Origin of the sequence: Bradyrhizobium sp. AUGA SZCCT0169, assembly GCF_018130085.1 — a bacterium.
GTDB lineage: Bacteria > Pseudomonadota > Alphaproteobacteria > Rhizobiales > Xanthobacteraceae > Bradyrhizobium.
In genome coordinates this window covers 1-56,151 of sequence record NZ_JAFCMC010000011.1, presented here as the reverse complement: position 1 = coordinate 56,151, position 56,151 = coordinate 1, and the positions used below count along the sequence as shown (strand labels likewise).

The following is a 56,151-nucleotide window of genomic DNA, read 5'->3' as shown; positions in this document are numbered from 1 at the left end:
ATTCTGCAGAGCGGTCACAAATACCTCAGATGCCGGACATGATGTTTGATCCTTGCGCAGATACGGTTGGCTTGCCAATACATTGCAGAGTTTCTGGCAAGGTTTCTGGCAAGGATTCCTGACGAGGTTTTTGATGGCCGCATTCACGCTGGCGCATTTGTCCGATCCGCACCTGCCGCCGCTGCCGGCGGCACGCTTTCGCGATCTCGCGGGCAAGCGCGCGCTCGGCTATCTCAACTGGACCCGCAACCGCCACAAATACCACCGCCGCGAGGTGCTCGACGCATTGGTCGCGGACATGCAGGTCCAGCAGCCCGACCATATCGCCGTCACCGGCGATCTGGTCAATCTGGCGCTGGAAGCCGAGTTCTCGCCGGCGCAGGCCTGGCTTCAAAGCGTCGGCGCGCCGCAGGAAGTCACGGTCATTCCCGGCAATCACGACGCCTATGTGCGCGCCACCCGGCATCGCTTCGCCGGAACGTTCGGCGACTATCTGCGCGGCGATGCCGGGCCCAACGGCGCGACGTTTCCGTTCGTGCGCCGGCGCGGCCCGCTGGCGCTGATCGGCGTATCCTCGGCAGTGCCGACGCTGCCGCTGATGGCGACCGGCAGGCTCGGGCGGGCCCAGCTTGATGGACTGGATCAAATCCTGACGCAATTGTCGTCGGAACAGGCATTCCGGGTGTTGCTGGTCCATCACCCGCTGCATTCGGATTCCCGCATCAAGCGGCTGACGGATTCGCGGCAGCTGCGCGCGCTCTTGAAGCGCCATGGCGTGGAATTGGTGCTGCACGGGCACGACCACATCCATTCGACCATGTGGATCGAAGGCACTGACCGTCAGATTCCCGCGATCGGCGTGCCTTCGGCGTCGGCACTGGCGCACCGGCACTATCCCGCCGCCGCCTATAATCTGTTTTCGATCGAGCGCGACGGCGACCACTGGCGCTGCGTGCAGACCGTGCGCGGAATCAGCGACGACATGCGCGTGCGGCAAATCCGGCAGACCAAGCTGATCTAGAGATTTTGCAGGCTCGCAAACAGCGCGAGGCCGAACAGGGCGGCGGCGCCGAGCAGGAAGCCGAGCACGAACATCCCGAAGCCGCCGCGGCGTTTCGGCGGCTCTTCCGCTGCCGGCTCGACCATCGGGGTCGCCACCATCGCATGCTCGCGCTCGATCATGCGGCGCGCGACATAGTCGGTGACGGCATCGACGATGACGGGCACGTCATGGGATTCGGCGAGCACGATACGGCCGAAGCGGGTGTCCTGCACGAAGCGGTAGATGCGCTTGTCGCGGCCCATCAGGATATGCGCGACCACGTCGATCCACAGCCGCGGGGTCTCTCCCTGGCTGACGCCGCGGTCGAACAGGTCGACCTTTTCGGGGACCTGCGCAAACAGGGGATCGAGCGCCTCGTTCATGATCTCGAGCCGCGCCACTTCGGCGTCGCGCAGTTCGACGACGACGCCGGTGCGGTCGGCGGCCTCGATCCGCGCCTTGCGCAGCGCGTCGCGCAGCCGCGTCGGTTGCGGCTCAATAGGGGCGGTACTCTGTACATCTGACATCTTGCGACCCGCCTTTGTCCTGAAGGGTTGGCGGCGGTTAACCTAGCAGTAACCATGTTTTCCGCAAAGGTCGTTTGTTCCCAATGACTTAGGTTTCGGTTGAAAAGCCGGACGGCCCCACCCGGGATTCCGGATGGGGCCGTCTGCTCGCAGGTCCTTGGACGTTTCTTCTAGTTTATCGGCAGCAGCCGCTCAGGCCGAGGCTCAAGCAGAGACTCGGGACGGCTCTTCCACGATGGAAAAGCGCACGCCGGCCTTGTGGCGGTTCTCTTCCGAGACGACGCGCCAGGCGTCCTCGGCTTCCTTGCGGGTCTTGAACGGGCCCTGAACCTGGGCCGAGCCTTCCACGAGCTTGTGGAAGTTCATCGACCCGAACTCACCGCCGATCACCCAGAAATTGCTGCCTTTGGTCATTGTCAGTCTCCTGTTTCCAGCGTTAGCCGAACTGGTTCATCGTGTTGTGGGCGCCGCCCGCCTTCAGAGCGGCTTCCCCGGCGAAATATTCCTTGTGCTCGTCACCGATATCGGAGCCGGCCATGTTCTGATGCTTGGCGCAGGCGATACCCTGACGGATCTCCTGGCGCTGAACATTCTTCACATAGCCCAGCATGCCCTGCTCGCCGAAATACTCCCTCGCGAGATTATCAGTCGACAGCGCTGCCGTGTGATAGGTCGGCAACGTGATCAGATGGTGGAAGATGCCGGCACGCTTGGCTGAATCGGCCTGGAAGGTGCGGATGCGCTCGTCGGCTTCAATGCCCAGCGGCGTATCGTCGTATTCCGGCTTCATCAACTCGGCGCGGTTGTACTTGCTGACATCCTTGCCGGCTTCCTTCATCGCGTCGTAGACCTGCCAACGGAAGTTGAGCGTCCAGTTGAACGACGGCGAGTTGTTGTAGGCCAGCTTCGCGTTCGGAACGACCTCGCGGATGCGGTCGACCATCTTGGCGATCTGCTCGATATGCGGCTTCTCGGTCTCGATCCACAACAGATCGGCGCCGTTCTGCAGCGAGGTGATGCTGTCGAGCACGCAGCGATCTTCGCCCGTGCCGGCACGGAACTGATAGAGGTTGCTGGCAAGCCGCTTCGGACGCAGCATCTTGCCATTGCGGTTGATGATGACATCGCCGTTCCTGGCGTTCTCCGCCGTCACTTCCTCGCAATCCAGGAAGCTGTTGTACTGATCGCCGATGTCGCCGGGCTTGTGGCTGACAGCGATCTGCTGCGTGAGACCGGCACCCAGCGAGTCGGTGCGGGTCACGACGATGCCGTCTTCGACGCCGAGTTCAAGGAACGCATGGCGGCACGCCCGGATCTTCGCCAGGAACACCTCGTGCGGCACCGTCACCTTGCCGTCCTGGTGGCCGCACTGCTTTTCGTCGGAAACCTGATTTTCGATCTGCAGCGCGCACGCACCTGCTTCAATCATCTTCTTGGCGAGCAGGTAGGTCGCCTCCGCATTGCCAAAACCGGCGTCGATGTCGGCGATGACGGGCACGACATGGGTCTGGAAGTTGTCGACCTTTTCGATCAGTTCCTTTTCCTTTGCCTTGTCGCCGGCCTTGCGGGCGGCGTCGATGGCGCGGAAGATATCGTTAAGCTCGCGGGAGTCCGCCTGACGGAGGAAGGTGTAGAGCTCTTCGATCAGCGCCGGCACCGAGGTCTTCTCATGCATCGACTGGTCGGGCAGCGGTCCGAACTCGGAGCGCAGCGCGGCGATCATCCAGCCGGAGAGATAGAGATAGCGGCGATCGGTCTTGCCGCCGAAATGCTTCTTGACCGAAATCAGCTTCTGCTGCGCGATGAAGCCATGCCAGCAACCGAGCGACTGGGTGTACTTGGTCGGATCGGCGTCATAGGCAGCCATATCGCTGCGCATCAGCGCCGCGGTGTAGCGGGCGATGTCGAGGCCGGTCTTGAAGCGGTTCTGCAGGCGCATGCGGGCCACGGCCTCGGCAGAGACGCCGTTCCAGGTCGGCTGGGTCTCGAGCAGCGCCTTGGCAGCGGCAAGCTCGTTCGCGTAGGAAGCGGGTCCCTTGATGGCCTGGTCGATGCCACGTGGCTGATAGTTCATTTGCTTAATCCTTTCGGTGACGACTAATTGCAGCATCCGCCAAACGACATTCATGACAGTGCATTGCAAAACGTACCGAGAGCTAAACGCTAGAATCCCGATTTCGTATAGATAGCTTGATCTTGAATGGTGATGTCATGTAACATCTAAACTTGTCACAGATGTCATTTTGTCAATTTTGTCACAAAACCGGTCAGAAAGGCTGACATGGCGAGCGACTCCGGAAAGAAGCTGTTTGTCGGTCCGCGCTTTCGCCGGATCCGCCAACAACTCGGCCTGTCGCAGACCCAGATGGCCGAGGGCCTGGAGATTTCTCCGAGCTATATCAACCTGATAGAGCGCAACCAGCGCCCGGTGACCGCGCAGCTTTTGCTCCGGCTGGCGGAGACCTATGACCTCGATTTGCGTGATCTCGCCACCGCCGACGAGGATCGTTTTTTTGCCGAACTGAACGAGATCTTCTCCGATCCGTTGTTCCGGCAAATCGACCTGCCGAAGCAGGAACTGCGCGATCTCGCCGAATTGTGCCCCGGTGTGACTCATTCATTACAACGGCTGTACGCCGCCTATACCGAAGCCCGCCGCGGCGAAACGCTGGTCGCAGCCCAAATGGCCGACCGCGACGAGGGGACCCGTTTCGAGGCCAACCCGATCGAGCGCGTGCGCGACCTGATCGAGGCCAACCGCAATTACTTCCCCGAACTCGAGCAGGCCGCGGAAAGCCTGCGCGACGAACTCGGCGTGCCGTCCGAGGAATTGTTTGCGGCGCTGGCCGCGCGATTGCGCGAAAAGCATTCGATCGTCACCCGCATCATGCCTGTCGACGTGATGCGCGAAACGCTGCGGCGCTTCGACCGCCATCGCCGGCAGCTGTTGATCTCCGAACTGGTCGACGGGCCCGGACGCGCCTTCCAGCTCGCGCTGCAGATCGGGCTTGCCGAATGCAGCGCCAGCATCGATGCCATCGTCAACCGCGCCGGCCCGCTCGACGACACGCCGCGCCGGCTCTACCGGATCACGCTGGCGAATTATTTCGCCGCCGCCACCATGATGCCCTATCAGGCGTTTCATTCCGCGGCCGAAGCGCTGAACTACGACGTCCACGTGCTGGCGCAGCGCTTCAATGCCGGCTTCGAGCAGGTCTGCCATCGGCTGACCACACTGCAGCGGCCGAACGCGCGCGGCGTGCCGTTCTTCCTGCTGCGCGTCGACAATGCCGGCAATGTTTCCAAGCGGTTTTCCTCCGGCACGTTTCCGTTCTCGAAATTCGGCGGCACCTGCCCGCTGTGGAACGTGCATTCGACCTTCGATACGCCGGACCGGCTGCTCAAGCAGGTCATCGAATTGCCTGATGGCACACGTTACTTCTCGATCGCGCAGATGGTGCGCCGGCCGGTGGCGCCGCATCCGCAGCCGCAGCCGCGCTTTGCGATCGGTCTGGGGTGCGAAATCCGCCATGCCGCCAAGCTGGTCTATGCCGCCGGCATGGACCTGGAGAAAACCGAGGGCACGCCGATCGGGGTCAACTGCCGGCTCTGCGAGCGCGAAAACTGCAGCCAGCGCGCCGAGCCGCCGATCACGCGCACGCTGATCCTGGATGAGAATACGCGGCGCGTGTCGTCGTTCGCGTTCAGCAATGCGAGAGAGTTGTGAGCGTTGAAGATTTTTGTATGTCGTCGCTTTGAGGCCGTCATTCTCCGATGCGCAATTGCGCATCGTAGATGGTGCGTTAACACCAGGCCCGGAATCTCGAGATTCCGGGTTCGATGCTGCGCGTCGCCCCGGAATGACGACAGCCCCGCAAATCCTCTGACCTGAGAGATAACCGAATGTTCGTTTCATTCTTCCCCCGCCCAAAGATCTTCTTCATCTCCGCGACCCTGTGGGCTGCGTTGGCGATGACGCTCTGGTATAGTTACGCCAGCGAACTGTACGGATCTTCGGAACCCGTTGTCGGCGTCGCGACCTTCTGGTCGGTGCGTTCGCTGTGGTTCGATCTCTACTTCGCGATTTTCGTCGGCCTCTTCGCAGCCTTCTGGATGTGGTTCGCGCCGCATCCCTGGGCGATCTGGTCCATTCTGGGCTCCGCGCTGATCCTGTTCGCCACCTATTTTCAGGTCCAGGTAAGCGTCGCCGTCAACGTCTGGTACGGACCGTTCTATGACCTGATCCAGGCCGCTGTTTCGAAATCGAGGCCAGTCACGGTCGAAGAGATCTACGGCGTAATGGCGACCTTTGCCGGCATCGCCCTGGTCGCGGTCGTCGTCGCCGTCATGACACGGTTTTTCGTCAGCCACTACATCTTCCGCTGGCGGACGGCCATGAATGACTTCTACGTCGCCAACTGGCCGCAGCTTCGCACGATCGAAGGCGCCTCGCAGCGCGTTCAAGAAGACACTATGCGCTTTGCTTCCATCACCGAACAGCTCGGCGTCAACTTCATCAGCGCGATACTGACGCTGATCGCCTTCCTGCCGGTACTGCTCAGACTTTCCAGTTACGTCAGCGAACTGCCGCTGGTCGGCGCGATCCCTTATCCGCTGGTGATCGCTGCAATCGTCTGGTCGATCTTCGGAACCGGAGCGCTGGCGCTGATCGGAATCAAACTGCCGGGCATCGAATTCTTCAATCAGCGCGTCGAAGCCGCCTACCGCAAGGAGCTCGTGCTCGGCGAAGACAATGTAGAACGCGCCGATCCGGCAACGCTGGCTGAGCTGTTCCGGCATATTCGAAAGAACTATTTCCGGCTCTATCTGAACTTCCTGTACTTCAACGTCGGTCGCTACGTTTATTTGCAGACCGACGTCGTCTTTCCCTACATCCTGCTGGCGCCGACGATCGTCGCCGGCAAGCTCACGCTGGGTTTGCTGCAGCAGATCCTCAATGCGTTCACGCAAGTGAGAAACGCGTTCCAGATACTCATCAACTCCTGGACCACCATCGTCGACCTGATCTCGATCTATCAACGTCTGCGCGGCTTCGAAGCCATGATCGCCGGCGCGCCGTTGCCGGAAATCGAGCATGTGAAGGAACCGGCGGGGATTTGAGGTAGGTACCGCCCAAGTCTCAATTCTCGTCCCGGCCTTGAGCCGGGACCCATACGCCGCGGCAGTCATTGTTTGCAGAAGGTCTCTAACGCCAGAGCGCTGACCGATGGGCCGCGGCGTATGGGTCCCGGATCGGCGCTCGCTTTGCTCGCTTGTCCGGGACGACGAGAGAACTGTTCCACCCAATGCTGTCATCCCCCGCGAAAGCGGGGGATCCAGCACGCCGCGGCTTCTCGGTTCTATCATCGGTGTCTCTGGAATACTGGATCGCCCGCCTTCGCGGACGATGACAGCGGTAAGCGTGGCTTCGCATTCTCGCGGCGCATTGCGCCCGAGCTTTGCTGGTAATTTCCTTACCCTCTCCAATCAGAGGGCGCAGGGAATGCCGGATGCGCGCTGCACCCGCGGTCTCATGTGCGATTGTGCATAAGAATGCTGCACATGAGCATACAGGGCAGCGGAGGCGATCCGACATTCCCTGCGCAATGGCTTTACGGCTTATAACGCGCTCTCCCCGGTGAGACGGCCTCTATTGCCACCGTCACCCCCCGGAAGCGTTAGCTCCCGAAAGGCTTGACGCCGTTACGGGCGCCAGGACCACACGCTTTCACCGTACGCCTTTGCCGCGACCGTCAATCGCAACATCAGCGTCCACCGCATCCCCGCCCCTCGTCATGACGACGGCCGACGCCCCTCTGAATGGGACGGGATGGTTATTTATGTGCAGGTGATTTGGGGTGGAAGGGAAGCCGAATATTTTCGATTTTCGGAAATTTAGGACTTGACACGATTTTTGAATATCAGAAGTGATTTGCCCGTCGCGCCAGATTGCCGCAGTCAGCTGATGCTTCCAAGGAAATAGCGCCTTTTACCGAACACCGTCACGCCCGGCCTTGCCGCCTTCGCTAAAGCTTCGGCGGGCCGACCACTCGTGGCCCCGTCGAAGCCCTAGCGGAGACGGGTGCCGGGCATCCACGTCTTGCTTCCATCGGGCAAGAAAGACGTGGATGGCCGGGACATAGGCGAGCGGAGGCGACGCCGTCCTACAGACGGCTATGCCCGGCCATGACGAAAAAGGTGACCACGCTCAGATCGCGCGGCGGCGACCTGCAACCATGCTGTAGATAAGCAGGACCACGATAGCGCCCACGACCGCGCCGATCAGGCCGGCGCCCTCGCCGGGCCGATACCAGCCGAGTGCCTGGCCGAGATACGACGCAACAAACGCGCCGACGATGCCGAGTATCGTCGTGAGGATGAACCCCGAGGGCTCGTTGTCTCCGGGCATGATGAACTTCGCTATCACGCCGGCCAGGAAGCCAATAATGATCGTCCAGATAATGCCCATATCAAAATCCTCAGTTTGTGAGCGTCAGCTCGGAAGGCGTCCGTCGGGCGTATATTTATCGACGGCAGTGGGGAGTTCGCGTGAAAGCCTTGCCAGGAGTTCCTCCTGCGACAGGCCGGTCTGCTGTTCCAGCTCGGCCAGCACATCCGCGCCGATGGCCTGTTTCAGTTGCGGGGCAGGAAGCTCCTTGTTCGGTCCCTTGCTGACCCACGACTCGGCGGCATCGCCCTGGCCGTTCTGCTTGAAGCGTTCGAGCAACTCGCCCAGCCCACCGCCCAGCAATCCGCCGACGCCGCCGCCGGCCAAAGCCCCGCTGAGATTGCCGAGCAGGCCGCCCAACGGACCTTGCTGGCCGCCGGCCCCCGGCTGCGCATTGCCGGTCGCGCCTTTCAGCATCTCGGCGATCTTGTCCCTGTTCTGATAGCCCGCCAACGCGAGCAAGCCCAATAGCGCCGTCATCGATGGCATCCCGCGGGACATGTTTGTCTCCTTCGTTGAATCACTGAATCACCGCGCCTGTAACGTTCCAGTTCCTGCCGGGTTCCACGCCAGCCGTCAGATGGCATCGCCCGTCGTTTTAAAAAGATTTGTCCATTCGCGCAGCGGCGGCGCTCACAGGCCCGAAGGCCCGCCAACGATCATACTGACCGGTCTCGTGGCGCCGGACGAAAGACGCATAACGTCGCGACGCGAGGAACCAAAGACATAACGAGAGATTAGGCCCGCTCCTGAAACTCTGGAGAAAATTATGAAACGCTCAGTTCTTTTCGTTTGTATCGGATTGCTGGCGGCCACCACGGCCTCGGCGCAAAATCCGCCGGCGCAGCCCGGACCAAACAACAACGCGGTCAACAGCGCCGGACAAAACAACTCCAACGCTCCTGTCGCGGGTCGCAACAGTTTTACCGAAGGACAAGCCAAGTCGAAAATCGAGGATGCCGGCTACACCAACGTCACCGAACTGAAGAAGGACGACAATGGCGTGTGGCGCGGCAAGGCCAGCAAGAGCGGGTCCGCTACTGCGGTGAGCGTCGATTTTCAAGGCAACGTCAATACTGCCAAGTAAGGAACAATAAAAATGACCGTCACAATCTCTCGCCTATACGACAATCACGCTGACGCTCGGCAAGCCGTCCAACGGCTCGAAACCGCCGGCGTGCCGCACTCGGACATCAGCCTGGTCGCCAATAATTCCGACGGCTGGTTCAACACCGACAAGAAGGTAGATCGCGACCGCGATGGCACCGACGACCGCGCAGAAGGTGCCGGCACGGGTGCCGGCATCGGCGCCGGCGTCGGTGGCGCAGCCGGCCTGCTGGCCGGACTAGGCTTGCTGGCGATCCCCGGACTGGGGCCCGTTGTTGCGGCCGGTTGGCTGGCCGCAACGGCGGTTGGGGCGGCCGCAGGTGCGGCGACCGGCGGCATCGTCGGCGCGCTCACGCAAGCCGGTGTTTCGGAAGCCGATGCTCACTCCTACGCCGAGGGCATTCGTCGAGGCGGCACGCTGGTGTCGGCACGCATTGCCGATGCGGATCGTTCCCGCTTTGAGACGGCATTGAACGAATCCGCCGTCAACCTGCGCGACCGCAGCGCCGCCTGGCAGAAGACCGGGTGGAAGTCGTTCGATCCCGCCAGCAAGCCCTACGGCGCGGATGAGGTCCGAAAGGAACGCGCGCTGTACGGCGGCGGAGTTCGATAGGCGAAACCACGAGACGGCCCGCTCCGGCGGGCCGTTTTTTTGCCGAACCTAGAGGTTCTGACCTTGATTGGCGCGCCAGACCATCCACATAACATCCATACAGATGGCGTATGGAGTTAACTGATGGCGGCGAGCAATGTGCAGGAGTTTCGACCTAAGCCCCCTGACACCGAAAAAATCACGATCAATCTTGGTTATGTCGACCTTGGTCATGTCGATCTAATGGTTCAGGAAGGATTCTACTCGAACCGAACTGATTTCATCCGGACGGCGATCCGGAACCAACTCGAACGTCACGCAGACGTTGTAAGGCAGTCAACGGCACGGAAAAGTCTGGACCTCGGTCTGCGGAACTACAGCCGCGAGGACCTTGAAGCAGCGCGACGAGCCGGTGAGACACTTCACATCAATGTCCTTGGCCTTGCCAGTATCGCCCAAGACGTCACGCCCGAGCTGGCGCGCGCGACCATAGCCTCCGTCTCCGTGCTGGGAGCTTTGCATGCCAGTCCGGCGGTCAAAGCCGCTCTCGCCGACCGGATGCGGTGACGGCATGATTAGGCAGGACATTGTTCGCGAAGCCACCCGCCTCACGCGCGCGGGCCAACTCGTTGAGGCCACCGCACTCCTTCAGCGCATGCTTCGTGGGGAGAGCGCGCCAGACGCGACATGGCACAGCGGTGCGATGATCATCGACGCCAAGGCCAATGCCATTGAGGAGACGGATAGTCCACAATTGGCTGGGTCCGCATCTTCCCAACCGCGCATGCCCCGAGCGCTGCTGAATCGCGCAAAGGAGCCCTCGGGGATCGGGCTGCGAGGTGTATTGAATCGCACGCCGCTGTCCATGCCGGACATCATGCCGGCGGGCGCGAGGTTCATCGAGGGTGCCTACAGCAATCCGGCGGGGAGTCGCGCCTACAGGCTTTTCATCCCCAGCCGCTATCAGGGACAACCGCTTCCTTTGGTCGTCATGCTTCACGGCTGCACCCAGTCACCGGACGATTTCGCCGCCGGTACCAGAATGAACTTTGCTGCAGAAGAACAAAATTGCTTCGTGGTCTATCCTGCACAGCACAGCAAGGCCAACCAGGCGAAATGCTGGAATTGGTTTCGCACGGCAGACCAGCAGCGGGACAGAGGTGAACCCTCGCTTATCGCAGGTATCACGCGTCAAATCATGCACGACTATTCGGTCGATCAAAGGCGCGTCTATGTCGGCGGCCTGTCGGCCGGGGCCGCCGCTGCGGCTATCATGGGAGCAACCTACAAAGATCTGTATGCGGCGGTTGGAATCCATTCCGGCCTCGCCTGCGGGGCCGCCACTGACATACCCTCTGCATTTGCCGCCATGCGGCAAGGTGGCAGCCCCGGTAGCGTCATTTCAGGTGACGGACCACCTGTCCCGACCATTGTTTTTCACGGCGATCGCGACACTACGGTGCATCCAAACAACGGCGACCAAATTCTCCAGTCTATGAGAACGAGGAGGACACAAGAGAAGGTGCACCGCGGGCAGGTTGCGGGAGGCCATGCCTATACCCGCACGATTCATAGCGACGCGAACGGGCGCGCAATGTTGGAGCATTGGAATGTGCACGGTGCCGGACACGCATGGTCGGGAGGCAGCCCCGCGGGCTCCTATACTGATCCGCGAGGACCCGATGCCACAAGGGAAATGCTGCGTTTTTTCCTCGAGCATTCGCTCCCGTCGGCGCCCGTCGCATAGCTGAATCAAAGCAGCTGCAACGCGTCATGTTGTAAGGAAAAGAGCCCGCATGCTGCGGGCTGCGGCTGCAGCGTGCCTAGAGCCTTTTCCGTTCCGATTGAATCGGGACGGGGCTCTAGATTCTTGATTTGACGCGTTTTCTTGACGCGAACCGGTATCCACTTCGCTGGAAAACGCTCTAAGAAAAAGCAGCAAACAGTTGAGGCTGCTGGCGGAGCAAATCGACGAGCCGAAAACCGCAGCTGGCGCCCAAGCCGAGAGGACCGACACGAGCGCATAACCGGGAGCTATGTGTACCGCCTCTGGGGAAACGAATTCTAATCGTCGTCCGCGGCCCAGGGGACGGTGCCGCTCTTCCACTTGCCTTCGACCTTGTCGGTATCCTCGATCAGTTGATCGATGACGCTGATCGGCTTCTTGCCCGGGTTCTTCTGGCAGAATTCGTAGATCAGCGGGAGGATCTTCTTTTCGTTCATCAAATAGAGATCGACATACTGGCTGTCGCCCTCCAGCAGCGCGATGTTGGCGGCGCTCATGTAACCCTGGACCCAATAGAAGATCAGGGAGTTGGTCACATTGTTGAAGCCCTCTGCCGGATTCATGTCCCTGGCGAGCTTTTCACAAGACGCGACGCCGATCCCGTTGGTCGCCAATTGTTGTGCGCCGGCCGGCGCGGCGAAGGTGAAGAAGCAAGCCGCAACGGCCGATAGTCCGTAAGGAATGCGATTGATAGCGCTCATGGAAGCTCCCGTTTGTGCGCGCAATGGCTGCAAGTATGTTTTCCAGATTGCCCCAACAGCAGGTGCGAGTCCAACCCTCGCTCGCTCAAGGTAAGCGCTTCTGCGAGCGGCGCTTTTCCGTGCGCGAATTGGGAGTCTACCTCCGCTACCGCCGAACGACGACAAAGCCTTGAACGAATGATTCAGCACTTCGGGTGATGGGAACCAGCCGGGCCGCGCAAATGTTGATAGTGCTGACAACAACTGGGATCGATCATGACCGAGCTCGATGTTCGGAAAGGGATGCCGCCCGTCAAGCTCGGCCGCGATGAATTCGAGAAACGCTACCGCCGGCGGTTTGCCGACCCGGTTTTCGCACCGCTGCAACGCGAACTCGACGCCATCATCGGTGCGGCATGGGACGCCTACGCGCACTCGCGCAAGGCGCCCGTGACGCGCAAGGCGGGTCCGGAATTTGCCGATCCCACTTACGAACTTTCCGTCGACTGGCTCGCTGCGCGTGAAGCGATTCTAGCTGCGCAGCGACGTCATGACGATGCAAATGAACAAAGGCGCATCCTGATCATCAGCGGGTCCTCGCGCAGCGAGCATACCTGCCCGGGCGAGATGTCCAAGACCTGGCGTCTCGTCAAGCTCGCCGAGCCGGTGTTTTCGGGGATGGGATTTGCCGTCGACATTCTCGACCTGTCACGGCTGACGTCGGAATTCGGCCGGCAAATCCACCCTTGCAAATCCTGCGTCTCGACCTCGATGGCGCTGTGTCACTGGCCGTGCAGCTGCTATCCCAATTATGCGCTCGGGCAGACCGACGACTGGATGAACGAGATCTATCCGCAATGGGTCGCCGCGCACGGCATCATGATCATCACGCCGGTGAACTGGTATCATGTCCCGACGGCGCTGAAGGCGATGATGGATCGGCTGGTGTGCGCCGACGGCGGCAATCCCGATCCCACCTCCACGCACGGCAAGAAAGCCATCGAAGCGAAGACGCTCGAACTGAAGGGCTGGCCTTATCCGCGGCATCTCGCCGGCCGGCATTTCGGCATCGTGGCGCATGGCGACAGTGTCGGCGCTGAAACGTTGCGCCGTTCGCTTGCGGACTGGCTGACCGACATGTCGCTGATCTCGGCGGGCGGCATGGCGGAGCGGGACGGCTACATCGGCTACATGGAGCCCTACGCGACCGCGCACCAGGCCCTGGACGAAGACAAGGCGTTTCAGCAGGAAGTCGTGAACGTCGCCCATGCGTTGGGCGCGGCCGTGAAGCTTTCGGCCGCCGGAAAGTTGCAGGATCCAGGTGCGGGTTTGGTTGAGCCGGAGCCCAAGTAGGCGAAGTTGCGTGAACGCAATCATCGCGTCCCGCTTTGCCTCGGATATTCCAGCTGCATCGCGACGAAGTCGGCTGTCGGCTCACCGTAGCGCGCCTCGATTGCAGCCAGCGTCTGGTCCAGCGCCTTGGCCGGCGGCGAGGCGCCGATATCAGGCAGTCGCCGCTCCGCGGGCCAGTTGGCGGCGACCTCATCGGGCACAATGCGAAGGCCGTTGCGGGTTTCCTGCGCGCCGGCGGTAGCGGCAAATGTCATTGCGCGTGAGCGGTAGGTACGTGACCAGGCGTCCGCGACGAGGGCCAGCGACACTTCGTCCATACCAGGCGAAAGTTCGATGCCAAGCTGCTCGCGATTCCAGAAGGCCAGGACATTGCGCATCGCCGTCAGCGCGAATGGGCGCGTGAACTGAAAGGCGCTGCTGTCATGACGCGCGTCCCAGTCGGCAAGGCCGATGTCTCGCCCGACGGCTTTGGCCTTGTCGCGGCCGGCGATGGCCTCGATCAGGGTCAGCGACATCGGCATCGACGCTGATATTCCCGTCGTCGTCGCAACGGCGCCGTCGACCACCAGCCGCCGATTGGCGACATAGCGGATCGACGGATGCCTGCCCTGCAATTCCTTCAGCGAATACCAATGCGTCGTCGCCCGCTTGCCGTGGAGCAATCCGGCGTCGCCGACGACTTTTGCCCCGGCACAGACGCCGATGACGATCGCGCCCTTGGCGGCCTGGCTCTGGATCCATTGCAGCGCGGACGGATCGTCGTCCCGGCTCATGGCGGGGACGATGACATAGTCGGCTCCATCAGGATGCTGCGCGTCGAAATCAGCGGTGGTCGCCTGCGGCTGCACCTTGAGCACCGGGAACAGCGACATCGGACCCGGATTGGTTGCCAGCGTCACCACATCGGCCACATCGGCGCGCCGCAGGATGCCATAGGGCATCAGATAGTCGGTGGTCTCGGTGGCGTCATTGATGCCGATGATCGCGATCAGCGGACGTTGGCGCTTCGGCGGCTTCAGCGCGGCAATGGTGGCCTCGGCCTCCTCTTTCGCGATCGGCGGCGCGGCCGCAAACGAGACCGCCGGAGGCAGCGTGAAAATCCAGCCCGCAAAGACGAGTGCGAACAGTGCCGGGACGCCGAGGCCGATCCATCTTGCAAGTCGCCAGTTCATGGTTGCTTGGCTCTGACATTCATTGCGATTTGGCGCGCAAGCTACTGCGCGCATGGCCGACCCGAAATGGCGTAAATCGCGCAAAAACAGACATGCGGCGGGAACGCCATCACCGTTCACGAATTGATGAACCAGCGCCGTACTACGGTTCCGGGGCGGCGAATAGCGCAGTGGTCAATCTCGATGCCTGTTATGCGTCCGGCAGGTCATCATCTTGCCAACGTTATGGACTGAACAGGATTCCGGTTGGTTGAACGGCGCAGGCGCCGGCGCGCCGCGCACCTTACCCAATACGGTCGATCAAGCCAGAGGTTAGCGTTGTCGGAATTGCCACTCATTCTAGTCGTCGAAGACGAGTACCCGCTGCAGGACGTCGTTGAGGCGACGCTGATGGAAGGCGGTTTTGCAACCGACATTCTGTCATCGGGCGAAGAGGCGCTGACCCTGGTCAGGGGCCGGGTCAAGAACTACCGGGCGCTCGTCACCGATGTCAGCCTGAAGGGCACGATGAACGGCTGGGACGTGGCGCGGCAGGTCAGGGAGATCGACCCGCATTGTCCGGTCATCTACATGACGGGCCTGGCTGCGGATGAATGGTCATCGCGGGGCGTGCCCAACAGCGTGCTGTTGCAGAAGCCGTTCGCGCCGGCGCAACTCGTCACAGCGGTTTCCCAGCTGCTGAATGCCGGCCCGGCAACCGCGTAGGCAACGGACCTTCACTTCACCGCAAACCGCGCGAGCGCCTCGCGGTCCACCTCGACGCCGAGTCCGGGGCCGTCGGGCACGCGGACGATGCCGCGCTCGTGTTCGATTGGCCGCTTCAGGATCGCCTGACGGATCGGATGTTCGGTGCGGTCGAACTCCAGCATTGGCTGCAACGGGGCAAGCGAGCTTGGGGTATGCGTCGGCAGCACCGCGAGCAGTTGCAGCGAGGCGGCAATCGCAATGCCGGTGCCCCAGACATGCGGATTGTACCTGATACCACACGCCTCGGCCATGTCGGCGATTTTCTTGCATTCGGACAGGCCGCCGGCCGCGCAGGTGTCCGGTTGAATGATGTCCATCGCACGCGAGACGAGAATGTCGCGAAAACCGAACCGGGTGAATTCGCACTCGCCGCCGGCGATCGGAATCGATAGCGCCGACCTCACTTCGCGGTAAGCAGCCAGATCCTCCGGCGGCACCGGCTCCTCGAACCATCCGATGTCGTGCGGCTCGATCATGCGGCCGAGACGGATCGCGGCCGTGGCGTCATAGGCGTGGTTGGCATCGACCATCAGGGCGATGCCGGGCCCGATCGCCTCGCGCACCGCGCGCGTCACCGCGGCGTCCTCTTCGACGCCAAAGCCGACCTTCAGCTTCACCGCCTTGAATCCTTCGGCAACGTAGCCCGCAGCCTCCTCGGCGAGGTAACGCTGCGGATCACCGGATTTGCGCCGATAGAGCCCGGTGGCGTAAGCCTGCACTTCGCTGCGAACGCGGCCGCCGAGCAACTGGTGCGCGGGGACGCCGAAATGCTTGCCCTTGATGTCCCACAGCGCGATGTCGATGCCGCTCAGCCCCTCGATGACGACGCCCTTTTGGCCGTGGTCGCGCAGCCTTGCGTAGACGGTCTGCCAGAGAAAATCGGTGCGCAGCGGGTCCTCGCCGATCAGCCAGGGAGCGACGCTCTTCACCACGGCCGAATTGATCGCCGCGGGGCCGTAGCATTCGCCCCAGCCGATCAGGCCGCCGTCGGTCTCGATCTCGACCAGCATGGCGGTGCGCGTGTCGTACCACGCCCGCGAATAGGCAAAGGGCTGCGACAGCGTGGCCTGCAAAATATGGGTGCGGATATCCTTGATTTTCATTGATCGTTCTCGTTTCGGCCGCGCGCAACCTTAGCAATAGGCCGGAAAACAGGAAGCGGAAAGGCTCAGAGGTCAATGCTGCCGCCGCTTGCGAACATCGCGGCGCTGCGGCATGAAGGCGGCGCCATTCACTTCCCTATTCCGGCCGGCGCTGTTACGTTCGACCTCGCAAAAAACAGCACAAAACGTCGCCGATCGCTCGGCGCAACTTTTGGGAGAAAGACGACATGTTTTCGCACGTCATGATCGGGACCAATGATCTGGAAAAGGCCAAGGTGTTTTACGACGCCTTGCTGGGCACGCTCGACATTCCGCCCGGGCGGGTCGACCGCCACCGCATCTTCTACCGCAGCAAAACCGGCACCTTCTCGGTGTCGAAGCCGATCGACGGCAAGGAAGCATGCCACGCCAATGGCGGCACCATCGGCTTTACCGCCAATTCCCCCGAACAGGCCGATGCGTTTCATGCGGCCGGCCTCGCTCATGGCGGCAAGACCTGCGAGGATCCGCCGGGCATCCGCGAAGGCAGCGGGGTGAAACTCTACATCGCCTATTTGCGCGATCCCGATGGCAACAAGCTCTGCGCGCTGCACCGCGTGGCGTGAGGCCTGACCGAAAGTCTAGCCAGGATTTTCGGCCTCGCTAACCTGAAAAAGATTTCGTCGTGGCCGGGCATAGCCGTCTGGAGGACAGCGTCGCTCCGCTCGCCTATGCCCGGCCATCCACGTCTTTCTTGCTTAGTGGAGGCCAAGGCGTGGATGCCCGGGACAAGCCCGGGCATGACGAGCCAGTCTGGCGCGTCGAATCTTCGCAGGAACAATTCGTGATTCCGCCGGTTGCTCGTTCTCAATCAATGGAGGAGCAACCATGGTTACGGAAGCAAGAGAAACCGGTTCCCTGATCGGCAGCGACAAGGTGGAAGGAACCGCCGTGTACGGCGCCGATGACACCAAGATCGGATCGATCGAGCGCGTCATGATCGACAAGATGAGCGGCAAGGTCTCGTATGCCGTGTTGAGCTTCGGCGGCTTTCTCGGAATCGGTGACGACCATTATCCGCTGCCCTGGCAGTCGCTGAAATACGACACCAATCTCGGCGGCTATCGCACCGGGATAACCGAGACGCAGCTCAAGGGCGCGCCGAGATACGGCAATGACAACGCCTGGAATTGGTCCGACCCTGCGCGCGTACGCACGGTCAACGACTATTACGGCATCGCGATGTAGCCACCGCCACCGCGCAAAGGCTGTAAAGGCCCGCTGTCAGGCGGGCCTTTTCGTTTGGCGGGACAGAAGTTCGGGACGGTTAATGACAAGCTTAAAGGATTGGCCCGAAATCGCATTGCCGAAAGCTAAATGGCCACCGGATGCGAGGACGATCTCTTAAGGAAGCTCCGGTACAGCTGCCCGATAACGACCTTCCAAACAAGACGGGTAACGGCCCGCGGCCCAGGGACCAGACGATGGACGAATCGGTTCAGATCCGCTGCCACCGCTGCAAATCGTGCTTTCGCGAAAAGGCGCGACGGCTGCAGAGCGGCTATTCCCGGCAGTGCATCAGCTGCGAAACGATGCTGTTCTTTGACGACGGCTCCGCCGACAAGAACATCCAGCGGACGCTGCGGGACGCGAGAAGAATTCGCAAGGAGCTTCGCGAAGCCGAAGCCGCGAAGTTTGCCACCTCGGCGCTGGTGTCCTCGAGCCGCGAATCCTCAAACGCAAGGTCCATGACCTCGGGTCGCGAAGATTAGGCCGGCGCTGTAAGTTGAGCTAGCATTGGCGTCCCCGGGGGGCACGCCCATGACAATTCACCGTCAAATTCAACGCCGACAATTCCTGCAGCTCACCGCCGCCGGCCTCGCCGTGCAGGCGTTTCCGCATGCCGCCGCGGCGGAGGATTACCCGTCCCGGCCGGTGCGCATCGTTGCCGGTTTTGCCGCCGGCGGCGGCGTCGACATTACGGCGCGGCTGATCGGCCAGTGGCTCAACGAGCGGCTCGGGCAATCCTTCGTGGTCGAAAACCGCACCGGCGCCGGCGGCAATATCGGCACCGAGGCCGTGGTCGGCGCCGCGCCCGACGGCTACACGCTGCTGCTCGCCACCGTGCCGAACGCGGTCAACGCCGCGCTCTACAATAATCTGAAGTTCAATTTCATCCGCGACATCGCCCCGGTCGCCGGCATCATCCGCGTGCCGATGATCATCCTGTTGCATCCCTCGATGCCGGTGAAAACCGTTCCTGAATTGATCGCCTATGCCAAGGCCAATCCGGGCAAGGTCAACATGGCCTCCGCCGGCAATGGCAGCGCGCCGCATATGGCGGGCGAACTGTTCAAGATGATGACCGGCGTCAACATGGTGCACGTGCCCTATCGCGGCCAGGGGCCGGCGCTGACCGACCTGCTCGGCGGCGAGGTGCAGGTGCTGTTCGCGACCGCGCCGGGCACGACGGCTTATATCGCGAGCGGCAGACTACGTGCGCTGGCGGTGACCACGGCGGCACGGGCGGAAGTAGCGCCGGAGCTGCCGCCGGTCGGCGATTTCGTGCCGGGCTATGAAACCAGCCAGTGGTACGGCATGTGCGCGCCCGCCAAAACACCGGCGGAAATCATCGCCAAGCTCAACAAGGAAATCAACGCGGCCATCGCCGATGTCCGCATGAAAGCCCGCCTCGCCGCGATCGGCGGCGAACCGCTGCCGGGCACGCCGGCCGATTTCGGCAAGCTGATCGCGGAAGAGACGGAGAAATGGGCCAAGGTGGTTCGGGCGGGCGGGTTGAAGCCGGATTGAGAACAGTCCGTAGGGTGGGTTCGGCGAAGCCGTAACCCACCGCAGATGTGGCCACGAAGATGGTGGGTTACGCTTCGCTAACCCACCCTACGAAGCAACAGAAAACACTACCGTCCCTTGTAAACCGCCCGACGCTTTTCCTTGACTGCGGCGGCGGCCTCGACGGCGTCTTCGCTTTCCTTGACCTCATGAAGCTGGCGCTGGGCGCGGCCGGATTGCTCGGAGGGTCCGTGCGGCAGGACGCCTTCGGTGACGAAGCGCTTCAGGGTTTTCAGCACCAGCGGCGAGAACTCGGTCATCTCGCGCGCCATCTTCAGCGCAGCCTCGACCTGCTGCCCTACCGGCACCACCTCGTTGACGAGGCCGATATTCCAGGCGCGTTGCACCTCGACGATGCGGCACAGCAGCATCATCTCCATCGCGATCTTGTGCGGGATCCGCGCAGCCAGCCCCGCGATCATGCCGCCGGTAAATCCCATCCGCGCTTCCGGATAGGAAAATTTTGCGTTCTCGGCCGCGACCGTGAGATCGCACATCATCGACAGCACCAGCGCGCCGCCGACGCACCAGCCGCCCACCGCCGAGATGATCGGCTTTGATGTCTCGAACCCGACGGTCGGGATGCAGCGCCACAGTTCGGGAAAATTGCCGGTGTCGGCGCCGCCGGAAAACGCCTCATTGCCGGCGCCGGTCAATACCGCGGCCTTCTGCATCGGCGAGCGCTCGAACTCCACAAAGGCTTTCTGCAACAACAGCGCCGTCTCGGCGCAGATGGCGTTGCGGCGCTCGGGCCGGTTGATCGTGACCAGCGTGGTGCCGTCGGAATTGTTTTCAACCAGGACTTTTGGCATGGGCTTCCCTCTCATGCCCGCGCGACGGCGGGCCGTTTCGCGGATCATAGGTGGCGACACCGGTCCGGCCAATATCGAAGAACCCGTGAGGGGCAGGCATGCTGATCTGCGCTTCAGCCGGGATACTTCGCCTCAACGAGCTGCGGAATGGTTCGTATCAGCCCGCCAAGCTCGCCTGACGTCAGCAACAGGACAACATCATCCGGCAGCAACATGTCGCCCAATCTCGCCAATGCCTCGTCCGGGTCGCTTATCGCCTCGGCATCGTAGTTCGCCGCCCTGACGCGGGCGACGATTTCGTCCTGGGTCAATTGGGCATGGGTGCCGGCGCCCTGCGATGCCGGCTGATAGATGAAAATCCGGGACGCACCCGCAAATACGTCGTCATAGGCTGATATCGCCGCCCGGTTTCGCCAGGTGAACGTATGCGGCTCGAACACGATCATCAGCCTGCGATCGGGGAAATGGAGTTTTGTGGCGAGAATAGCGCTTCTGGCTTTTTCGTACGACGATCCAAAGCCTTCATAGACCGGCACCTTCGATGCGGGCGAGAGCAATTCCATGCGGCGCTTGACGCCCAGGAATGTGCTCATGCCGGCGTTCAGCTCCTCGGGCGACAGCAGCTTCTTCTCCAGCAGCATCGCGCTGACGCCGACGATATTTTCGATGTTGTGATCGCCGAGCATGCGGGTCGAGAGGCGAATGATCTTTTCGCTGCCGCGCATCAGGTCGAAACCGGTTTCCGCGCCACGCGCGATGTTGGCGGCATGCCAGTGCGCCTTGTCGTCCAATGCATAAAAAACAATGGGACAGGCGAGGCTTCCAGCCAGGGCGCGCGCGTGAGGCTCGCTGCTGCACACCACCAGCAGCCCGCCCGAAGGCAGTGAGCCAAGCAAACTTTGAAAGGGGCTGAGATAATCCGCGTGCGTCGGAAAGACGTTGATGTGGTCGTGGGTCGCCGAGGTGAGCAGGACGTTTTTTGCGTTGTAGCGAAGGAATTTCGATCTGTTGTCCCAATTCGAGGCCGGGTATTCGTCGCCTTCGAGAACGAAGGTCGGGCCCTGCCCGCGGTGCGCGTGCCGCTCGAACCCATTGGTGATCTCGCCGATAAAATAGCTCGGGTCCCTGCTCGAGACCTTCAGGCACCACGCCAGCAGCGCAGAGCAGGTCGATTTGCCGTAGCTTCCCGCGGCCACGATCGTCTCGGAACCGGCGGTCATGTCGTGCAGCAAATCCGCAAACGATCGCACCAGCTTTCCGCTGTCCATTGCCGCGCGAACTTCTTCATTGCTGTCAGGCTGAAGCTTTGCGTTCTTGCCGATCACGATGACATCGGCATCGTCAGGAATGTTCTCTTTGCGGTATCCCGCAGCAAACGGGATCTTCTCGTTCCTGAGATAGTCGCTGACCGGCGGGTAAAAGCCTTCGTCGGAGCCGCTGATCTGCACGCCCATCTGCCGGAGCAGCAGCGCGGTTGCGCTCATGCCCTTCCCGGCAATGCCAATGAAATGCGCTTTCGAAAAATTCATCTGTCCCCCTGATTCGGGGATATTAGAGCGTTTTCCAGCGAAGTGGATACCGGTTCGCTTCAAGAAAACGCGTCAAATCAAGAATCTGGGGGCGCGTCCGCCTATTCCTCTGTTGTCTGCAATTCCTCTGTCTCGACCTTATCCGACGAAGACCTGATCCGCTCCAGCAGCTGCAGGAATTCAGCGGTTTCGTCCGCGATCGATTTCGGCTGTGGCTTGGGTGGGAACGGTATCACTTCAGACATGGGCAAAATCTCCCTGGGTGCCATTCCGTGCGACATGTCCTTCTCCTGCGAAATTGGCGCGTTTCTGCGGCGCGCCGTTTCGCGCGCGCCCGGAGGCCGCCTTAAATAATTCCAATTCCACTCGGGCGCGATCAGCCCCTGGATAATCCACGCACAACGGGATGGCGGACCGGGCGCCTGGCATCGGAGCCATCGGGCAATTTTCCTGCGCGGCTACGATCGGGTTCGGGCGACTGTTCTTCGCGGGGGATCAGCGTGGCCTCGAACGGCAGGCCCGGCGCCTGTTTGGCCGTTCCCGAGCACGACGCCAGCCTGCCCTTGAATCTCCCCGCAAGTTCTACGTCGACCACGTCGAGGCCGAACAGCGTGGGCGGACCTGCGGCATGGCGCGTGGTCGTCAACGCCGCGGTGAAATGGTCGTTATCGACCTGGTAGGAGCCGCTATAGGTGAAGAAGCTGTCGCCGCCCGATATGATGCCATTTGCAAGGTGCACGATGCCGGTGCCTTCGCCACGCGAGGTCTTGAACCAAACCGCATACTGGCCGTCTCTGCGCATGAAAACAACTCTCGCATGAGGAGAACTAACAATCGGTACCAACTAAGGGTTGGCGCATCGAACCGCTACAGAGGCGTCGCCTCGTAGTTAATGATCCAAAAAACGCGAGGCGAAAATTGTAATCGCGAGCATGAACTGATTTGCAGGCTGAATGAACATGCCGATCCGCGCGCGAGAAGGCGATCGCCGGTCCGACGCACGGCCTTTCGGCCGCTTCAGATGTTCACGTAAGTTAAGAGAAGCCTTCGCAAATGCCGCGGCTTCCCTTCCTGGACAACACAACCGTCACGCGTGACGATATCACCGCAGGATCAACCGCCGGCCATAGCGCTGTAGCGTGCAATACATAACGGGCCCGGCGAAAGGACGTTAGCAAGTTTAGGTTGTGAAATTAAGGAGTGCGTAAACTTTCCTCAGTATTTTCCCCTATCGAACTGCCAGGGTCCCGGAAAGAACCCATGGCTGCGGCGGTTCAGTAACAACGACCGTCGCGGCTGCGCCGCACAAGGGGGCTCTGTTGGCGCTGCCGTTTCCATACAATCCAGCATTGGATGGATTGCGGGCGGTCGCAGTGCTCCTGGTCATCGCAGATCACTGCGACGTTACGGTATTCGACCAGGGTTATTTTGGCGTCGATCTGTTTTTCGTTCTGAGCGGCTTTCTGATTACGCGGCTTCTCGTGGACGAAGTCGGCGCGACGGGACGGATCGACCTGTGGAGATTCTATCTGCGCCGGTTGCTCCGTCTCACCCCGCCCCTGCTGCTGTTTCTGGCGGCGTATCTGCTGATTGCCCCCCTGCTCTGGCCGCAGCTCGACCTCATGTCGCATGTGCGCGACGCCGCGCTGGCGGCATTTTATCTGACCGACTATTCGCAGGCCTTCTGGCACAATCCGAAAGTGCTGATTCACACGTGGTCGCTCTCGGTCGAAGAGCACTTTTATCTGATCTGGCCGCTCGCAGTTCTGCTGCTGGCGCGCATCGGGCCTCGCGGGCGTCTGGTCGTTCTCTTCGGCCTCTATTTGCTCGCCAGCGCATGGCGCATATACATCTATGAAACCCAGGGATGGGACGCGACGTATTATCGCTTTGATACGCGGATCGATGGCCTGATTTGCGGCGCGCTGCTGGCGACAGCCCTCCGGCACAAGGACCTGATCTCGGAAAGAGCAGCCAATGTCGCGGGCGTCGTCGCGTGGGCTGCACTCACCGTCTGCCTCGCGATCGGTTTTTGGCGCGCGCCCTGGTCGTTGGTGATCATGACCAATGTTGCCCATATCGCCGCCTCAGGCTTGCTGATCTCGGCTTCGACAAAAGAATCGAGGGTCAGTCTGGTGTTGTCTGCACCACCGCTGGTTGGCATCGGCCTCATCTCTTACGGCATGTATCTGTGGCATTATCCGGCAGCCATCTACCTCAGGGAGTTGTTTCCCTGGTACCTGACTGGTCCGATCGTCCTCGGTTTTTCGATCGCCATGGCTACGGTCAGCTACCTGGCTGTCGAACGGCCACTGCAACGCTATCGCCGCAGTCTCGGAGGACATCAGCGCAACGACGCGACCAAGCCCGCATCCGTGGGCGGCGAGCAGGTGCCACAGACCGCAGTTGTCGCCACGACGACGTAGCGAGCAGGTGGTCGCGCGCGACGACATTACCTTTGCCAGGATCGACCGCAGGCGTTCGCCGCCCTAACGCACCTGCACGTCGACGATGCCGATGCCCTCGAGACTGAAACGATAGCTGGCATCGCTATCCGGAAACACGGTCTTCATGACGCTGCCGGTCATCACCACCTGACCGGCTTTCAGCCCCGCCCCCCGCGAATTGAGCTGCGTGGCAAGCCAGGCGACGGAGTTGAAGGGATGGCCGAGGATGTCGCGGCCTTGGCCCTCGCCGATATCAACGCCATCCTTTGTGGCACGTCCCATCACCGGCCCCAGGTCGGGCAATTTCGCCGCGAAGTCCGACAGCACGATGCCGCCATTCCAGGAATTATCCGATACCAGCGAAAGCACATCGAGATTGCCGTAATCGGCGTTGCGGTCATCCACGATTTCGATGGCTGCGCAGACACCGCCGACATGCGGCGCGATCATCTCAGCGGTCACCGGCGCAGCCGTGACCGGCACATCGGATTTGATGCGAACGGCAATTTCGAATTCGAGGCCGAGCCGCCCGAAATCCGCACGACGGATCGTCGCGCCGGATCGATACACGCGGCTTGCGAGCACCACGCCGGCGATCGGATGGTCGATCCCGCAGAACTTCTGCATCGTTGCCGACGTCAGCCCGACCTTGTAGCCGACGGCCTCGCCGTGCTCACCGCGGAGCAGCGCGACATAGCTGTCCTGAATGTCGTAGGCGTCCGAGATCGTGGCGGGTTTGTCCGGCGGAGCGAGCGAGGTGAATTGCACGTTGGCCTTATGTGCCGCAAGCAGCGATTGCGCCGCGCGCCGGGCTGCAACGTCTTCCATGGCTGGTCTCCCCTTTGTTGTTTTTCGCGTAGTTCGCAGGGTGGGTTAGCGAAGCGTAACCCACCATCTTCTTTCGTCGAAACAACTGGTGGGTATCGCTTCCGCCTTCGCTCTTTGAGCTACGGCGGACAAGTCGCTCCACCCACCCTACGCAGATATCTTGTAGCCCGCATGAGGGCAGCGACATGCGGGATTGGAAAGAAGACCCGGATGTCGCTTTCGCTCATCCGGGCTACGCCTGCTGTCTCAGCATGGATGGTGCAAATGGCGGGTCAAGAAGTATGGTGGGTAAGCGAAGCGTAACCCACCATCTTTCTTTTGTCGGAACAAGTGGTGGGTATCGCTTCCGCCTTCGCTCTTTGAGCTACGGCGAACAAGTCGCTCCACCCACCCTACGGGCTTCGCAACGACGCTGGCTTACTCCGCGGCCTGCCGTGTCTCCGGCGCGTCGATCACTTCCAGCACCTTCGGCGGCGACATCGGCAAGGCGTAGAAGCGTTTGCCGAGCGCGTTGTAGATCGCATTCGCCACCGCGGCCATCACGGGGACCAGCGGCACTTCGCCGACGCCCTTGACGCCTTGCGGGTGTTTCGGGTTCGGCACCTCGACCATGATGCAGTCAATCATCGGCAGGTCCGAACACACAGGCATGCGATAGTCGAGGAAGCCGGGATTATCGACCTTGCCCTCCCTGGTGTAGATGTATTCCTCGTTCAGCGCCCAGCCGATGCCTTGCGCGACGCCGCCCTGCAGCTGGCCCTCGACATAGCCGGGGTGGATGGCGCGGCCGACATCCTGCACGGCGGTGTAGCGGGTCACGCGCGCGATACCGAGATCGACGTCGACCTCGACGTCGCAGATATGCGTGCCGAAGCCGCCATCCGCGCCCGTGGTGTTGAGCTGCACGCCGGCGCCGATCGGGCCGCCCATCGCGGGCGCTTTCTCGGCGAGATCTTTTAGCGTCAGCGGCGGGAACTGGCCGGCATTCGGGCTCACCGGATGCGCCGCGCCGTCCTCCCACTTCACCGCCTCGGGATCGATCTCCCAGATTTTTGCGGCGCGTTCGCGCAAGGTCTTGATGATCTGTTCGGTCGACTGCGTCACCACGATCGAGGAAGCGAACAGCACGCGGCTGCCGCCGGTGAGGTTCGAGAAGCCGATGGTTTGGGTATCGCCGATGATGACGGAGACGCGGCGATAGTCGATGCCGAGCAGTTCGGCGCAGATGTTGGCGATGCCGGCGCGCGAGCCGCCGATATCGGGATGACCCGTGGTGACGACGACGTTGCCGTCCTCGGTGATGTTGACCTGCGCGGAGGATTCGCCGCCGGCGTTGAACCAGAAGCCGGAAGCGACGCCGCGTCCTTGAAGTTTTCCGAGCGGCGCCTTGTAATGATCCGACGCCTTTGCCGCTTCCACCGTCTCGATGTACCCGATGCGCGGGAAGGTCGGGCCGTGCGCGGCTTTCGTTCCTTCCTTGGCGGCGTTCTTCAGGCGGAAGTCGAGCGGGTCCATCTTCAGCGCCTCGGCGACCTCGTCGAGCACGCATTCCACCGCATAGGCGCCGATCGGCGCGCCCGGCGCGCGATAGGCCGCAACCTTCGAGCGGTTGGAGCAGACGTCATAGCCTTCCGACAGCAGGTTCGGGATGTCGTACGGCGTAAAGCTGCAGCCGGCCGCGCCGCGGATCGGCGAACCCGGCAGCGCTCCGGCCTGCAGATAGAAGGTGCCGTGCGCGGCGACGATCTTGCCGTCCTTGGTGGCGCCGATCTTCACCGTGCTCTTCGAGCCTGACGTCGGCCCGGTCGCGCGCATCACTTCCTCGCGCGTCATCACCATCTTCACCGGGCGGCCGGACTTTTTCGCCAGCAGCGTCGCCAGCGGCTCGAGATAGACGATGGTCTTGCCACCAAAACCGCCGCCGATCTCGGCGGGGATGGCGCGGATGTCGCTCTGCGGGATGCCGGTGAGATAGGCCGTCATCGCGCGGACCATGAACTGGCCCTGGCTGGAGCTCCAGATCGTGGTCTTGCCATCGGGCGCGACGCTGATCAGGCAGGCATGCGGCTCGATATAGCCCTGATGCACCGGGCGCGTCGTGAAGGTGCGCTCGATGACGATGTCGGCCTTCTTGAAGCCGTCGGCGATATCACCCTTCTTGTGCTCGAGCCGGCCGGCGATGTTGGAGGGCTTGCCCTCGAACTTGTTGAACTCGTGCAGGATCGGCGCGTCGGATTTGATCGCGTCCTCGATCTCGATCACGAAAGGCAGCACTTCGTAGTCGACCTCGATCAGATTGCAGGCTTCCGCCGCGATCGCTTCGGTGGTCGCGGCAACGGCCGCAATGGGGTGCCCGGGAAACAGCGCCTTTTCGCGCGCCATCACGTTGCGGCACATCCAGCGCATGTCCTGGATGCCGAGCATGACGGCGCCCTTCTCGATCGGGAAATCGACGATGTCGCGCGCGGTGACGACGGCCTTGACGCCGGGCAGCGCTTCCGCCTTCGCCGTGTTGATCGATTTGATGCGCGCATGCGCGTGCGGGCTGCGCAACACCTTGCCCCAGATCATGCCGGGCATATTGGTGTCGGCGGCGAACTGCGCGCGGCCGGTCACCTTGTCCATGCCGTCTGGACGAATAGTGCGCTGGCCGATCCACTTGTTGTTGGTAACGACGGTCATGGTGCTGGCTCCGGCTGTTATTGGGCGCGCATTTCGGCCGCGGTGTCCATGACAGCGCGAACGATCTTGTCATAACCGGTGCACCGGCAGAGATTGCCGGCGAGCCAGAAGCGAACCTCTTCCTCGCTCGGCTTCGGATTCCGCTTCAGCAGCGCGTCCGATGCCACCAGCATGCCCGAGGTGCAGATGCCGCACTGAAGCGCGGCCATTTCCAGAAACTTCTGCTGCAGCGGATGCAGCTTTTCGCCCTGGGCCATGCCCTCGATGGTGCGGAGTTCGTGGCCCTCGGATTCGACCGCGAGCATCAGGCAGGAACAGATGAGGTTGTCATCGACCGTGATGCTGCAGGCGCCGCAGTCGCCGGAGGCACAGCCCTCCTTGGAGCCGGTGAGCCCGAGCGGCCCGCGCAGCGCATCGAGCATGGTGTCGTTGGGCTCACAGAGAAACTCTGACGGTTCGCCGTTGATGGTGGTTGACACGTGGACCTTGGCCATGAAGCTTAATTCCCTTTGGCGCGTTGGGCGGCAATCGCGGTGGTGCGCTTGAGCAGCACACCGGCCACTTTGGTGCGATAAGCGATCGTGCCGCGCTTGTCGTCGATCGGACGGCAGGCGGCGGAACAGGCGGCGGCGGCCGCATTGAGCGCGGCGTCGTCGAGCTTGCTGCCGATCAGGGCTTTGGCGGCCGCTTCAACCAGTAGCACGGTCGGCGCGACAGCGCCGAGACCGACGCGGGCGGCGGTGCAGACGCCGTCCTTCAGCGTCAGGCTGACGCCGAGGCCGACCACGGCGATGTCCATTTCAGTGCGCGGGATCATGCGCAAATACGCGTCGCTCGAGCCTTTGGGACGCGGCGGCAAGGTAAAACTGATCAGGATTTCACCGGGCTTGAAATTGGTGCGGCCCGGACCCGCCGGCACCTGTTCCACCGGCATTTCGCGGCGGCCATCCGGCCCTTGCACCGTGACGATGGCACCGGCCGCGACCATGGCCGGCACGCTGTCGCCGGCCGGCGAGCCGTTGCAGAGATTGCCGCCGGCGGACGCCCGCCCCTGGACTTGTTTGGAGCCGATCAGGTTGACGGCCTCCAGCACGCCGGGCCAGACCTTGCCGAAACTGACATGGTCATGCAGCGCCATGCCGGAAACGGCGGCGCCGACGCGAAACCCGCCATCGGCGGTTTGCTCGATTTCCGTCATCTCGGCGATTTTCTTGATGTCGACGATCAGGCCCGGCTTCACGACGCCGGCACGCATTTGCACCAGAAGATCGGTACCGCCGGCCAGGATGCGCCCTGCACTTCCGGCCGCGGCGAACGCCTTGATCGCTTCATCAAGCGAATTGGGCGCCAAATATCGGAGTTCCGTCATGGTTGTCCGTCATCTCCCCTTTTCTGCCCGCCCCATTTGGACGTCGGCCTATCTGGCCGGCAGTTGCGGTAGCCTACACGGGCGATGCGGGTTGGAACAGCCTCCGGGCTGCGGTTCTGGCGGCAGGCTCCTATGCAGGAAGCGGGCTTGTTCTCACATCGTCGGACGCCGGCTTGCGCCGGTTGGCCGGGGATTGGTGGACGTGGCGGCGGATTACGCTTGCACTGATGCGGCCCACAGGCTGTACAAATTGCAGTCCCTCCCACGCGAGCCGGTGAACTTGATGCCGACCCTTTCGATCAGAATTCACGTTGCGGTCACAATTTTTGCAGCCCTTGCCGTTTCCTCTGCCGCATTGTCCCAACCAGCCCTGGCTCCCGTCAGGCCCGCGCCCGCCAGGCCCGCGGCTGCGCCTCAGCCCAAACCGGTCGCGGTGCCGGGCCAGCAGCCAGCCCCGCGGCCGGTCGCAGCAAGCCCGCGGGGCGGTGCGGCGTGCCACAACGGCATGAGTTTCGATCGCTTCCTCACTGAGCTCAAGCAGAAGGCGGTGGCGGAAGGCGTCTCGCAGCGCGCGATGGCGGAAGCCGCACCCTACCTCACCTACGACCAGAGCATCGTCAATCGCGACCGCGGCCAGCGCGTGTTCGGGCAGGTGTTCACCGAGTTTTCGCGGAACAGGGCATCCGACGGCGCGGCGAAAAACGCGCAGGCGCGAATCCGGATGCATCAGGCGGCGTTCAATCGCGCCGAGAAGGAATATGGCGTGCCGCCGGCCGTGATCGCCGCGTTCTGGGGGCTGGAGAGCAGTTTTGGCGCCGAGCTCGGCAAGCTGCATACGCTGCCGTCGCTGGTGTCGCTGGCGTATGACTGCCGCCGCTCGGAGATGTTCCAGAAGGAGACCATCGCCGCGCTCAAGATCGTCGATCGCGGCGACCTCACGGCAAGCGAAATGATCGGATCGTGGGCCGGCGAACTCGGGCAGACGCAATTTCTGCCGACGCATTATTTCAATTATGCGGTCGACTACGACGGCGACGGCCATCGCGATCTCCTGCACAGCGCGCCCGACGTGATCGGCTCGACCGCGAACTACATCGCCAATGGATTGAAGTGGCGGCGCGGCGAACCGTGGTTGCAGGAAGTGCGCGCGCCACAGAATCTCGCTTCAAGTTTTCCTTGGGACCAGGCCGACCTCACCATCAAGCTGCCGCGCTCGAAATGGGCGCAGCTCGGCGTCACCTTTGCCGACGGCAAGCCATTGCCGAACGACGATCTGCCGGCGTCGATGCTGTTGCCGATGGGCCGCAACGGACCGGCGTTCCTGGCCTACGCGAATTTCGCCGCCTACACCGAATGGAACAACTCGCTGATCTATTCGACCACCGCCGGTTATCTCGCGACCCGCATCGCGGGCGCGGCGCCGATGCGCCAGCCAGCCGCGCCGGTGGCGCAACTGCCGCTCAACGAGCTCAAGGAATTGCAGCACCTCCTGGTGCGCGCCGGTTTCAATGTCGGCAAGGTCGACGGCATCATGGGACAGCTCAGCCGCACCGCCGTGAAGACGATGCAGATCAAGTACGGGCTGCCGGCGGATTCCTGGCCGACCGCGGAGTTACTGGCGCGGATGCGCGGGCCGCGTGCGGAGCCGGCGGCGGCGGCGATGCCGCAGGTGAGATAGCGCCCCTCCTCATGGTGAGGAGGCGCCCTTGCGCCGTCTCGAACCATGAGGCCACAGACGGGCCTGCATCCTTCGAGACGCGGCCAAGAGGCCGCTCCTCAGGATGAGGGTCGATGAATCCTGCAGCTGGCGCGTCCGACGCCAGCCGGAAATATTTGACTACATTTCACCCCTTCCCGGCGTTGTAATTCCCTCTCCCCCGCCCCACCTGCAGCACGCAGTCTCTGCATGCCATAAAATTCCACACAACGAAAAGAGCATCACATGTCCTTTTACGACGCCACCGTTCCGGCCTATCTGCAAATTCTCGGCAGCCTCTCCGGCTTGCTCACCAAGGCAGAAGCGCATTGCGAGGCGAAGAAGATCCAGCCCGACGTGTTGCTCGGCTCGCGGCTTTCTCCGGACATGCTGCCGCTCTCCAAGCAGATTCAGCTCGCCACCGATTTTGCGGTCAGGGGCTGCGCCCGCGTCACCCACAGCGAAGTGCCGTCGACACCCGATACCGAAAAGACCTTTGAAGAATTGCGCCAGCGGCTCGCGAAAACCATCGACTACGTCAAGTCGTTCAAATCAGAGCAGTTCGAGGGCGCCGACACCAAAGACGTCACCTTTCCGATGGGGCCGGACAAGACCATGACGCTGAAGGGCCAGCAATTCATCTCGAACTTCTCGCTTCCGCAATTCTACTTCCATGCCGCCATCGCCCACGGCATCCTGCGCCACAATGGCGTCGAGGTAGGCAAGCGAGATTACATGGGCGCGAAGTGATCTGTTTCGCCTGGCAAGACTGGACGCCTTAGCGTCACTGGCTATGCCGTGCTAGTGCTCCCTTCAGCAAGAACAAGATGCTGAAGGGAGACTGCCGATGTCCACCACCACGCAAGCACCAAAGCAACTCGATCCCGCCGCTTCGCTTCACGCCGAAACACTCGGCCTCGCTCCGGGTCGTGGCCGCCTGCAGGGCCGCCGCATCATCGTGGTCGGGGCCGGCCAGCGCAACATCGTCGACGAGGAGCCGCCGATTGGTAACGGCCGCGCGATGTCGGTGCTGTTCGCGCGCGAGGGTGCGCATGTGGCGTGCATCGACGTCAACAAGGAAGCCGCCGATGATACGGTCAAGCAGATCACAAGCGAAGGCGGCAGGGCGTTCACCGACGTGGTCGACGTCTCCGACGCATCAGCGATTGGGCCGGCGATCGCGCGCTGCGCGAAACAACTCGGCGGCCTCGACGGGCTCGCGTTGAATGTCGGCATTTCCTGCGGGCTGTCGTTGCCGAAGATGACGGCGGAAGCCTGGGACAAGGATTACGCCGTCAACGTGCGCAGCCACATGCTGTTCGCGCAAGCGGCGATCGAAATGATGTCGCCGGGCGGCGCGATCACGCTGACCTCGTCGATGGCGAGCCAGCGCGCCAATGGCCGCAACCCGGCCTATGAATCCTCCAAGGCCGCCCAGATCGCGCTCGGCCGCGCCATCGCACGGGCCGGCGAGGAAAAGGGCATTCGCTGCAATGTGATCGCGCCCGGCTTTATCGATTCCCCGATGGGCCGCGACGCCAGCCGCAGGCGGGCCGATCGTGCGCTCACAGTGCCGTTTGGCCGCCAGGGCACCGGCTGGGAGGTCGCCTATGCTGCGCTGTTCCTGATTTCGAATGAATCATCCTACGTCAACGCCCACACCCTGTTCCTCGACGCCGGCCATATGGCGGGGATTGTGCGGACCTAGCCTGCAGCGACCGAATGGCTTCCGAGTACCTTTGGGCATTGCGCAATCCGCCGTAATGCCCAACTCTCCCCTAATCATCCATCCATCGGAAATCCCTTCATGAGCCAGACCAAACTATTCGAGCCCTACAAGCTTGGCGGAATCTCGCTGCCGAACCGCCTCGTCATGGCGCCGCTGACCCGCAACCGCGCAGTGCCTGGCAGCTTTGTGCCGAGCGAGCTTGCCATCGACTATTACGGCCAGCGCGCTTCCGCGGGATTGCTGATCACCGAGGCCAGCCAGATCTCGCAGCAGGGCCAGGGCTATCAGGACACGCCCGGCATCTATTCGAAGGAGCAGGTTGCGGGCTGGCGCAAGGTCACCGACCGCGTCCATGAAAACGGCGGGCGCATCTTCATCCAGATCTGGCATGTCGGCCGCATCTCGCACGATTCATTGCAGCCCGGCGGTGGCAAGCCGGTGGCTCCGTCCGCGATCCGCGCCAAGGGCAAGACTTTTGTCAACGGCACCTTCACCGAGATCTCCGAGCCGCGCGAACTCGAGCTGTCGGAAATTCCAGGGATCATCGAAGACTTCAAGCGCGGCACCGAGAATGCGCTCGCCGCCGGTTTCGACGGCATCGAAATCCACGGCGCCAACGGCTACCTGCTCGACCAGTTCGCCAAAGACGGCACCAACAAGCGTACCGATGCCTATGGTGGTTCAATCGAGAACCGCGCCAAATTGATGCTGGAAGTATCGAAGGCGGTGGCCGCGGTCGCCGGCCCCGAGCGCACCGGCATCCGCATTTCGCCGGTGACGCCCGCCAATGATGTCTCCGATAGCAATCCGCAGCCGCTGTTCGACCACATCGTGGATGGGCTCAACGCGTTGAAGCTGACCTACATCCATGTCGTTGAGGGCGCCACCGGCGGCCCGCGCGACATCGCACCGTTCGACTATGGTTCGTTGCGCAAGCGCTTCAAGCAGGCCTATGTCGCCAACAACGGCTACGATTTCGATCTGGCGACAAAGGTGCTCGACGCTGACGCCGCCGACCTGATCGCATTCGGAAAACCGTTCATCTCCAACCCCGATTTGGTCGAGCGCCTGCAGAAGGGCGCGCCGCTGAACGCATTCGACAAGGCGACGTTCTATGGCGGCGGCGCCAAGGGATATACGGATTATCCGACGCTCGGGGCGAAGCAGGCAGCGGAGTAGGAACGCAACTCTCTCCACCGTCATTGCGAGGAGCGCAGCGACGAAGCAATCCATCTATCCGTTATGCCGCACTATGGATTGCTTCGCTACGCTCGCAATGACAAGAAAAAAGGCCGGGATCGCTCCCGGCCTCTAGTTTTTGCATCACTCGTAATCGCGAGGCTTACTTGGCTTCTGCCCGCTTCGGCGGTGTTGCCGGCCACGACTTCACCAGCGTGTCGTAGTCGACGGTTTCGCCCTTCGGCTTCTCGTTCGCCAGCTTGCGCTGCGGAGCGACGTTGCCGTCCTTCTCCGACTTGGCGAACCAGAACTCCGCGGTCTCCTTCTTGTTCAGCTTCGGTCCGCAGGCGCCCTGCACGTTGGATTTCTCCAGGCGCTCGAGCACGGAGTCCTGGGCTGCCGCCAGGGCGTCCATCGCGGCTTGCGGCGTCTTCGCACCGGACGATGCATCGCCGATGTTCTGCCACCACAATTGCGCGAGCTTCGGATAATCAGGCACGTTGTTGCCGGTCGGGGTCCACTGCACGCGCGCGGGCGAGCGGTAGAACTCGATCAGGCCGCCGAGCTTCGGCGCACGCTCGGTGAACGACTTGTCCCAGATGTCGGATTCACGAATGAACGTGAGACCGACATGGCTCTTTTTCAGGCTCACCGTCTTGGAGGTGATGAACTGCAGATAGAGCCAGGCCGCCTTGCGGCGGTCCGCCGGGGTCGACTTCAGGAGCGTCGCCGAGCCGGCGTCCTGGTAGCCGAGCTTCATGCCTTCCTTCCAGTACGAGCCGTGCGGCGACGGCGCCATACGCCACTTCGGCGACCCGTCGGCGTTCACGACGGCAATACCGGGCTTCACCATGTCGGCGGTGAAAGCGGTGTACCAGAAGATCTGCTGGGCGATGTTGCCTTGCGCCGGTACCGGTCCGGCTTCGCCGAAGGTCATGCCTTGCGCCTGCGGCGGGGCATACTTCTTCATCCAGTCGAGATATTTGGCGATCGAATAGACTGCCGCCGGACCGTTGGTGTCACCGCCGCGCTCGACGGATGAACCGACCGGACGGCAGCCTTCCATGCGGATGCCCCATTCGTCGACCGGCTTGCCGTTCGGAATACCCTTGTCGCCGTTGCCGGCCATCGACAGCCAGGCATCGGTGAACCGCCAGCCGAGCGAGGGATCCTTCTTGCCGTAGTCCATGTGACCATAGACCTTGGTGCCGTTGATCTCCTTGATGTCGTTGGTGAAGAACTCGGCGATGTCTTCATAGGCCGACCAGTTCACGGGAACGCCGAGTTCGTAGCCATACTTGGCCTTGAACTTGGCCTTGTAGTCGGGATTGGAGAACCAGTCGTAACGGAACCAATAGAGGTTCGCGAACTGCTGGACGGGCAGCTGATAGAGCTTGCCGTCCGGTCCCGTGGTGAAGGATTTTCCGATGAAGTCGTTGACGTCGAGATTGGGATTGGTGACGTCCTTGCCTTCGCCGGTCATGTAATCCGACAGCACGACCGTCTGGTTGTAGCGGAAGTGGGTGCCGATCAGGTCCGAGTCGTTGATCCAGCCGTCATAGACGTTCTTGCCGGACTGCATCTGGGTCTGCAGCTTCTCGACCACGTCACCTTCCTGGATCAAATCGTGTTTGAGCTTGATGCCGGTGATCTCGGTGAAGGCCTTCGCCAGGGTCTTGGATTCATATTCATGCGTGGTGATGGTTTCCGACACCACGTTGATTTCCATCCCCTTGAAGGGCTGGGCGGCCTTTTCAAACCACTGCAGTTCCTTCAGCTGGTCGGCCTTCGACAGCGTCGAGGGTTGGAATTCGCTGTCGATCCAGCGCTGATTGACCGCATCGTCCGCGCGAGCAGGTGCGGCGATCGTCACGGAAGCCGCGATCAGCGCAGCCGCGCTGGTCATCGTCAGAAAGCTCTCCTTGGTCAATGGGCCGTTCCTTCCTCTAAAACGTCGCATGTTGAGTCCTCCGGTTGCAGCGACAAACAATTTTCAGGCCCGGGTTGATCCCGGATCTGTCTTTTTTCGCTTCATCAGACGGTGCGGAAAACCACCACGGCCGAAACAAGCGAAATCACGGCAGCGAGCCACAGGCTCGATATTTCAACGCCCTCTCCGATCGGCAGCGTCGCGATCGCATCGGTGCCGACAAAGGCGATCCACAACAGGTGGATGACCGCGGCGAGTACCAGCGAGATGAACAGCCGGTCGCCGCGCGTGGTCGGAATGCGCAGCACGCCGACGCGCTCGGCCTCCGGATACGCCGCCGCAAGCCAGGTCATGACACCGAGCGTCAGCGACAGCATCACGAAGAAGATCGCGGTCGGAAGCGTCCAGGCCATCCATGCGATGTGTTCCATGAATACCCCCTACACCCGTCCGAGCGCAAAACCGCGCGCGATGTAGTTGCGGACGAACCAGATCACCAGCGCGCCGGGGATGATGGTGAGCACGCCGGCGGCCGCCAACAGGCCCCAATCCATGCCGGCGGCCGAGACCGTTCGGGTCATGATCGCCGAGATCGGCTTGGCGTTCACCGACGTCAGCGTGCGCGCCAGCAGCAGTTCGACCCAGGAGAACATGAAGCAGAAGAAGGCCGCGACGCCGATGCCGCTCGCGATCAAGGGCACCAGGATCTTGACGAAGAAGCGCGGGAACGAGTAACCGTCGAGGAACGCCGTCTCATCGATCTCGCGTGGCACGCCCGAGACGAACCCTTCGAGGATCCAGACCGCGAGCGGGACGTTGAAGATGCAATGCGCCAGCGCCACTGCCCACGGCGTATCGAACAGATTGATCGCCGAATAGAGATTGAAGAACGGCAGCGCATAGACCGCCGCCGGCGCCATCCGGTTCGACAGCAGCCAGAAGAACAGGTGCTTGTCGCCGAGAAAACGGTAGCGCGAAAAGCCGTAGGCCGCCGGCAGCGCCACCGCGATCGAGATCACGGTGTTGATCAGGACATAGGTCAGCGAGTTGATGTAGCCGGAATACCAGCTCTCGTCGGTGAAGATGCGCCTGTAGTTTTCCAGCGTCGGCTGGTGCGGCCACAGCGTCATGGTGGAGACGATCTCGGCATTGGTCTTGAAGCTCATGTTGACGAGCCAGTAGATCGGCAACAGCAGGAAGATCAGGAAGGTGATGAGGATGACGCGGCGTCCGGGAATCGAATGCATCATTCAGCTCCCTGTTTGACCGGGCGCTCGGCCCCGGCGTTTGTCATCACGGTATAGAACACCCAGCACACGATCAGGATGATGAGGTTGTAGACCAGCGAGAGTGCGGCGGCCTTGCCGAGGTCGAATTGGCCGAGCGCGATCTTGACCAGTTCGATCGAGACGAAGGTGGTCGAGTTGCCGGGACCGCCGCCGGTCACCACGAACGGCTCGGTGTAGATCATGAAACTGTCCATGAAGCGAAGCAGCACCGCGATCAAGAGCACGCGGTTCATCTTCGGCAACTGGATCGCCGTGAACACCGCCCAGCGCGAGGCGCCGTCGATCTGCGCCGCCTGGTAATAGGCGTCGGGGATCGACTTCAGTCCGGCGTAGCACAACAGTGCGACCAGGCTGGTCCAGTGCCAGACATCCATCACGATGACGGTGGCCCAGGCGTCGAACTCGTTGGAGACGTAGTTGTAGTTGATGCCGAGGCTGTTCAGCGTGTAGCCGAGCAGGCCGATGTCGGGCCGTCCGAAGATCTGCCAGATGGTGCCGACCACATTCCACGGAATCAATAGCGGCAGCGCCAGGATCACGAGGCAGGCGGCGACGCTCCAGCCGTCGCGCGGCATCGACAGCGCGACCACGATCCCGAGCGGCACCTCGATCGCAAGAATGATGACCGAGAACAGCAGATTGCGGCCGAGCGAGGCCAGGAACCGTCCACCGAGATCGGTCGATGGATCGAGCAGTTCCTTGAACCAGCCGACGCCGTTCCAGAAGAACTGGTTGTTGCCGAAGGTGTCCTGCATCGAATAGTTCACCACCGTCATCAGCGGCAGGATCGCGGAGAATGCGACCACCAGAAACACCGGCAGCACCAGGAACCAGGCTTTTTGGTTGATCGTCTTGTCCATCAGGCTGTCCCCTCTACCAGACGGCTGTCGGCATAGACGTGAACATGCGACGGATTGAAAACCAGTCCGGCGGTTTCGCCGGAGACCGAAAACCCCGGCGGCACGCGCGCGGCGAACTTGGCGTCGCCGATCCGCACGCGCGCGAAGCGGACACGGCCGAGATCGTCGATGCGATCAATATTGGCGGACAGCAATCCCGGCGCGGGTGCCGCGACGTCGACGAATTCCGGACGCACGCCGACTTCGATCTTCGCGCCCGGCGGCAGCTTGTCATAGCTGCGGTTCAGCGCGACCGGATGGCCGCTGATCCGGGCCTCGCGGCCCCTCACCTCGGCCGGCACGATGTTCATGCCGGGCGAGCCGATGAAGTAACCGACGAAGGTATGCGCGGGCTTGTCGAACAGCTCGGCCGGCGTGCCGCTCTGCACCACCCTGCCGTCATGCATCACGACCACCGTATCGGCAAAGGTCAGCGCCTCGGTCTGGTCATGGGTGACGTAGATCATCGTGAGGTCGAGGTCGCGATGCAGCGCCTTGAGTTTGGAGCGCAACTGCCACTTCAATTCGGGATCGATCACCGTCAGCGGCTCGTCGAACAGGATCGCGGCAACGTCTGATCGCACCAGGCCGCGGCCGAGCGAGATCTTCTGCTTGGCATCGGCGGTCAGCCGCGTTGCCTTGCGATCGAGATGCGGCGTGAGGTCGAGCAGATCGGCGATCTGCTTCACGCGCGCGTCGATTTCGGCTTTCGGGACGCCGCGGTTCTTCAAGGGGAATGCGAGGTTCTGCCCGACCGTCATGGTGTCGTAGATCACCGGAAACTGGAACACCTGCGCGATATTGCGCTTCTGGGTTGACAGCGGTGTGATATCGGCGCCGTCGAACAGTATCTGGCCGCGCGACGGCGTCACGATCCCGGAAATCAGGTTGAGCAGCGTGGTCTTGCCGCAGCCGGATGGCCCGAGCAGCGCATAGGCGCCGCCCTGCCGCCAGGTCATCGTCACCGGCTTCAGCGCAAATGATTCGGGCGCGGCGTCATTGCCGCCGTAGGAATGTGCGAGATCGACGAGGTCAATGCGGGCCATACGGCATCTCCCTCACGCGTTGTCTTGTTTCGGCGCCGCGACCAGGCGGTCGGCGGCGTCAAACACGAAGAGATTGTCAGGGTCGAGCACGGCGTCGAGCACGTGGCCCGGCTCGAACTCATGGACGCCCTGCAGCACCGCGACCCAGTTCGACGCATCGCGATTGAGATGCACGAAGCTTTCCGAGCCGGTGATCTCGGTCACGGTGACGGTGGCCTGAAACGCGTGGCGGCCGGCGATGCCGCTCGCGACTTCGAGCTGATGGGCGCGGAAGCCGACGCGATAGGACCCATCGGCGAGCGACGCATAGAGCCCGCTGGCCGGCGCCTGGATGCCGCCGGCATATTGCACCGCGCCATTTTTCTTTTCGATGCCGACGATGTTGAGTGGCGGATCTGAAAATACCTGCGCCACGCGGAGCGTATCGGGATGCCGATAAACCTTCGGCGTATCGCCGGCCTGCAGGACCTGGCCCTCCCACATGCAGACCGTGCGGCCGCCAAGCAGCAGCGCTTCGGAGGGCTCGGTGGTCGCATAGACGAAGATCGCGCCCGATGCCTCGAAGATGCGCGGCAATTCGGTGCGCAGTTCCTCGCGCAGCTTGTAATCGAGATTGGCGAGCGGCTCGTCGAGCAGCACGAGATCGGCGCCCTTGACCAGCGCGCGCGCGATCGCGGTGCGCTGCTGCTGACCGCCGGACAGTTGCAAAGGCGTACGGTGCAAATACGGCTCGAGCTTGAGCAGGCGCGACGCCTCCTGCACGCGCTTCTCGATTTCCGCGCGCGGCTTGCCCTGCACCCGCAACGGCGAGGCGATGTTCTCATAGACCGTCAGCGAGGGATAATTGATGAATTGCTGATAGACCATCGCGACCGAACGCTTGCGCACGTCGAATCCGGTGACATCGTTGCCGTCGACCAGCACGCGGCCTGATCCCGGCTTGTCGAGCCCGGCGAGCAGCCGCATGATCGAGGTCTTGCCGGAAAGCGTCGGCCCGAGCAGTACGCTCAGCGTGCCGCGCTCAAGCGTCAACGACACATCGCGGATGGTCGCAATGCCGTCGACGGTTCGCGTGACGTGTTCAAGCGTGACGCTCATGTCCGTCCTCCCGCTTCACGCAGGGGGCGTTCACCGGACGCGCGATGGGCGGCCATCCATTCATCGAGGACGGCGATTTCGCCCGCGGACAGCCGCAATCCGAGCTTGGAGCGGCGCCACGCGACGTCTTCGGCGGTGCAGGCCCATTCGGCCGACATCAGGTACCTGACTTCGCTCTCCGTCAAGGTCGCGCCAAAGGACTGGCCGAGATCGGCCGCCGATTTCGCGTTGCCAAGCACCTTGCTGGCGCGGGTGCCATAGGCATGCGCCAACCGCTTGGCATGTGCGGGAATGAGGAACGGATAGTCCCGCGTCAGTTCCGCCGTCAGCGCCGCGATTGCGGAAACATCCATGTCGCCGCCGGGCAGCGCGGCCTTGCCGGTCCAGCCTTCCTTCTTTGAACTGCGCAAGTAGGGCGCCAGCCGTTCCAGCGCTTCTTCGGCCAGCCGCCGATAGGTCGTGATCTTGCCGCCATAGATCGACAGCAGCGGCGCGCCGCCGGGCGTATCGAGTTCGAAGACGTAATCGCGGGTCGCAGCCTTGGCTTCGCTGGCGCCGTCGTCATAGAGCGGACGCACGCCCGAATAAGTCCAGACCACGTCCTCCGGCTTCACCGGCTTTGCCAGATATTCGCTGGCGGAGGAACAGAGATAGGCGATCTCTTCGGTGGAGGCTTTCACCTTGGCCGGGTCGCCGTCGTAATCGCGATCGGTGGTGCCGATCAGCGTGAAATCGTCCTGATAGGGAATGACGAAGATGATGCGGCCGTCGGCGTTCTGGAAAATATAGGCGCGGTCGTGGTCGTAGAGCTTGCGCACCACGATGTGCGAGCCCTGCACCAGGCGAACCTTTGCGCGCGCATTGACGCCCGATCCCGACGACAGCACCTGTTCGACCCAGGGCCCGCCGGCATTGACCAGCGCACGCGCCTGGATCGTGGTGCGTGTGCCGCTTTGCGTATCCTCGACCGTGACGTGCCAGACGCCATCGACCTGCGTAATCTCGACCGCCCGCGCGCGCGTGCGGATCTCGGCGCCGCGATCGGCCGCGTCCCGCGCCGTGAGCACGACCAGGCGCGCGTCATCGACAAAACAGTCGGAGTACTCAAAACCTTTGCTGTAGCGGTTGGCGATCAAGGGTTTTCCGACCTCGTCATGCGCGAGATCGACCGAACGTGTCGGCGGCAGCAGATGACGGCCGCCGATGTGGTCGTACAGGAACAACCCTAGCCTCAGCAGCCATGCCGGCCGCAACCCCGAATGGTGCGGCAAAACGAAACGCAGCGGGCGGATGATGTGGGGCGCGATCTGCCAGAGGATTTCTCGTTCGATCAGCGCCTCGCGGACCAAACGAAACTCGTAATATTCGAGATAGCGCAGCCCGCCATGCACCAGCTTGGTCGACCAGGACGACGTCCCACTCGCCAAGTCGTTCATTTCACAAAGGAAAACGGAATTGCCCCGGCCCACCGCATCGCGCGCGATGCCGCAGCCGTTGATGCCGCCTCCGATAATGGCGAGGTCGAATATCCGATCCAACAGACGCTTCCCCGGCGATCGCCCCTTCACTTCGGCGATTTAACTTTCGGATCGGAGTTAATCACAAAGAAAAACGAAAGCAAGATGAAAACGGGAACTGGGGCGTTTTGCCCAACTTCATCGTTCGAGACGAACGCAAGGGCGCCCCGCCAGAGCCTCACTCAAAATGCAGCCGATGAAGAAGACAGGGGCTTCGTAGCTAAACTCGTGATGCCCGGCCTAGGCCGTCGTCCTCCGTCCCTCCCACCAGGCCCCCAAGGCATCGATCAGCGGCACCAGTTCGAGACCGGCCTCGGTGAGATCGTAGTCGACGCGGAGCGGGTAGCCGTCGTGGGCGGTGCGCCGCACGATCCCGGCGTCCTGCAACTTACGCAGCTCCAGCGCCAGCATTCGGTGCGACACCGTCGGATTGTCGCGCCTGAGATCGCTGAACCTTTTGGTGCCATCCTTGAGATAATAGAGCAGCAGCGTGGGCCAGCGCCCGCTGAGCACCCGCATGGTCTCTTCGATGGGGCAGCGTGAGACAGCGTCTTTCATGAGCCGGACCTGGTTACAGAATAGTGCGTAATTTACATGGGGCCGCCATCGCCTATGTACCAGTGCGCTGCGCAGCACACCTCAATCACGGAAAGAAAACGATGGAACCAATTCTGCTTTACGGCTTCCCGGCGGGAAGCTCGATGGGGCTCGTCGCTGCCTTTGAACGCGTCGGCCAACCTTACCACCTCTGCCGCGTCGACATGCTCGCCGACATGAAGAACGACAGCTATGCCCGCATCAACGGCCGTCAGGAAACGCCCGTGCTCATCACCGGCGAAGGCCGCTTGCTGACCGAGACGATGGCCATCGCCGCATGGCTCGAGGCCCGCGACATCGAACGCCGCATCAGCTTCGACCCGCACTCACCCGAAGCCGACCGCATGCACCAGCTGACGGCCTTCGTGAATACCGGCTTCACCGCCGCCTTCACCCCGCTGTGGGCGGCGTTCGAGATGGCTTCTGCCGAACCCGCGCTGCTGGCGACCTTGCGCGACTTCGGCCGCCAGGCCGTAGCCAAACGTCACGATCAGCTGGAAGCGATGATCGGCGACACCGACTTTCTCGTCGGCGATCGCCTGACGCTGGCGGATACCACGCTGATCGGCGTGGCGCGCTGGGCGGAATTCCATCAGGCCATCGACGGTGCTGCCTATCCCAGGCTGGCCGCGTTGCGCCACCGGATCGAAGCGGATGCGGACGTGCGTTACGCCCAGGCCATCGAGGACGGCGAAACGCCCGCCGGTTCGGGCGCCTGCCTCGGGCAAATCCCACTGGAGAAAATCATCAAGCGCTTCGGCGCCAGCTAGCGCATCCGCGTGACGGTCGAGGCCGTCTCCGCCACCGGCTCATCGATATCGGGGCCGGCTTGTCCATCGCCTAGCCCGCGGCGACGGCCTCGATTTCGAGCAGCCATGCCTCGTCGAAGATTCCGGCGATGACGACGGTCAGCGCTGTTTCCCGGCTGCCAAGGACCTCGCTTCGCACCGCGCGATTGATCATGGTGTAACGCCGATCCGCGAGGTAGGTCCGGTGCATGACCAGATTGTCGAGCGTCATGCTGGCGGCCTTGAGCTGCGCCTCGACGTTGCTCCAGGCGAGCCTGCACTGCGCTTCAAAGCCCTCGGGCACCGTGCCGTCAGCCGCGGCCGGGATTTGGCCGCTCACAAAAAGCATCCTGGTGTGACCGGCGACCTCAAGCGCCTGGCTATAACCAGTCGTCGGCACGAGGGCCGCTTCGGAATTGATGCATCGGATTTGCATTCGGTTCTCCTTTTTCCTGAGAGAACCTCGTGCACCGGTCGATCCAGCACAAACCATTTTTCCTGCACTGCTGGATTAGATTTTCTATTCCAAGTCAGAATTGTCGTGAAAGCCCCGGACGATGCCGGGGCCTTTTCATGCTGGAACGAAGTGAAGGTTAGTACTTTCCGCGTCTAGCGCAGCCGCGTGACCGTCAATGCCGTCTCTGCCACCGGCTCATCGATATCGGGCGCCGGCTTGTCCATCGCCTCGACCACCTCGATGCCGCGGGTATGGCAGATGTTGGCGAGGCCGGCGGGAAGCGCGGCGTCGGTCACGAAGGTCTGGATCTGGCTGAGATGGGCGATGCGCACCGGCGCGCTGCGCCTGAGCTTGGTCGAGTCGGCGACCAGCATCACGCTGCGCGCGTTCGCGATGATCGCCTGCGCGGCCTGCACTTCGCGGTAGTCGAAATCCAGCAGCGCTCCCTCCTCGTCGATCGCGGAGGCGCCGATGATGGCGTAGTCGACCTTGAACTGGCCGATCAGGCTGATCGCGGTCGAACCGATCACCGCGCCGTCGGCGCGGCGCACCGCCCCGCCCGCCACGATCACCTCGATGCGCGGATGGCGATACAGCAGCATCGCGACGTTGAGGTTGTTGGTGATGACGAGCAGGTCCTCATGCGAGGTCAGCGCGCTGGCGACTTCTTCGGTCGTGGTGCCGATATTGATGAACAGCGAGCAGCCGTTCGGAATCCGCGAGGCGGCGGCAATGCCGATTGCCCGCTTCTCCTCGGCGGCGACGAAGCGGCGCGCTTCATAGGCGAGGTTCTCGACGCCGGAGGCGATGATGGCGCCGCCATGGATCCGCGTCAGCGAGCGCTGGTCGCAGAGATCGTTGAGGTCCTTGCGGATGGTCTGAGCCGAAACCTCGAAACGCTTGGCGAGATCCTCCACCATCACCCGGCCAAAGGCGCGGGCGATGTTGAGAATTTCAGTCTGGCGGTTGGACAGTCCGGCCACGGGTGGCACCTCAGGGGAAAACGTTTCTTATCGTGCGGTGGTTTGTGGTTCCGGTCAACGCGGCGCGCCCGAACCTCATGGTTACCATCTGTTTAAATGGCGTGCGAGAGGCATCATAAGCCCATTGGGATTGCGCCAGCCGCATTTTACCGGTGCGATTTTGCCGTTCTTAACGGTTTTGTGATTGCATTGCCGTCGCTGGCCCGGAAAACGGGCCAGATATCGGAAAATCGCTGCGATGCGGGTCGATCGAATCTGGGAATTCCTCCAGCGGTTGAGCCCGCTGACGCGCAGCTGCCTGCTCACCGAGCTGGAGCGGCTGGAGGCGTGCGGCGTCGACATGCCGGGCACCGCAGACCTGCAGGCCAGGCTGCGGGCCGAACTGCGCCCGGACGGACCGAACGAAGCTCCAACGCCATCCAAATATTTCTTCGCGCCGCTGGAGCCGCTGGTCGTCGCGGGTGCGCCGGAGCATGCCAATACGGGCCGGATTGCGCGGAGTTCACTCGTTCCGATCTGGGAATGGATCAACCGCGATCTGCTGCCGATCATGGCCCGCGACTACGAAGACCAGATGAAGGGGTTTATCGCCTCCAACCGCCCGCGCGACGCGCAGCAGGCGGCAACGATCTTCCAGACCAAGGTCGCAAAATCGCTGGAGGGAAACCTGGCTTCGGCCGATGGCGCGGAGCGCGCACGCACAAAGCTTGCCGCCTACACGGCTTCGCCGTCGGTCTATAGCGACCTCGTCAAGATCATGGGCGCGCTGCGCGCACGCGAGGCGCTGGCAGGATTCGGCAAAGCCTTGCCGGAAAAGATTCCCAAATTCAACGACGCGCAGGTCGACAAGGTCACGGCGCTGCTGGATGCATTCCGCAAAAAGGATCCCGGCGCGGTGCCGTTTGCGCTGGCGCTGGTTGCTGGACGTCTCAAGACGCCCCGCGAGTTGCTCCGTCTTGCCACCAAACCCGCGCGCAGCCGGCGCGCAACCGACGTCGCAGCGACGCCCTATGCGATATCCTTCTCGATGGTGCTTGACCAGATCGACGACAAACGCATCGCCTTGCGCGTTGCCCTGAAGAAAAACCGTGTCGTCGACGCGCGCGACATCCTGGCCGACATCGACAAGACAGAAGCAGCGGTGCAGGCCGCCATCCGCGAACTCGCCGCCTCCGAGTGGGGCGCGCGGCTGCGCGACATCAGGAGCGCGATCGTGGCCGATGTGGAGACTGAAGTGAGCCGGTTTCCCGATGAAGTCGGCCACATCCTGCAACTGCGCGGCGCGCGCGGCAATGGATTGTTGTCCGGCCTGGCCTGGAAGGGCCGCGATGCGATCAGCGATAGCGCCGCATTCTGCAAGCGGCTGATCGGTCAGAGCTGAACGCGGCTCCGGCGCTCTTTCCCGCGCGGCCCGCGAGACGCCTTTGAGTTATGTCGCAGTGCGGATGTGGCCGGCTGCATCGCTGCGGCCCAGCAGATTGGCATAAACTTCGATCCGGCGCGGACGCCCGACCAGATAGCCCTGCATTTCATCGCATCCCTCTGATATCAGCGTCCTGAGCTGATCATTGGTCTCGACGCCTTCCGCCAGCACCGGCAGTCCAAGCCCGTGTGCGAGACCAATGACGGCGCGAACGATCGCCAGCGATCGATCGGTGCGGCCAAGACTGGCGATAAAGGACCGGTCGATCTTGATCCGGTCGAGCGGGAAGCTTTGCAGATAGGACAGCGAGGAATATCCGGTTCCGAAATCGTCCAGTGCAATGCTGACGCCCAGCCTCTTGAGGCCTTTCAGCATCAGCGTCGCACGTGCAACGTTCTCGATCAGCACGCCCTCGGTAATTTCGAGTTCGAGACGCGCCGGCGAGATACCGGTTTCGCGCAGAACATCGCCTACCATTTGCTGCAGATTGCCGCGGCGGAATTGAATCGCCGAGACGTTGACGGCGACCTGCAGCGGCGCCTTCCAGCACGCGGCTTCGCGGCATGCCTCCCGCAAGACCCACTCCCCAACCTCGACGATCAGATCGGTTTCCTCGGCGATCGGGACGAACTCCGCGGGCGGAACCAGGCCGCGTTGCGGATGCATCCAGCGCACCAGCGCTTCAAATCCGATGATCTCGCCCCTGGCATGCCGCTGCGGCTGATACTCCAGATAGAGCTCGCCATTTGCCACGGCCGATTTCAGATCGTGTTCCAGCGCCCTGCGGTCGCGCAACTGCTGATCCATCGTGGCGGTGAAGAAACGTATCGCGCCGCGGCCTTCGTGCTTGGCACGATAGAGCGCCGCATCGGCGTTAGCGAACAACGACCGCGCATCATGGCCGTCGCGGGGATAGACCGCGATCCCGATGCTGAGATCAAGCTCGAAGGAATGGCCGTCGATCTCGATATCCTGGTCCAGTGCACCGCGCAGCCGGTCGGCAAGCAGCTCCGCACTCGACGGCAGCGGGTCCTGTTCGGTGATCGCGATGAATTCGTCGCCGCCGATCCGCGCCAGGAAAGCGCCCTGTGACGCCATCTGCAGACGCCGCGAAGCTTCGCGCAGCGCCGCGTCGCCCATCGAATGCCCGAACAGATCGTTGATCTGCTTGAAGCGGTCAAAATCGATGCATAGGACCGCGAAGCTTCCGCTGCGTTCCCGGGCCGCGTCGAGCACCTTCGAAAAATGACCATCCAGCGCGGCACGGTTCGGCAGATCCGTCAGTGCGTCATGCCAGGCCAGATGCAGGATCCGTTGTTCCGCGCGCTTGCGATCGGTCATGTCGAACGCCACCGCAACGCAGGCATCGCGGCCGTTGTAGCGCAGCGGACGCGCCTCGATCGCCACCTCGATTATTCTTCCATCGGCCGTGACGTGACGGCGGGTATCATGCGCCGTCTGCATGCCCTGATGCTGGCGGAACTCGTCGCGAACCTTCCTGATGTCCTCGGGAATACGCAGATTCTCGACGTTCATCGACAGCATCTGCTCGCGCGAGTAGCCGTAGTGCCGGCAGGTCGCGGCATTGACGGCCAGAAGCTCAAGCGTATTGACGTCGGCCACCCACATGGGAAGCGGATTTTCCTCGAACAACAGGCGGAACGAGGCTTCGCGACGCCTCAGATCGGTGATGTCTTCGTGTGTCGCCACCCAGCCGCGATCCGGCATCGGCCGGTGGCAAATTCGGACAACGCGGCCATTGGCCAGTTCGACAACCGAGTCGTGCTGCTCCGCGTTGACGACGAGCTGATCGCGCCACGCGAGGTATTCCTCCTCGGTCATCGCGGGATGGCTTCCCGCCTCGAAGCGCAGATGGACGATCTCTCTGAGCGAGATACCAGGTTTGACGCTGTCCGGCGGCAAATCGTACATGTCGACATAGCGGCGGTTACACACAATGAGCCGCTGCGCACCGTCGAAGAAGCAAAGCCCTTGCGACATGTTGTTGAGCGCCGAATCGAAACGGTCGGCGATCTCGCGCGCATTGGCTTGTTCCGTAAGGGCCGCCAGCTCGGCGCTTCGCGCCCGTTCGCCTTCGACGGCGAGGTCCGCGCGCGAGGCGACGAGATTCACCAGGTCGGCGTAGTTGGTGTTGATCATCCGGATCAACAACACCACCAGCATGCAAAGATTGATGCCGATGCAAACGTGCAGTGCTTCACCCGAGATCAGCAACCGCAGCGAGATCGGGACCGCCGAAATCAGCAGCGTGAGCCGGGCGGCGCTCGGGAAACTTCCGAGGCAGTAGGCGCTTCCGACCGACCCCAGAAAGACCAGCAGCGCCAATGGCGCGCGTGAGTCCGCCTCGACGTTGTCGAACAGCACCAGGGTCCAGACCGCGAAGACGGCGTTGAGCGCGGACGCCAGGATGCGGGTCTTGAACAGATGCTTGAGCGCCTGTTCGGCCGTCGGCACCACCTTCCGCAGCTTGATCCAGTAGATCATCCTGATCACGCTGACGAGCAGCAGCGCACCGGGCACACCGAAGCGGAACCAGAGCGGCAGCGAGGCCGGCAAGACGTAGGAGACGCTGACGCTCTCGACGATCAGCACGGCATAGAGGATGGGAATTTGGCTCGTCAGAATGCGGAACTGCTCGATCAGCAACGCACCGCCCGCCGGCGTCGCGGCGCTGCCGATGTAAAACCACCGTCGAAGATGCCTGCGAATATTCATCAGGGCGCCATACCGATTGGTCGGCAAGGCTAGCTGCGGGAAGGAAATTGCGCGTAAAAAACCTTGGTAAAGGGTGAGCTTAAAATCGTCGGAAATCAGCGCAGTTCCAAGGCGCTGCGGTGTCCGTCAGGCGGTGAACCTGGTCGGTACTAATACGGACCGGAAATACCGAATCTATGCCGCCGGCCTTGCAGCCGTTCTGAGCATCATCGTCCCACGACGACGGACGGCTGCTTCACGCGGCCAGCGTCAGATCGCCGATGGCAAGACGCCTCGCCGCGCGCTCGGCTTCGCGGGCATTGCGGAACAGCTGGCCTTCCAGCTGGTCGAAACGACGAGAGGCCGCGAAGAAGTGGTACCCGCCGGGGCCACGCACGACGATCCCGGCGGTCTGCGAACCGACTTCGATAATGTAGGTATCCGACATATTTTCCAGCCTCGATGGCATTCCGCGCAAATAACGGAGCGCCTGCCGAAATGTTCCTCAGCCCGGAAGGCGCGCCCACACGGAAACGTCATCGACGATTGTCTGGCGAATCAGCGCCCGGCAAGGCCGGTGCAATACGGATTCGTGGGAAAAACGGCCCCTCCGCAGGCTTGACCTGCGACAAAGCCACCGCCAGTGTTCCCCGCGAATCCAGTGATTTGCGACAAACAGGCCGGAGAACGGACATGGTATCGAAATTGGCGGTTACGACGCTTCTGGCCCTCGCGATTTGCGCACCGGTCCAGCAGGCCGTGGCGCAGGATGCGATCGGCGGCGCGATCGTCGGTGGCGTGCTTGGCGGTGTCGTCGGCGGCGCCCTCGGTGGACGCGGCGGTGCGGCGGCAGGCGCCATCATCGGCGCCGGCACGGGAGCTGCGATTGCATCCCAGGGCGAGCCGCGCCCGGGCGGCTACCGCTATTACAACAACGGCTGCTATGTGGAGCAGCCCGGCGGCTGGGTCGCCGTTTCGCCGCGTTATTGCGGCATGGAAGCGCAATACGTCGCGCCGCCGCCGCAGCAGTATTATGACGATACGCCGCGCTGCATGCGCTCGCGGAGCTATGATCCGCGCCGCGGCACGTTCATCGGCCGTGACGGCTACGAGCGTCCCTGCCCGTAAGACTCAAGTCGAGATTGGAGCCCCCTCACGCTTGATGGCTTGAGGGTGGCCCTGCTCATCGATCGAGACGTAGGTAAAATTGCCGTCGGTCACCAGGATCGACTGCCGGTCCTCGCGGCGCAGCGACCAAGCCTCGAGATGGACCGTGATCGAGGTCCGGCCGATCCGGACCAGATTGGCGTGCACCGAGACGAGGTCGCCGACATAGACGGCCTTGCGAAAATTCATCGCATCGATTGCAACCGTGACGGTGCGGGAATTCGCAATCTTGGAAGCGAACACGCCGCCGCCGATATCCATCTGGCTGAGCAGCCAGCCGCCAAAGATGTCGCCGTTGGCGTTGGTGTCGGCCGGCATCGCCAGCGTGCGGATGCAGAGATCGCCGCGCGGTTCGGTTTCGGTGCTCAGCGGGGCATGCGTCTCGGTCACTTGAAATTCTCCCAGCCGGCATCGGGCGTGAACCTGCCGCCGAATTTTTCGGTGAGCGCGCGCAGGGTCGCGACCACATTGTCCACGCCGCGGGTGCGGGCATAATTCAGCGGGCCGCCGCGGAACGGCGCATAACCGGTGCCGAAGATGACGGCGCCGTCGACCACATCGGCATTGTCGACGATGCCCTCGTGCAGGCAGGCGACGCAGACATTTGACATCGGCAGCATCAACCGATCGATCATTTCCGCCGATGGCTCCGTCGTGGAAGGCGCGGCCGACGACGTGTCCGCCTTGCCGTCCTTCCAGACGTAAAATCCCTTGCCGGACTTGCGGCCGAGTTCGCCCTTGGCGACCTTTTCGCGCAGCCACGCAGGCGTCGGCGGCAGGGCGTCGCCGAATTTCGAGCGCAGCATGTCGCCGACATCGAGGCAGATATCGAGGCCAACCTGGTCGGCGAGCTCGATCGGGCCCATCGGCATGCCGAATTTTTTCGCCGCAGCGTCGATGACGGATTTGTCGATCTTCTCGTCGAGCATCACCATCGCTTCGAGCATGTAGGGGGTCAGCGCGCGGTTGACGAGGAAGCCCGGCGAAGACTTGACCGGCAGCGGCAGGCGGTCGATGGCGCCGACGAACGCCAGCGCCTCCTTCAGGAGTTGCGCATCGGTGCCGTCGTGGCTGACCACTTCGACGAGTTGCAACCGTGATACCGGGTTGAAGAAATGCAGGCCGAGCAGCCGCTCCGGCTTTTGCAGACTGGTGCGCAGATCCTGCAACGGTATGCTCGACGTGTTGGTGGCAAGGATCGCGCCGGGCTTCATGATGGGCTCGAGCCCGGCATAAACCTTCTGCTTCAGCGCCAGCTTTTCCGGCACCGCCTCGATGATGAGATCGGCGCTGCGGACACCCTCGCCGCCCATGTCGGGCATCAATCGATCCAGCGCATCGCGCACGCTAGTGCGCTTGCGCAGGATCTTGCCGAACAAGTCAGACGCGCGCTTGATCGCGCCGGCGATCGGTTCGGGCTTCATGTCTGCCAGCGTCACCCGCATATCCTGACCTGCACACCAGGCCGCGATATCGCCGCCCATCGCACCGGCGCCGATGACATGAACGTGGTTGATCTTGTTGCCGTTGCCGGCGAGCTTCTTCATCTGCTCGCGCAGGAAGAACACCCGGATCAGGTTCTGCGCTGTCGGCGTCACCATCAATTTGGCGAACGAGGCCTGCTCCGCGCGGAGCATGCCGTACTTGTCGCCGCCGTACCGTTCCCACAAATCGATCAGCGCATAGGGCGCGGGGTAATGTTCCTGCGGTGCCGCCTTGGCCGCCTCGCCGCGCATCCGCGAGGCGAGGAGTTTGCGCACCGGCTCCCAGTTCAGGACCGAGGTGAGCACGCCGGGTGCAGCGCGCTTCAGCCGCCCGAACACGGCATCCTTCACCGCGCTGCGGACGTGCCGCTCCTGCGTCACCGCGTCGACCAGACCCAGCGATTTGGCCTTGCGGGCGTCGATGGTCTTGCCGGTCAGCATCAATGGCATCGACTGCATCGGATTGACGAGCTGCGTGAAACGCACGGTGCCGCCGAGACCGGGATGCAGGCCGAGCATCACCTCGGGAAAGCCGAAGCGCGCATCATCGATCGCGATCCGCATCTGGCAGGCCAGCGCAACCTCCAGGCCACCGCCGAGACAGAAGCCGTGGATCACGGCCACTGTCGGCAAGCGCAGCGCCTCGAGCCGGTCGATCACCTTATGCGCCCGGCCGATTTCGGTCTCGACGGCCAACACATCGCTTGCGCCGCGAAACGCGTTGACATCAGCGCCGGCGATGAAGCCGGATGTTTTCGCAGAGCGGATCACGAGGCCCGCAGGCCGTGCGCTTTCCAGCTCGCCAATCACCTTGTTGAGCTCTTCGATCAGATCAGCCGACAGCGTGTTGGCGCTGGCGCCTTCGCGGTCGAACAGCAGCCAGGCGATGCCATCGGAGTCGCGGGTCAGCTTGAAATTTTTGTACGACCCGCCCGCATCGGGTGTCGGCCCGAGTTCGAGCACGCGATCGCCGAGAACGTCCATGATCCTTGATTCCATGATCACACCGTCTCTATCAGCATCGCGCCGCCCTGCCCGCCGCCGATACATTCGGTGGCGATGCCGCGCCGTGTACCCAACCGCTTCATGGCATTGACGAGATGCAGCACGATGCGGTTGCCGCTGCAGCCGACGGGATGGCCGAGGCTGATCGCGCCGCCATCGACATTCATTTTGGTCTGGTCGATGGCACCGGCCGCACCATCGAGGCCCAGAATCTCCCTGCAGAACTTTTCGTCGTTCCAGGCTGCAAGACAGCCCAGCACCTGGGTCGCAAAGGCCTCGTTCAATTCCCAGGTTTCGATATCGCCGAGCGTCAACTCGTTGCGCTTCAACAGTTCAGTCGCCGACAGCACCGGACCGAGGCCCATGATCGAGGGATCCAGCGCCGACCATTGGCTGTCGAGGATGACGGCCTTCGGCGTCAGGCCATGTTTGGCAACGGCTTTCTCGGAAGCGAGGATCACCCAGGACGCGCCGTCGGTGATCTGCGAGGAATTGCCGGCGGTGACCTTGCCCCAGGGCCGTTCGAACACCGGCTTCAGTTTTGCCAATGTCTCGGCCGTGGAATCCGGCCGCACGCCGTCGTCATGGTCATAGAATTTGCCGTCGCGGGCAAAGGCGGTTTCGACCTCGCCCTTCAGCCAGCCCTGGCTCTGGGCATTGGCGAGCCGCTTGTGGCTCTCGGCGGCATAGGCATCGGATTGCGCGCGGGTGATGCCGAAGAGATGCCCGACCACCTCGGCGGTCTGGCCCATGTTGAGGTCGGTGATGGGATCCGTCAGCCCGCGTTCGAGGCCGATGATCGGTTTGAAATAAGACGGCCGCACCTTGAGCGCGGCCATGATCCTGGCGCCGATACCCCGGGCACCGGCAAGGCCGGCGAACCAGCGCACGCCCTGTTGCGGCCACACCAGCGGCGCGTGGCTCAGCGCCTCGGCTCCGCCGGCCAGGATCAGGTCGGAGACGCCCTCGCGGATGTAGCGGTAGCCCGTGTCGATCGACTGCATGCCGGAGCCGCAATTGATCTGCACGGTGAAGGCGACCATTTTTTCGCCCATGCCGAGCCGCAGCGCTGCGACCCGCGCCGGGTTCATCTCGTCGGCAATGACGTTGACGCAGCCCAAAATCACCTGATCGAAGGCGGTGGGCGCAAAGGGCTGCCGGGCCAATAGCGGCCGGCCGCATTGCACCGCGAGATCGACCGGGGTGAAGGGACCGGGACCGGAACGCGCTTTCAGGAACGGCGTCCGGCTGCCGTCGACAATAAAAACCGGTCGCGCCATCAGCTCGCCGCCCTCTGCTCACCCAATTCCTGGAAGAATTGATGCACGTCGGCGGCTTTCCTGTAAATCGGCGACAGCGCCTCCGGCGCAAAATCGTCGACCTCGATCACTTTTGCGACAGCTTCATGCGCAGCCGCGAGCTTTTCGCCCTCGGACTGGGTGATCACGCCCTTTTGCACCGCCTCTTTCCAGTCATGCAGCCGCGCGGCGTGTAGTTGCTTCGCGGCGCCCTCTGCGGCCGTCACCAGCAGGAACGCCTTTTCCAGCCTGGCAACGCCGCGGTCGTCATCGACATGTGACAAATCCGCCGTCAGCCGGTCACGCGCCGCCGATGGCGACAACACCAGCTGTGCACAGAGATGGACGACCCGGTCTGATGGCCCGACCACCCGCGCCCCGAACGGCTGGATCAGGAATTTCAGGATGATTGCGACGAAGCGATTGGGCAGATTATTGAGGATTTCGGCAAAGCGGTTTTCGATGGTCTTGAAGCCGCTCGCCATGCACCATTCCAGTGCGGCGAAATCGGCTTGCTGGCGGCCTTCGTCCTGCCAGCGCTTCAGCGCGGCCGAAAGCAGATAGAGTTCGGAGAGGATATCGCCGAACCGGGCCGAGAGCATTTCCTTGCGCTTGAGCGCACCGCCCAGGGTCAGCAGTGCCATGTCGGCGCAGAGCGCGAACGCCGACGCGTAGCGCGAGAGCTGGCGATAGAATTTGGTCGCATCGCCTGCGTCCGGCGCCGGCGCGAACATGCCACCGGTCCAGTTTCGACCCCAGGCGCGGAACATGGCCTTGAAGCTATGGCCGACGTGACTCCAGAACGCCTTGTCGAAAGCATCCAGCCCCTTGGCGCGGTCTTGCTCGCCGAGCGCGTTCATCTCGTCGAGCAGATAGGGATGGGCGCGGATCGCGCCCTGCCCGAACACGATCAGATTGCGAGTCAGGATGTTGGCGCCCTCGACGGTGATGCCGACCGGCACCGAGCGATAGAGATGGCCCAAATAATTCTGCGGGCCGTCGATGACCGCCTTGCCGCCATGAATGTCCATCGCGTCGTCGATCGCGATCCGCATCCGTTCGGTGGCGTGCAGCTTCATGATGCCGGAAATGACCGCGGGATGATGACCCTGGTTGAGCGCCGCACAGGTCAGCCGCCGCGCGGCGTCGAGCAAATAGGCCGTGCCGGCGATGCGCGCCAGCGGCTCCTCGATGCCTTCGAATTTTGAGATGGAGATGCCGAACTGTTCGCGGATGCGGGCATAGGCGCCGGAGGTGCGCGCGGCATAGGCGGCGCCCGCGGCCGACAGTGACGGCAGCGAGATGCCGCGGCCGGCGGCGAGCGCCGTCATCAGCATTTTCCAGCCCTGGCCGAGCCGCTCCTGGCCGCCGATGATGAAGTCCATCGGGATAAAGACATCGCGGCCCCAGTTCGGGCCGTTCTGGAACACCTGCATCGCCGGCAGATGGCGCTTGCCGATTTCGACGCCCGGAAGATGCGTCGGGATCAGCGCCACGGTGATGCCAAGCTCTTCCTTTGAGCCCACCAGATGATCGGGGTCGTAGGCCTTGAAGGCGAGGCCGAGCAGCGTCGCGACCGGGCCGAGCGTGATATAGCGCTTGTGCCAGTTAAGGCGCAGCCCCAGCACTTCGCGGTCTTCGAACTGACCCTTGCAGATGATGCCCGTGTCGATCATCGAGGCGGCGTCGGAGCCGGCTTCCGGACTGGTCAGTCCGAAGCAGGGAATGTCGCGGCCATCGGCCAGCCGCGGCAGCCATTGCAGCTGCTGTTCTTTTGTGCCGAAGCGCATCAAGAGTTCGCCGGGCCCAAGCGAGTTCGGCACCATCACGGTGACGGCGGCGGTGAGCGAACGCGATGAGAGTTTGCGCACCACTTCGGAATGCGCGTAGGGCGAGAAGCCGAGGCCGCCATACTCTTTGGGAATGATCATGCCGAAGAATTTGTGGCGCTTGATGAAGGCCCACGCCTCCGGCGGCAGGTCGCGCCATTCCCAATTGATCTTCCAGTCGTCGAGCATGGCGCAGAGTTCATCGACCGGACCGTGCAGGAAGGCTTCTTCCTCCGCCGTCAGCGTCGCCGGCGCGTAGCCAAGCAATTTCGACCAGTCGGGATTGCCGGTGAAGAGATCGGCGTCCCACCAGACGTCGCCGGCCTCCAGCGCCTCGCGCTCGGTGTCGGACATCGACGGCAACACGCCGCGGGCCCAGGAGAAAATCGGCTTGGTGATGAAATCGCGGCGGAAGCTCATGGCGGTCCTCATGGATCGGCGGCGCGGAAGGCTATTTTAGCGGATGATGCGGGGTTTGGGTGAACACTTCGCCTTGAAAATAGGGCGAAATTGACGCGGACGGGCGGCGGGAGATAACGGCTGTGGGGCGTGTCAGTTCCGGGAGTCTGATTGTGTACCGCTGGCCTTCTTGATCCCTCCCACACTGCCACCCCATACTAGCTGTCATCACCCGCGCAGGCGGTGATCCAGTACGCCGCGGCCTCTCGGTGTAGCATCGACGTCTCTGGGATACTGGGTCACCCGCCTGCGCGGGTGACGACACTGGATGTGTGTCTTCGTTCTCGCGACGCATTGCGCCCGAAGCTTTGCAAATCGCTTCGCCCTTCAACTCAGAGGGCGCAGGGAATGCCGGATGCGCGCTGCACCCGCGGTCTCGTGTGCGATTGTGCTAAGAAAGCTGCACACGAGCATACAGGGCAGCGGAGAGCATCCGACATTCCCTGCGCAATGGCTTTACGGCTTATGACGCGCTCTCCCCGGTGAGACGGCCTCTATTGCCACCGTCGC

54 protein-coding genes (1 of these 54 only partly in view) are annotated in these 56,151 nt (G+C 62.5%); 21 read left to right on the top strand and 33 right to left on the bottom strand.

The window, feature by feature from the left end:
- Positions 1–18, bottom strand: the 5' portion of a protein-coding gene (locus tag JQ609_RS15200) for an NUDIX domain-containing protein (protein WP_212273998.1). Its footprint begins 471 nt before the window's first position; 18 of the gene's 489 nt are visible here — the first part of the coding sequence; the start codon lies at positions 16–18; its stop codon lies beyond the left edge, outside the window.
- Positions 19–133: 115 nt separating this feature from the next.
- Here JQ609_RS15200 and JQ609_RS15195 point away from each other — a divergent pair, with 115 nt between their 5' ends.
- Positions 134–1,021: a metallophosphoesterase gene (locus JQ609_RS15195; protein ID WP_212273997.1), complete on the top strand. Its 888-nt coding sequence runs from the start codon at positions 134–136 to the stop codon at positions 1,019–1,021.
- On the opposite strand, the gene JQ609_RS15190 is transcribed toward JQ609_RS15195, so the two are convergent.
- From JQ609_RS15190 to JQ609_RS15180, 3 genes are all read right to left on the bottom strand, one after another.
- Positions 1,018–1,569 carry a hypothetical protein gene (locus tag JQ609_RS15190; protein ID WP_212273996.1) on the bottom strand — a complete coding sequence of 184 codons (552 nt, stop codon included), beginning with the start codon at positions 1,567–1,569 and terminating at the stop codon, positions 1,018–1,020. The two genes, JQ609_RS15195 and JQ609_RS15190, sit on opposite strands and share 4 nt — an antisense overlap.
- A 204-nt stretch (positions 1,570–1,773) precedes the next feature.
- Positions 1,774–1,983, bottom strand: coding sequence for a hypothetical protein (locus tag JQ609_RS15185; RefSeq protein WP_108522535.1), 210 nt, complete (start codon positions 1,981–1,983; stop codon positions 1,774–1,776).
- Positions 1,984–2,005: 22 nt separating this feature from the next.
- Positions 2,006–3,643, bottom strand: coding sequence for an isocitrate lyase (locus tag JQ609_RS15180; RefSeq protein WP_212273995.1), 1,638 nt, complete (start codon positions 3,641–3,643; stop codon positions 2,006–2,008).
- Between the two features lie 207 nt (positions 3,644–3,850).
- On the opposite strand from JQ609_RS15180, the gene JQ609_RS15175 reads away from it, so the two are divergent.
- On the top strand, positions 3,851–5,296 hold the full coding sequence (locus JQ609_RS15175; protein WP_212273994.1) for a short-chain fatty acyl-CoA regulator family protein: 1,446 nt from the start codon (positions 3,851–3,853) through the stop codon (positions 5,294–5,296).
- 176 nt (positions 5,297–5,472) lie between these two features.
- Positions 5,473–6,690, top strand: a complete 1,218-nt coding sequence (gene sbmA, locus JQ609_RS15170; protein WP_212273993.1) for a peptide antibiotic transporter SbmA — start codon at positions 5,473–5,475, stop codon at positions 6,688–6,690.
- Between the two features lie 1,087 nt (positions 6,691–7,777).
- On the opposite strand, the gene JQ609_RS15165 is transcribed toward sbmA, so the two are convergent.
- Both JQ609_RS15165 and JQ609_RS15160 read right to left on the bottom strand, forming a co-directional pair.
- The gene (locus tag JQ609_RS15165) at positions 7,778–8,038 is read right to left on the bottom strand and encodes a GlsB/YeaQ/YmgE family stress response membrane protein (protein WP_212209239.1); all 261 of its coding nucleotides are present in this window, start codon (positions 8,036–8,038) and stop codon (positions 7,778–7,780) included.
- Between the two features lie 24 nt (positions 8,039–8,062).
- Positions 8,063–8,518: a YidB family protein gene (locus tag JQ609_RS15160; RefSeq protein WP_212273992.1), complete on the bottom strand. Its 456-nt coding sequence runs from the start codon at positions 8,516–8,518 to the stop codon at positions 8,063–8,065.
- Between the two features lie 268 nt (positions 8,519–8,786).
- Between JQ609_RS15160 and JQ609_RS15155 the strand changes: the two genes are divergently transcribed.
- From JQ609_RS15155 to JQ609_RS15140, 4 genes are all read left to right on the top strand, one after another.
- Positions 8,787–9,104, top strand: a complete 318-nt coding sequence (locus JQ609_RS15155; RefSeq protein WP_212273991.1) for a hypothetical protein — start codon at positions 8,787–8,789, stop codon at positions 9,102–9,104.
- A 12-nt stretch (positions 9,105–9,116) separates the two neighbouring features.
- Positions 9,117–9,737: a hypothetical protein gene (locus tag JQ609_RS15150; RefSeq protein WP_212273990.1), complete on the top strand. Its 621-nt coding sequence runs from the start codon at positions 9,117–9,119 to the stop codon at positions 9,735–9,737.
- Between the two features lie 123 nt (positions 9,738–9,860).
- On the top strand, positions 9,861–10,283 hold the full coding sequence (locus JQ609_RS15145) for a CopG family transcriptional regulator (protein WP_212273989.1): 423 nt from the start codon (positions 9,861–9,863) through the stop codon (positions 10,281–10,283).
- 4 nt (positions 10,284–10,287) lie between these two features.
- Positions 10,288–11,463: a PHB depolymerase family esterase gene (locus JQ609_RS15140; protein WP_212273988.1), complete on the top strand. Its 1,176-nt coding sequence runs from the start codon at positions 10,288–10,290 to the stop codon at positions 11,461–11,463.
- 317 nt (positions 11,464–11,780) lie between these two features.
- On the opposite strand, the gene JQ609_RS15135 is transcribed toward JQ609_RS15140, so the two are convergent.
- Positions 11,781–12,203 carry a hypothetical protein gene (locus JQ609_RS15135; protein WP_212273987.1) on the bottom strand — a complete coding sequence of 141 codons (423 nt, stop codon included), beginning with the start codon at positions 12,201–12,203 and terminating at the stop codon, positions 11,781–11,783.
- 255 nt (positions 12,204–12,458) lie between these two features.
- On the opposite strand from JQ609_RS15135, the gene JQ609_RS15130 reads away from it, so the two are divergent.
- On the top strand, positions 12,459–13,535 hold the full coding sequence (locus JQ609_RS15130) for a flavodoxin family protein (protein ID WP_212273986.1): 1,077 nt from the start codon (positions 12,459–12,461) through the stop codon (positions 13,533–13,535).
- A gap of 20 nt (positions 13,536–13,555) precedes the next feature.
- Here JQ609_RS15130 and JQ609_RS15125 read toward each other — a convergent pair whose 3' ends face one another.
- Positions 13,556–14,707, bottom strand: a complete 1,152-nt coding sequence (locus JQ609_RS15125) for a DJ-1/PfpI family protein (protein WP_212273985.1) — start codon at positions 14,705–14,707, stop codon at positions 13,556–13,558.
- 318 nt (positions 14,708–15,025) lie between these two features.
- Between JQ609_RS15125 and JQ609_RS15120 the strand changes: the two genes are divergently transcribed.
- Entirely contained in the window at positions 15,026–15,412 is a 387-nt protein-coding gene (locus JQ609_RS15120) for a response regulator (protein ID WP_212273984.1), read from the top strand.
- 11 nt (positions 15,413–15,423) lie between these two features.
- Here the strand turns inward: JQ609_RS15120 and JQ609_RS15115 are convergent, their stop codons facing one another.
- On the bottom strand, positions 15,424–16,557 hold the full coding sequence (locus tag JQ609_RS15115) for a mandelate racemase/muconate lactonizing enzyme family protein (RefSeq protein WP_212273983.1): 1,134 nt from the start codon (positions 16,555–16,557) through the stop codon (positions 15,424–15,426).
- 227 nt (positions 16,558–16,784) lie between these two features.
- Between JQ609_RS15115 and JQ609_RS15110 the strand changes: the two genes are divergently transcribed.
- The 4 genes from JQ609_RS15110 (at position 16,785) to JQ609_RS15095 (ending at position 19,347) form a co-directional block, all read left to right on the top strand.
- Entirely contained in the window at positions 16,785–17,162 is a 378-nt protein-coding gene (locus JQ609_RS15110; RefSeq protein WP_192738521.1) for a VOC family protein, read from the top strand.
- 262 nt (positions 17,163–17,424) lie between these two features.
- Positions 17,425–17,784, top strand: coding sequence for a PRC-barrel domain-containing protein (locus JQ609_RS15105; protein ID WP_212209229.1), 360 nt, complete (start codon positions 17,425–17,427; stop codon positions 17,782–17,784).
- A 236-nt stretch (positions 17,785–18,020) separates the two neighbouring features.
- Positions 18,021–18,308 carry a hypothetical protein gene (locus tag JQ609_RS15100; protein WP_212273982.1) on the top strand — a complete coding sequence of 96 codons (288 nt, stop codon included), beginning with the start codon at positions 18,021–18,023 and terminating at the stop codon, positions 18,306–18,308.
- 49 nt (positions 18,309–18,357) lie between these two features.
- Complete coding sequence (locus tag JQ609_RS15095; RefSeq protein WP_212273981.1) at positions 18,358–19,347, top strand: tripartite tricarboxylate transporter substrate binding protein; 990 nt, start codon at positions 18,358–18,360, stop codon at positions 19,345–19,347.
- Positions 19,348–19,454: 107 nt separating this feature from the next.
- Here the strand turns inward: JQ609_RS15095 and JQ609_RS15090 are convergent, their stop codons facing one another.
- From JQ609_RS15090 to JQ609_RS15075, 4 genes are all read right to left on the bottom strand, one after another.
- Positions 19,455–20,198 (bottom strand): enoyl-CoA hydratase/isomerase family protein, encoded by a 744-nt coding sequence (locus JQ609_RS15090; RefSeq protein WP_212273980.1) that lies wholly within the window; start codon positions 20,196–20,198, stop codon positions 19,455–19,457.
- A gap of 113 nt (positions 20,199–20,311) precedes the next feature.
- Positions 20,312–21,727, bottom strand: a complete 1,416-nt coding sequence (locus JQ609_RS15085) for a Mur ligase family protein (RefSeq protein ID WP_212273979.1) — start codon at positions 21,725–21,727, stop codon at positions 20,312–20,314.
- A gap of 101 nt (positions 21,728–21,828) precedes the next feature.
- A complete protein-coding gene (locus JQ609_RS15080; protein ID WP_212262579.1) occupies positions 21,829–21,972 on the bottom strand; it encodes a hypothetical protein in 144 nt (47 codons plus the stop codon).
- A gap of 131 nt (positions 21,973–22,103) precedes the next feature.
- Positions 22,104–22,529: a hypothetical protein gene (locus JQ609_RS15075; RefSeq protein WP_212209223.1), complete on the bottom strand. Its 426-nt coding sequence runs from the start codon at positions 22,527–22,529 to the stop codon at positions 22,104–22,106.
- Positions 22,530–23,046: 517 nt separating this feature from the next.
- Here JQ609_RS15075 and JQ609_RS15070 point away from each other — a divergent pair.
- Positions 23,047–24,153 (top strand): acyltransferase, encoded by a 1,107-nt coding sequence (locus tag JQ609_RS15070; RefSeq protein WP_212273978.1) that lies wholly within the window; start codon positions 23,047–23,049, stop codon positions 24,151–24,153.
- Positions 24,154–24,216: 63 nt separating this feature from the next.
- Here JQ609_RS15070 and JQ609_RS15065 read toward each other — a convergent pair whose 3' ends face one another.
- The 4 genes from JQ609_RS15065 to JQ609_RS15050 all read right to left on the bottom strand — a co-directional run bounded on the left by JQ609_RS15065 (position 24,217) and on the right by JQ609_RS15050 (position 29,053).
- The gene (locus tag JQ609_RS15065) at positions 24,217–25,002 is read right to left on the bottom strand and encodes a 2-keto-4-pentenoate hydratase (RefSeq protein ID WP_212273977.1); all 786 of its coding nucleotides are present in this window, start codon (positions 25,000–25,002) and stop codon (positions 24,217–24,219) included.
- Between the two features lie 417 nt (positions 25,003–25,419).
- Positions 25,420–27,684 (bottom strand): xanthine dehydrogenase family protein molybdopterin-binding subunit, encoded by a 2,265-nt coding sequence (locus JQ609_RS15060; RefSeq protein WP_212273976.1) that lies wholly within the window; start codon positions 27,682–27,684, stop codon positions 25,420–25,422.
- Between the two features lie 17 nt (positions 27,685–27,701).
- Positions 27,702–28,178 (bottom strand): (2Fe-2S)-binding protein, encoded by a 477-nt coding sequence (locus JQ609_RS15055; RefSeq protein ID WP_211997762.1) that lies wholly within the window; start codon positions 28,176–28,178, stop codon positions 27,702–27,704.
- A gap of 5 nt (positions 28,179–28,183) precedes the next feature.
- A complete protein-coding gene (locus tag JQ609_RS15050; protein WP_212273975.1) occupies positions 28,184–29,053 on the bottom strand; it encodes a xanthine dehydrogenase family protein subunit M in 870 nt (289 codons plus the stop codon).
- Positions 29,054–29,336: 283 nt separating this feature from the next.
- On the opposite strand from JQ609_RS15050, the gene JQ609_RS15045 reads away from it, so the two are divergent.
- From JQ609_RS15045 to JQ609_RS15030, 4 genes are all read left to right on the top strand, one after another.
- Complete coding sequence (locus JQ609_RS15045; RefSeq protein ID WP_212273974.1) at positions 29,337–30,731, top strand: lytic murein transglycosylase; 1,395 nt, start codon at positions 29,337–29,339, stop codon at positions 30,729–30,731.
- 264 nt (positions 30,732–30,995) lie between these two features.
- Positions 30,996–31,499, top strand: a complete 504-nt coding sequence (locus tag JQ609_RS15040) for a DUF1993 family protein (protein WP_212273973.1) — start codon at positions 30,996–30,998, stop codon at positions 31,497–31,499.
- 97 nt (positions 31,500–31,596) lie between these two features.
- Positions 31,597–32,457, top strand: a complete 861-nt coding sequence (locus JQ609_RS15035; protein ID WP_212273972.1) for an SDR family NAD(P)-dependent oxidoreductase — start codon at positions 31,597–31,599, stop codon at positions 32,455–32,457.
- A gap of 99 nt (positions 32,458–32,556) precedes the next feature.
- Complete coding sequence (locus JQ609_RS15030; protein WP_212273971.1) at positions 32,557–33,657, top strand: alkene reductase; 1,101 nt, start codon at positions 32,557–32,559, stop codon at positions 33,655–33,657.
- A 163-nt stretch (positions 33,658–33,820) separates the two neighbouring features.
- Here the strand turns inward: JQ609_RS15030 and JQ609_RS15025 are convergent, their stop codons facing one another.
- The 8 genes from JQ609_RS15025 to JQ609_RS14990 all read right to left on the bottom strand — a co-directional run bounded on the left by JQ609_RS15025 (position 33,821) and on the right by JQ609_RS14990 (position 41,994).
- A complete protein-coding gene (locus tag JQ609_RS15025; protein ID WP_212273970.1) occupies positions 33,821–35,617 on the bottom strand; it encodes an ABC transporter substrate-binding protein in 1,797 nt (598 codons plus the stop codon).
- Between the two features lie 74 nt (positions 35,618–35,691).
- Positions 35,692–36,018: a DUF2160 domain-containing protein gene (locus tag JQ609_RS15020; protein ID WP_212273969.1), complete on the bottom strand. Its 327-nt coding sequence runs from the start codon at positions 36,016–36,018 to the stop codon at positions 35,692–35,694.
- A 9-nt stretch (positions 36,019–36,027) separates the two neighbouring features.
- Positions 36,028–36,834, bottom strand: a complete 807-nt coding sequence (locus JQ609_RS15015) for a carbohydrate ABC transporter permease (RefSeq protein ID WP_212273968.1) — start codon at positions 36,832–36,834, stop codon at positions 36,028–36,030.
- A complete protein-coding gene (locus tag JQ609_RS15010) occupies positions 36,834–37,736 on the bottom strand; it encodes a carbohydrate ABC transporter permease (RefSeq protein ID WP_212209213.1) in 903 nt (300 codons plus the stop codon). The genes JQ609_RS15015 and JQ609_RS15010 overlap by 1 nt, the downstream gene beginning before the upstream one ends.
- Complete coding sequence (locus JQ609_RS15005) at positions 37,736–38,821, bottom strand: ABC transporter ATP-binding protein (protein ID WP_212273967.1); 1,086 nt, start codon at positions 38,819–38,821, stop codon at positions 37,736–37,738. Before JQ609_RS15005 ends, JQ609_RS15010 begins: the two co-directional genes overlap by 1 nt.
- A 12-nt stretch (positions 38,822–38,833) precedes the next feature.
- Positions 38,834–39,919, bottom strand: a complete 1,086-nt coding sequence (locus JQ609_RS15000; protein WP_212273966.1) for an ABC transporter ATP-binding protein — start codon at positions 39,917–39,919, stop codon at positions 38,834–38,836.
- Positions 39,916–41,457 carry a glycerol-3-phosphate dehydrogenase gene (glpD, locus tag JQ609_RS14995; RefSeq protein WP_212273965.1) on the bottom strand — a complete coding sequence of 514 codons (1,542 nt, stop codon included), beginning with the start codon at positions 41,455–41,457 and terminating at the stop codon, positions 39,916–39,918. The genes JQ609_RS15000 and glpD overlap by 4 nt, the downstream gene beginning before the upstream one ends.
- 219 nt (positions 41,458–41,676) lie before the next feature.
- Complete coding sequence (locus JQ609_RS14990; RefSeq protein WP_212273964.1) at positions 41,677–41,994, bottom strand: helix-turn-helix domain-containing protein; 318 nt, start codon at positions 41,992–41,994, stop codon at positions 41,677–41,679.
- A gap of 101 nt (positions 41,995–42,095) precedes the next feature.
- Here JQ609_RS14990 and JQ609_RS14985 point away from each other — a divergent pair, with 101 nt between their 5' ends.
- On the top strand, positions 42,096–42,803 hold the full coding sequence (locus JQ609_RS14985) for a glutathione S-transferase family protein (protein ID WP_212209208.1): 708 nt from the start codon (positions 42,096–42,098) through the stop codon (positions 42,801–42,803).
- Between the two features lie 70 nt (positions 42,804–42,873).
- Here JQ609_RS14985 and JQ609_RS14980 read toward each other — a convergent pair whose 3' ends face one another.
- Positions 42,874–43,257, bottom strand: a complete 384-nt coding sequence (locus JQ609_RS14980; RefSeq protein ID WP_212273963.1) for a RidA family protein — start codon at positions 43,255–43,257, stop codon at positions 42,874–42,876.
- 173 nt (positions 43,258–43,430) lie between these two features.
- A complete protein-coding gene (locus JQ609_RS14975; RefSeq protein ID WP_212209204.1) occupies positions 43,431–44,261 on the bottom strand; it encodes a DeoR/GlpR family DNA-binding transcription regulator in 831 nt (276 codons plus the stop codon).
- A 238-nt stretch (positions 44,262–44,499) separates the two neighbouring features.
- Here JQ609_RS14975 and JQ609_RS14970 point away from each other — a divergent pair, with 238 nt between their 5' ends.
- Positions 44,500–45,642: a hypothetical protein gene (locus JQ609_RS14970; RefSeq protein WP_212273962.1), complete on the top strand. Its 1,143-nt coding sequence runs from the start codon at positions 44,500–44,502 to the stop codon at positions 45,640–45,642.
- A gap of 48 nt (positions 45,643–45,690) precedes the next feature.
- On the opposite strand, the gene JQ609_RS14965 is transcribed toward JQ609_RS14970, so the two are convergent.
- Positions 45,691–48,420 carry a bifunctional diguanylate cyclase/phosphodiesterase gene (locus JQ609_RS14965; protein WP_212273961.1) on the bottom strand — a complete coding sequence of 910 codons (2,730 nt, stop codon included), beginning with the start codon at positions 48,418–48,420 and terminating at the stop codon, positions 45,691–45,693.
- A gap of 235 nt (positions 48,421–48,655) precedes the next feature.
- Positions 48,656–48,847, bottom strand: coding sequence for a hypothetical protein (locus tag JQ609_RS14960; RefSeq protein ID WP_212273960.1), 192 nt, complete (start codon positions 48,845–48,847; stop codon positions 48,656–48,658).
- A gap of 245 nt (positions 48,848–49,092) precedes the next feature.
- Between JQ609_RS14960 and JQ609_RS14955 the strand changes: the two genes are divergently transcribed.
- A complete protein-coding gene (locus JQ609_RS14955) occupies positions 49,093–49,527 on the top strand; it encodes a BA14K family protein (RefSeq protein WP_212209200.1) in 435 nt (144 codons plus the stop codon).
- Between the two features lie 3 nt (positions 49,528–49,530).
- Here the strand turns inward: JQ609_RS14955 and JQ609_RS14950 are convergent, their stop codons facing one another.
- From JQ609_RS14950 to JQ609_RS14935, 4 genes are read right to left on the bottom strand one after another with little or no spacing between them, the layout of a single operon-like run.
- Entirely contained in the window at positions 49,531–49,956 is a 426-nt protein-coding gene (locus JQ609_RS14950; protein WP_212209199.1) for an acyl-CoA thioesterase, read from the bottom strand.
- Positions 49,953–52,049, bottom strand: a complete 2,097-nt coding sequence (locus tag JQ609_RS14945) for a 3-hydroxyacyl-CoA dehydrogenase NAD-binding domain-containing protein (RefSeq protein WP_212273959.1) — start codon at positions 52,047–52,049, stop codon at positions 49,953–49,955. Before JQ609_RS14945 ends, JQ609_RS14950 begins: the two co-directional genes overlap by 4 nt.
- 2 nt (positions 52,050–52,051) lie before the next feature.
- Positions 52,052–53,335, bottom strand: a complete 1,284-nt coding sequence (locus JQ609_RS14940) for an acetyl-CoA C-acetyltransferase (protein WP_212273958.1) — start codon at positions 53,333–53,335, stop codon at positions 52,052–52,054.
- A complete protein-coding gene (locus JQ609_RS14935) occupies positions 53,335–55,602 on the bottom strand; it encodes an acyl-CoA dehydrogenase (protein ID WP_212273957.1) in 2,268 nt (755 codons plus the stop codon). Before JQ609_RS14935 ends, JQ609_RS14940 begins: the two co-directional genes overlap by 1 nt.
- Between the last annotated feature and the right edge of the window lie 549 nt (positions 55,603–56,151).

Excerpts from the sequence above, each read along its gene's own strand:
- JQ609_RS15195 (WP_212273997.1), top strand. The coding sequence starts at position 134 with ATGGCCGCATTCACGCTGGCGCATTTGTCCGATCCGCACCTGCCGCCG.
- JQ609_RS15190 (WP_212273996.1), bottom strand. The coding sequence starts at position 1,569 with ATGTCAGATGTACAGAGTACCGCCCCTATTGAGCCGCAACCGACGCGG.
- JQ609_RS15185 (WP_108522535.1), bottom strand. The coding sequence starts at position 1,983 with ATGACCAAAGGCAGCAATTTCTGGGTGATCGGCGGTGAGTTCGGGTCG.
- JQ609_RS15180 (WP_212273995.1), bottom strand. The coding sequence starts at position 3,643 with ATGAACTATCAGCCACGTGGCATCGACCAGGCCATCAAGGGACCCGCT.
- JQ609_RS15175 (WP_212273994.1), top strand. The coding sequence starts at position 3,851 with ATGGCGAGCGACTCCGGAAAGAAGCTGTTTGTCGGTCCGCGCTTTCGC.
- sbmA (WP_212273993.1), top strand. The coding sequence starts at position 5,473 with ATGTTCGTTTCATTCTTCCCCCGCCCAAAGATCTTCTTCATCTCCGCG.
- JQ609_RS15165 (WP_212209239.1), bottom strand. The coding sequence starts at position 8,038 with ATGGGCATTATCTGGACGATCATTATTGGCTTCCTGGCCGGCGTGATA.
- JQ609_RS15160 (WP_212273992.1), bottom strand. The coding sequence starts at position 8,518 with ATGTCCCGCGGGATGCCATCGATGACGGCGCTATTGGGCTTGCTCGCG.
- JQ609_RS15155 (WP_212273991.1), top strand. The coding sequence starts at position 8,787 with ATGAAACGCTCAGTTCTTTTCGTTTGTATCGGATTGCTGGCGGCCACC.
- JQ609_RS15150 (WP_212273990.1), top strand. The coding sequence starts at position 9,117 with ATGACCGTCACAATCTCTCGCCTATACGACAATCACGCTGACGCTCGG.
- JQ609_RS15145 (WP_212273989.1), top strand. The coding sequence starts at position 9,861 with ATGGCGGCGAGCAATGTGCAGGAGTTTCGACCTAAGCCCCCTGACACC.
- JQ609_RS15140 (WP_212273988.1), top strand. The coding sequence starts at position 10,288 with ATGATTAGGCAGGACATTGTTCGCGAAGCCACCCGCCTCACGCGCGCG.
- JQ609_RS15135 (WP_212273987.1), bottom strand. The coding sequence starts at position 12,203 with ATGAGCGCTATCAATCGCATTCCTTACGGACTATCGGCCGTTGCGGCT.
- JQ609_RS15130 (WP_212273986.1), top strand. The coding sequence starts at position 12,459 with ATGACCGAGCTCGATGTTCGGAAAGGGATGCCGCCCGTCAAGCTCGGC.
- JQ609_RS15125 (WP_212273985.1), bottom strand. The coding sequence starts at position 14,707 with ATGAACTGGCGACTTGCAAGATGGATCGGCCTCGGCGTCCCGGCACTG.
- JQ609_RS15115 (WP_212273983.1), bottom strand. The coding sequence starts at position 16,557 with ATGAAAATCAAGGATATCCGCACCCATATTTTGCAGGCCACGCTGTCG.
- JQ609_RS15110 (WP_192738521.1), top strand. The coding sequence starts at position 16,785 with ATGTTTTCGCACGTCATGATCGGGACCAATGATCTGGAAAAGGCCAAG.
- JQ609_RS15105 (WP_212209229.1), top strand. The coding sequence starts at position 17,425 with ATGGTTACGGAAGCAAGAGAAACCGGTTCCCTGATCGGCAGCGACAAG.
- JQ609_RS15100 (WP_212273982.1), top strand. The coding sequence starts at position 18,021 with ATGGACGAATCGGTTCAGATCCGCTGCCACCGCTGCAAATCGTGCTTT.
- JQ609_RS15095 (WP_212273981.1), top strand. The coding sequence starts at position 18,358 with ATGACAATTCACCGTCAAATTCAACGCCGACAATTCCTGCAGCTCACC.
- JQ609_RS15090 (WP_212273980.1), bottom strand. The coding sequence starts at position 20,198 with ATGCCAAAAGTCCTGGTTGAAAACAATTCCGACGGCACCACGCTGGTC.
- JQ609_RS15085 (WP_212273979.1), bottom strand. The coding sequence starts at position 21,727 with ATGAATTTTTCGAAAGCGCATTTCATTGGCATTGCCGGGAAGGGCATG.
- JQ609_RS15080 (WP_212262579.1), bottom strand. The coding sequence starts at position 21,972 with ATGTCTGAAGTGATACCGTTCCCACCCAAGCCACAGCCGAAATCGATC.
- JQ609_RS15075 (WP_212209223.1), bottom strand. The coding sequence starts at position 22,529 with ATGCGCAGAGACGGCCAGTATGCGGTTTGGTTCAAGACCTCGCGTGGC.
- JQ609_RS15065 (WP_212273977.1), bottom strand. The coding sequence starts at position 25,002 with ATGGAAGACGTTGCAGCCCGGCGCGCGGCGCAATCGCTGCTTGCGGCA.
- JQ609_RS15060 (WP_212273976.1), bottom strand. The coding sequence starts at position 27,684 with ATGACCGTCGTTACCAACAACAAGTGGATCGGCCAGCGCACTATTCGT.
- JQ609_RS15055 (WP_211997762.1), bottom strand. The coding sequence starts at position 28,178 with ATGGCCAAGGTCCACGTGTCAACCACCATCAACGGCGAACCGTCAGAG.
- JQ609_RS15050 (WP_212273975.1), bottom strand. The coding sequence starts at position 29,053 with ATGACGGAACTCCGATATTTGGCGCCCAATTCGCTTGATGAAGCGATC.
- JQ609_RS15045 (WP_212273974.1), top strand. The coding sequence starts at position 29,337 with ATGCCGACCCTTTCGATCAGAATTCACGTTGCGGTCACAATTTTTGCA.
- JQ609_RS15040 (WP_212273973.1), top strand. The coding sequence starts at position 30,996 with ATGTCCTTTTACGACGCCACCGTTCCGGCCTATCTGCAAATTCTCGGC.
- JQ609_RS15035 (WP_212273972.1), top strand. The coding sequence starts at position 31,597 with ATGTCCACCACCACGCAAGCACCAAAGCAACTCGATCCCGCCGCTTCG.
- JQ609_RS15030 (WP_212273971.1), top strand. The coding sequence starts at position 32,557 with ATGAGCCAGACCAAACTATTCGAGCCCTACAAGCTTGGCGGAATCTCG.
- JQ609_RS15025 (WP_212273970.1), bottom strand. The coding sequence starts at position 35,617 with ATGCGACGTTTTAGAGGAAGGAACGGCCCATTGACCAAGGAGAGCTTT.
- JQ609_RS15020 (WP_212273969.1), bottom strand. The coding sequence starts at position 36,018 with ATGGAACACATCGCATGGATGGCCTGGACGCTTCCGACCGCGATCTTC.
- JQ609_RS15015 (WP_212273968.1), bottom strand. The coding sequence starts at position 36,834 with ATGCATTCGATTCCCGGACGCCGCGTCATCCTCATCACCTTCCTGATC.
- JQ609_RS15010 (WP_212209213.1), bottom strand. The coding sequence starts at position 37,736 with ATGGACAAGACGATCAACCAAAAAGCCTGGTTCCTGGTGCTGCCGGTG.
- JQ609_RS15005 (WP_212273967.1), bottom strand. The coding sequence starts at position 38,821 with ATGGCCCGCATTGACCTCGTCGATCTCGCACATTCCTACGGCGGCAAT.
- JQ609_RS15000 (WP_212273966.1), bottom strand. The coding sequence starts at position 39,919 with ATGAGCGTCACGCTTGAACACGTCACGCGAACCGTCGACGGCATTGCG.
- JQ609_RS14990 (WP_212273964.1), bottom strand. The coding sequence starts at position 41,994 with ATGAAAGACGCTGTCTCACGCTGCCCCATCGAAGAGACCATGCGGGTG.
- JQ609_RS14985 (WP_212209208.1), top strand. The coding sequence starts at position 42,096 with ATGGAACCAATTCTGCTTTACGGCTTCCCGGCGGGAAGCTCGATGGGG.
- JQ609_RS14980 (WP_212273963.1), bottom strand. The coding sequence starts at position 43,257 with ATGCAAATCCGATGCATCAATTCCGAAGCGGCCCTCGTGCCGACGACT.
- JQ609_RS14970 (WP_212273962.1), top strand. The coding sequence starts at position 44,500 with ATGCGGGTCGATCGAATCTGGGAATTCCTCCAGCGGTTGAGCCCGCTG.
- JQ609_RS14965 (WP_212273961.1), bottom strand. The coding sequence starts at position 48,420 with ATGAATATTCGCAGGCATCTTCGACGGTGGTTTTACATCGGCAGCGCC.
- JQ609_RS14960 (WP_212273960.1), bottom strand. The coding sequence starts at position 48,847 with ATGTCGGATACCTACATTATCGAAGTCGGTTCGCAGACCGCCGGGATC.
- JQ609_RS14955 (WP_212209200.1), top strand. The coding sequence starts at position 49,093 with ATGGTATCGAAATTGGCGGTTACGACGCTTCTGGCCCTCGCGATTTGC.
- JQ609_RS14945 (WP_212273959.1), bottom strand. The coding sequence starts at position 52,049 with ATGGAATCAAGGATCATGGACGTTCTCGGCGATCGCGTGCTCGAACTC.
- JQ609_RS14940 (WP_212273958.1), bottom strand. The coding sequence starts at position 53,335 with ATGGCGCGACCGGTTTTTATTGTCGACGGCAGCCGGACGCCGTTCCTG.
- JQ609_RS14935 (WP_212273957.1), bottom strand. The coding sequence starts at position 55,602 with ATGAGCTTCCGCCGCGATTTCATCACCAAGCCGATTTTCTCCTGGGCC.